This is a genomic window from Streptomyces nanshensis (genome assembly GCF_001751255.1).
Taxonomy (GTDB): domain Bacteria; phylum Actinomycetota; class Actinomycetes; order Streptomycetales; family Streptomycetaceae; genus Streptomyces; species Streptomyces nanshensis_A.
In genome coordinates, this window is sequence record NZ_LJGW01000161.1 from 2,235 (window position 1) to 43,244 (window position 41,010).

General features: G+C 70.4%; 29 protein-coding genes, 2 tRNA genes and 1 pseudogene. 24 read left to right on the forward strand and 8 right to left on the reverse strand.

Features of this window, described 5'->3' with window-relative positions; translation table 11 throughout:
• Positions 1-93 precede the first annotated feature (93 nt).
• Positions 94-2,760: an aminopeptidase N gene (gene pepN / locus AN218_RS09900; protein ID WP_070016402.1), complete on the reverse strand. Its 2,667-nt coding sequence runs from the start codon at positions 2,758-2,760 to the stop codon at positions 94-96.
• A 197-nt stretch (positions 2,761-2,957) separates the two neighbouring features.
• On the opposite strand from pepN, the gene AN218_RS09905 reads away from it, so the two are divergent.
• On the forward strand, positions 2,958-3,590 hold the full coding sequence (locus tag AN218_RS09905; RefSeq protein ID WP_070016403.1) for a mycothiol-dependent nitroreductase Rv2466c family protein: 633 nt from the start codon (positions 2,958-2,960) through the stop codon (positions 3,588-3,590).
• Between the two features lie 209 nt (positions 3,591-3,799).
• On the opposite strand, the gene AN218_RS09910 is transcribed toward AN218_RS09905, so the two are convergent.
• Positions 3,800-4,441 carry a superoxide dismutase gene (locus AN218_RS09910; protein WP_070016404.1) on the reverse strand — a complete coding sequence of 214 codons (642 nt, stop codon included), beginning with the start codon at positions 4,439-4,441 and terminating at the stop codon, positions 3,800-3,802.
• 174 nt (positions 4,442-4,615) lie between these two features.
• Positions 4,616-6,103: an amino acid permease gene (locus AN218_RS09915; RefSeq protein WP_070016405.1), complete on the reverse strand. Its 1,488-nt coding sequence runs from the start codon at positions 6,101-6,103 to the stop codon at positions 4,616-4,618.
• Between the two features lie 400 nt (positions 6,104-6,503).
• Between AN218_RS09915 and AN218_RS09920 the strand changes: the two genes are divergently transcribed.
• From AN218_RS09920 to AN218_RS09930, 3 genes are all read left to right on the forward strand, one after another.
• Entirely contained in the window at positions 6,504-7,121 is a 618-nt protein-coding gene (locus AN218_RS09920) for a biotin transporter BioY (RefSeq protein ID WP_070016406.1), read from the forward strand.
• Positions 7,122-7,228: 107 nt separating this feature from the next.
• Positions 7,229-7,714 carry a ribose-5-phosphate isomerase gene (locus AN218_RS09925; protein ID WP_070016408.1) on the forward strand — a complete coding sequence of 162 codons (486 nt, stop codon included), beginning with the start codon at positions 7,229-7,231 and terminating at the stop codon, positions 7,712-7,714.
• 4 nt (positions 7,715-7,718) lie between these two features.
• Positions 7,719-8,543: an Fpg/Nei family DNA glycosylase gene (locus AN218_RS09930; RefSeq protein WP_070016409.1), complete on the forward strand. Its 825-nt coding sequence runs from the start codon at positions 7,719-7,721 to the stop codon at positions 8,541-8,543.
• Positions 8,544-8,592: 49 nt separating this feature from the next.
• Here the strand turns inward: AN218_RS09930 and AN218_RS09935 are convergent, their stop codons facing one another.
• Positions 8,593-9,831 (reverse strand): GNAT family N-acetyltransferase, encoded by a 1,239-nt coding sequence (locus AN218_RS09935; protein ID WP_070016411.1) that lies wholly within the window; start codon positions 9,829-9,831, stop codon positions 8,593-8,595.
• A 148-nt stretch (positions 9,832-9,979) separates the two neighbouring features.
• Here AN218_RS09935 and AN218_RS09940 point away from each other — a divergent pair, with 148 nt between their 5' ends.
• Positions 9,980-11,137, forward strand: a complete 1,158-nt coding sequence (locus AN218_RS09940; protein ID WP_070016439.1) for a PP2C family protein-serine/threonine phosphatase — start codon at positions 9,980-9,982, stop codon at positions 11,135-11,137.
• A 219-nt stretch (positions 11,138-11,356) separates the two neighbouring features.
• On the opposite strand, the gene AN218_RS09945 is transcribed toward AN218_RS09940, so the two are convergent.
• Complete coding sequence (locus AN218_RS09945; RefSeq protein ID WP_079131996.1) at positions 11,357-12,700, reverse strand: acyltransferase family protein; 1,344 nt, start codon at positions 12,698-12,700, stop codon at positions 11,357-11,359.
• Positions 12,701-13,314: 614 nt separating this feature from the next.
• Here AN218_RS09945 and AN218_RS34310 point away from each other — a divergent pair.
• The gene (locus tag AN218_RS34310; RefSeq protein WP_079131997.1) at positions 13,315-13,509 is read left to right on the forward strand and encodes a hypothetical protein; all 195 of its coding nucleotides are present in this window, start codon (positions 13,315-13,317) and stop codon (positions 13,507-13,509) included.
• Between the two features lie 110 nt (positions 13,510-13,619).
• Here the strand turns inward: AN218_RS34310 and AN218_RS09950 are convergent.
• Positions 13,620-13,690, reverse strand: a tRNA-Gly gene (locus AN218_RS09950).
• Positions 13,691-13,823: 133 nt separating this feature from the next.
• Between AN218_RS09950 and AN218_RS09955 the strand changes: the two genes are divergently transcribed.
• The 5 genes from AN218_RS09955 to clpX all read left to right on the forward strand — a co-directional run bounded on the left by AN218_RS09955 (position 13,824) and on the right by clpX (position 18,520).
• Positions 13,824-13,900 (forward strand) — tRNA-Pro (locus AN218_RS09955).
• A 109-nt stretch (positions 13,901-14,009) separates the two neighbouring features.
• On the forward strand, positions 14,010-15,452 hold the full coding sequence (tig, locus tag AN218_RS09960) for a trigger factor (protein ID WP_070016412.1): 1,443 nt from the start codon (positions 14,010-14,012) through the stop codon (positions 15,450-15,452).
• 247 nt (positions 15,453-15,699) lie between these two features.
• Positions 15,700-16,302, forward strand: coding sequence for an ATP-dependent Clp protease proteolytic subunit (locus AN218_RS09965; RefSeq protein WP_079132000.1), 603 nt, complete (start codon positions 15,700-15,702; stop codon positions 16,300-16,302).
• A gap of 73 nt (positions 16,303-16,375) precedes the next feature.
• Positions 16,376-17,083: an ATP-dependent Clp protease proteolytic subunit gene (locus AN218_RS09970; RefSeq protein ID WP_070016416.1), complete on the forward strand. Its 708-nt coding sequence runs from the start codon at positions 16,376-16,378 to the stop codon at positions 17,081-17,083.
• A 150-nt stretch (positions 17,084-17,233) separates the two neighbouring features.
• A complete protein-coding gene (gene clpX / locus AN218_RS09975; RefSeq protein WP_070016440.1) occupies positions 17,234-18,520 on the forward strand; it encodes an ATP-dependent Clp protease ATP-binding subunit ClpX in 1,287 nt (428 codons plus the stop codon).
• A 109-nt stretch (positions 18,521-18,629) separates the two neighbouring features.
• Here clpX and AN218_RS09980 read toward each other — a convergent pair whose 3' ends face one another.
• Positions 18,630-19,202 (reverse strand): hypothetical protein, encoded by a 573-nt coding sequence (locus tag AN218_RS09980; protein ID WP_171908644.1) that lies wholly within the window; start codon positions 19,200-19,202, stop codon positions 18,630-18,632.
• 214 nt (positions 19,203-19,416) lie between these two features.
• Positions 19,417-20,397 carry a hypothetical protein gene (locus AN218_RS09985; RefSeq protein WP_070016422.1) on the reverse strand — a complete coding sequence of 327 codons (981 nt, stop codon included), beginning with the start codon at positions 20,395-20,397 and terminating at the stop codon, positions 19,417-19,419.
• A gap of 156 nt (positions 20,398-20,553) precedes the next feature.
• Between AN218_RS09985 and AN218_RS09990 the strand changes: the two genes are divergently transcribed.
• From AN218_RS09990 to AN218_RS10050, 13 genes and pseudogenes are all read left to right on the forward strand, one after another.
• The gene (locus tag AN218_RS09990; protein ID WP_070016424.1) at positions 20,554-23,190 is read left to right on the forward strand and encodes a valine--tRNA ligase; all 2,637 of its coding nucleotides are present in this window, start codon (positions 20,554-20,556) and stop codon (positions 23,188-23,190) included.
• Between the two features lie 233 nt (positions 23,191-23,423).
• Positions 23,424-24,929 carry a bifunctional tetrahydrofolate synthase/dihydrofolate synthase gene (gene folC / locus AN218_RS09995; RefSeq protein WP_420855957.1) on the forward strand — a complete coding sequence of 502 codons (1,506 nt, stop codon included), beginning with the start codon at positions 23,424-23,426 and terminating at the stop codon, positions 24,927-24,929.
• Positions 24,929-25,279 (forward strand): DUF4233 domain-containing protein, encoded by a 351-nt coding sequence (locus AN218_RS10000; RefSeq protein WP_070016426.1) that lies wholly within the window; start codon positions 24,929-24,931, stop codon positions 25,277-25,279. Before folC ends, AN218_RS10000 begins: the two co-directional genes overlap by 1 nt.
• 120 nt (positions 25,280-25,399) lie before the next feature.
• A complete protein-coding gene (gene ndk, locus AN218_RS10005; protein ID WP_070016427.1) occupies positions 25,400-25,813 on the forward strand; it encodes a nucleoside-diphosphate kinase in 414 nt (137 codons plus the stop codon).
• Between the two features lie 303 nt (positions 25,814-26,116).
• Positions 26,117-27,136, forward strand: a complete 1,020-nt coding sequence (locus AN218_RS10010; RefSeq protein WP_028431807.1) for a rod shape-determining protein — start codon at positions 26,117-26,119, stop codon at positions 27,134-27,136.
• Positions 27,137-27,278: 142 nt separating this feature from the next.
• A complete protein-coding gene (mreC, locus tag AN218_RS10015; RefSeq protein WP_070016428.1) occupies positions 27,279-28,205 on the forward strand; it encodes a rod shape-determining protein MreC in 927 nt (308 codons plus the stop codon).
• Positions 28,206-28,220: 15 nt separating this feature from the next.
• On the forward strand, positions 28,221-28,976 hold the full coding sequence (mreD, locus tag AN218_RS10020; protein WP_070016430.1) for a rod shape-determining protein MreD: 756 nt from the start codon (positions 28,221-28,223) through the stop codon (positions 28,974-28,976).
• A complete protein-coding gene (mrdA, locus tag AN218_RS10025) occupies positions 28,973-31,135 on the forward strand; it encodes a penicillin-binding protein 2 (RefSeq protein WP_070016432.1) in 2,163 nt (720 codons plus the stop codon). The genes mreD and mrdA overlap by 4 nt, the downstream gene beginning before the upstream one ends.
• A complete protein-coding gene (gene rodA, locus AN218_RS10030) occupies positions 31,132-32,331 on the forward strand; it encodes a rod shape-determining protein RodA (protein WP_070016434.1) in 1,200 nt (399 codons plus the stop codon). Before mrdA ends, rodA begins: the two co-directional genes overlap by 4 nt.
• A gap of 165 nt (positions 32,332-32,496) precedes the next feature.
• Complete coding sequence (locus AN218_RS10035; protein ID WP_070016435.1) at positions 32,497-34,425, forward strand: TIGR03960 family B12-binding radical SAM protein; 1,929 nt, start codon at positions 32,497-32,499, stop codon at positions 34,423-34,425.
• A 154-nt stretch (positions 34,426-34,579) separates the two neighbouring features.
• Positions 34,580-35,899 (forward strand): hypothetical protein, encoded by a 1,320-nt coding sequence (locus tag AN218_RS10040; protein WP_070016437.1) that lies wholly within the window; start codon positions 34,580-34,582, stop codon positions 35,897-35,899.
• 143 nt (positions 35,900-36,042) lie between these two features.
• Positions 36,043-36,843: a TIGR03936 family radical SAM-associated protein gene (locus tag AN218_RS10045; RefSeq protein ID WP_070016441.1), complete on the forward strand. Its 801-nt coding sequence runs from the start codon at positions 36,043-36,045 to the stop codon at positions 36,841-36,843.
• 789 nt (positions 36,844-37,632) lie between these two features.
• Positions 37,633-40,215: pseudogene (locus AN218_RS10050) on the forward strand (Rne/Rng family ribonuclease); the annotation flags it as partial.
• Positions 40,216-41,010: the final 795 nt, after the last annotated feature.

Genomic DNA, 41,010 nt, shown 5'->3' on the forward strand with positions numbered 1-41,010 from the left:
GCCGCGCCGGTCCCGCCCAACGGCCGTCCGCTTGCGGCCACTTCGCGGCCGGCAGGAGCACGCCGCCCCTGCCGGGCCCCTCCGTCCGGCTCCTTACGAGGCCGCGCCCGCCGCCGCGTCGCAGCGCTGCGCCCGCAGCGCCCGTGCCAGATCGTCACGCGCCTCCAGGACGAGCCTGCGCAGCGCGGGAGCCGCGTCCTCGTGCGCGGCCAGCCAGCCGTCCGTCGCGTCCAGCGTGGCCTGGTCGCCCTGGAGGTCCGGGTACAGACCCCGTACGACGGCCATCGCGATCTCGATCGAGCGCGTACGCCAGACCTCCTCCAGCATGGCGAAGTAGGGCTGTGCGTACGGTGCCGTCAGCTCCTGCTGGCCGGGCTGTGCGAAGCCCGCGATCGTGGCCTCCACCAGGGCGTTGGAGAGCCGGTCGGAGGCCATGACGGCCTCCCACGCCTGCGCCTTGACCTCCGCCGAGGGCCGCGCGGTGAGACAGCGCACATGGTGCCGCTTCCCGGACGCCGTGTCGTCGCGGGCCAGTTCGGCGTCGAGCAGCTCCGGGCCCGCCTCGCCGTGCGCGGCCAGCGTCTCCAGGAACGTCCAGCGCAGCTCCTGGTCGATCACCAGGCCGTCGATACGGGCGGTGCTCTCGCCCGGACCGGTCACCCCCAACAGGCCGCGCAGCAGCCGCAGATCCTTCTCGTCCGTGGCGACGGCCGCGAAGAAGCGCGCCCACGCGAGCTGGTGGCCGCTGCCGGGCTCCGCGAAGCGCAGCCCGCTCAACGCGCCCTCCGCCAGGGCCCGTCGGCCCTCCTCGCGCCACTCGGGTGCCGCGTAGTGCACGATCGCCGAACGGCTCCAGGCGTGCAGCATCTGGAGCACGCCGACGTCCGACTCGGTGCCCGCGAAGGAGAGCACGAGCGAGACGAAGTCCCGCGCGGGCATGAGCCCGTCCCGCGTGAGATTCCACAGCGCCGACCAGCAAAGGGCCCTGGACAGCGAGGGGTTGTGGCCGCCGTCCGCCGTGCCGGCGCCGGGCGCGGTCAGCTCCCCGAGGTACGCGCGCAGCGACGCCAGCGAGACCTCGTCGAGCCGGGTCTTGCAGTACGTGAGGTCGTCGTCGTTGACCAGCACCACGTCCGGCCGCTGTGCGCCCGCCAGTTCGGCGACGACCGTACGGGCGCCCGCGACGTCCGTCTCCGCCCGCGCGTAGCGCACCAGCCCGCCCGCGACGCCGTCGTGCCGGTAGAGCCCGACCGCGACGCGATGCGGCCGCAGCACCGGGTGCTCCTCCGGAGCCTCCTGCAACACGGCCAGCTCGGTGATCCGGCCCTCGGCGTCACAAGTGACCTGCGGCGTCAGGGAGTTGACGCCGGCGGTCTGTAGCCATGCGCGCGACCACTCGTCCATGTCGCGCCCCGAGGTCTCCTCCAGCACGGCCAGCAGGTCCGCGAGCGTCGTGTTGCCCCACGCGTGCCGCTGGAAGTAGCGCCGCGCGCCCTCCAGGAAGGTCTCCCGGCCCACGTACGCGACGAGTTGCTTGAGCACGGAGGCGCCCTTGGCGTAGGTGATCCCGTCGAAGTTGAGCTTGGCGTCCTCCAGATCGCCGATGTCCGCCGTGACGGGGTGCGTCGAAGGGAGCTGATCGGCCCGGTACGCCCAGGACTTGCGGCGGTTGGCGAAGGTGATCCAGCCGTCCTTGAAGCGCGTCGCCTCCACCAGCGCCAGCGCGCCCATGAAGTCCGCGAAGGACTCCTTCAGCCACAGGTCGTCCCACCAGCGCATGGTGACCAGGTCGCCGAACCACATGTGCGCCATCTCGTGCAGGATGACGTTCGCCCGGTGCTCGTACGACGCCTCCGTGACCTTGCCCCGGAAGACGAACTCCTCGCGGAAGGTGACCAGTCCGGGGTTCTCCATCGCGCCGATGTTGTACTCCGGCACGAAGGCCTGGTCGTACTTGCCGAACGGGTACGGGAAGCCGAAGTGGTCGTGGAAGAAGTCCAGGCCCTGCTTGGTGACGGTGAAGACGTCCTCGTGGTCGAAGTGCCGTGCCAGCCCCTTGCGGCACAGCGCGCCCAGCGGGATCTCCAGCTCCTCGCCGCCGGGCAGGGTGCGCCGGTAGACGTCGGTGACGTGGTGATAGGGCCCGGCCACCACGGCCGTGATGTACGTCGAGATGGGCTGCGTCGGCGCGAAGTGCCGTACGGCGGCGGCCCCTTCGTCGAGCGGTTCGGGCTCGCCGAGCTGCTCGCCGTTGCTCAGCACCGTCCAGCGGGCGGGCGCGGTGACGGTGAAGGTGAAGGGCGCCTTCAAATCGGGCTGCTCGAAGTTGGCGAACACCCGCCGGGCGTCGGCCGGTTCGTACTGCGTGTAGAGGTAGACCTCGCCGTCCTCGGGGTCGAGGAAGTGGTGCAGGCCCTCGCCCGTACGGCTGTAGGCGCAGGCCGCGTCCACGAGGAGTTCGTTCTCCGCCTCCAGGCCGTCCAGGGCGATACGGGCGCCGTCGAAGACCGTGTCGACGGGCAGGGAACGGCCGTTGAGCGTCACCGAGTGCACCCGGGGCGCGACGAGATCGGCGAACGTAGACGCGCCGGGCTCGGCGCAGCGGAAGCGGATCGTGGTCGTCGAGCGGAACGTGCGGGGACCCTTGGCGGGCGGGGGAGCGGTGGCCGAGCGCAGGTCCAGCGCCACGTCGTACCCGTCCACGCTCAGCAGCCCGGCCCGTCGCTGTGCCTCCAGGTGGGTCAGGTTCTCTCCGGGCACGGCGTGGCTCCTCTTCTTCTCTTCTCTCGGCTCGTCTCCGTCGTCCGTGACGTCCTCCCGCGGGCGACGCCGCTCAGCATGTCACGTGGCACATCCCCCGCTCACGCGGGAATTGCGGGGCCGGGGCGTACGTTGCCGCAAGAACCGGATCACCGTCACGCCGCGCAGCGGACCCAGGAGCCCGAGGAGTACCTGCCATGCCAGAGAAGACCGTCGCCGACTTCTGGTTCGACCCCAGGTGCCCGTGGGCCTGGCTGACCTCCCGCTGGATGCTGGAGGTGGAGAAGGTACGGCCGGTCGAGGTGCGCTGGCACGTGATGAGCCTGGCCGTCCTCAACGAAAGCAAGCTGGACGAGCTCCCGGAGGAGTACCGCGAGATGCTCGCCGCCGCCTGGGGCCCCGTACGGGTCTGCATCGCGGCGGAGCAGAAGCACGGCCCCGAGGCGCTCGGCCCGCTCTACACCGCGCTCGGCACCCGGCTGCACAACCGCGGTGAGGAGCTGTCGCGCGAACTGCTGTCGGCGGCCCTGGCGGACGCGGAGCTGCCGGCCGACCTGGTGGAGGCGGCGGAGTCCACCGAGTACGACGAGGCGGTGCGCGCGTCCCACAAGGAGGGCATCGACCTCGTCGGCCAGGAGGTGGGCACGCCGGTCATCTCGGTGCCGGGCGCGGACGGTTCGCGTACGGCGTTCTTCGGGCCCGTCGTCACGCCGGCCCCCAAGGGCGAGGCCGCGGCGAAGCTGTGGGACGGCACGCTGATGGTGGCCTCCACGCCCGGCTTCTACGAGATCAAGCGCACGCGGGACGTCGGCCCGGTCTTCGACGACTGACGCCGGACTCCCCGCGCGGCGGACGCGGCGCCTCCGCCGCGCACCGTCGCCCCTCGCGGCCCGTCACAGACAGGAGGGCCCCGTACGTCACGTCCGTACGGGGCCCTCCCTCTTTCTCCGCCTGCCCGGTGAAAGGTGAGAAGACGATCACGAGGGCAGGTGGCCCGGGTGCCGGAAGGCTCTCCGGCGGCTTCGGCTGCTTCGGCGGCTCACAGCGGAGTGAGCAGGGTGTTCCCCTTCTGCTTCGCCGCGGTGTAACGCCTGCTGACGTCCTGCCAGTTGACGACGCGCCACATCGCCTCGACGAAGTCGACCTTCTGGTTGCGGTACTGGAGATAGAAGGCGTGCTCCCAGGCGTCGAAGACCAGGATCGGCACGCTGCCCTGGCCCACGTTGCCCTGGTGGTCGTAGACCTGCTCGACGATCAGGCGCCCCGTCACCGGCTCGTACGCGAGCACGCCCCAGCCGGAGCCCTGTGTGGTGGCGGCGGCCTTGGACAGGTGGGCCTTGAACCTCGCGAACGAGCCGAACGACTCGGCGATGGCGTCCGCGAGTTCGCCGGTGCCGTCCTTCTCCAGGGGCTCGCCGCCGCCGTCGCCCGTCATGTTCTGCCAGTAGATGCTGTGCAGGATGTGCCCGGAGAGATGGAACGCCAGGTTCTTCTCCAGACCGTTGACCGCGCCCCACTGGTCCCGCTCGCGTGCCTCCGCGAGCTGCTCCAGGGTGTCGTTGGCGCCCTTGACGTACCCCGCGTGGTGCTTGTCGTGGTGCAGTTCGATGATCTCGCCGCTGATGACGGGCTCCAGCGAGGAGTAGTCGTACGGCAGCTCAGGGAGCGAATACAGAGCCATGGGCGTCGTTCCTCCTTGTTGCACATTACTTGCAAGAGGACGCTAGCAGCAACAGCGCCATGGAAAACGGAGCGGCCCCGCCGCTGCGGGACCGCTCCGTACCGGTGCGTGTGCCGTCGTGTCGGGGTCGTGTCCGTGCGTGCCGGCACCGGCCCGGCCGCGACCCCCGGTGTCTCAGACCGTGCCGTCGCCCTTCTCCGCCTCGGCTGACCCGGCGCCCGGCGCGGACGAGGAGGCGCCCCCGTCGCCGCCCCGCGGCAGCGCCTTCTGCCGGGCCAGCCCGACCGCGATCAGCACCACCGTCAGGCAGCCCGTGAACGCCAGTTGGGTACGGGTGTCGCCCTCGCGCAGCATCAGCAGCAGCACCGCGACGATGCCCAGCAGCGCCACCACCGTCAGCACGGGGAAGCCCCACATCCGTACGACGAGCTTCTCCGGCGCCTCACGCTCCAGCCGCCGCCTGCTGATGAGTTGGGAGAGCGCGATGAAGCCCCACACCACGAGCGTCGCGGCGCCGACGGTGTTCAGCAGCCACTGGAAGACGGTCTCCGGCCACCAGAAGTTCAGCAGCACCGCGACGAAGCCGAAGACCGACGAGGCGACCACCGCCGGACGCGGCACACCGCTCGCACTGACCTTGCCGAGGAAGCGCGGGCCCTGGCCGCGCGCGATGAGGGAGTAGGCCATGCGCGAGGCGCCGTAGATGTTGGCGTTCATCGCCGAGAGCAGCGCCACCAGGACCACGATGTTCATCACCTGCGCGGCGCCCGGGATGCCGATGTAGTCCAGCACGGCCGCGTACGGACCGGCGATCACCGACTTGTCGTTCCACGGGATCAGCGTGACGATCACCAGCATCGAGCCGACGTAGAAGACGGCGATGCGCCACATCGCGGTACGCACGGCCTTCGCGACGCCGCGGACCGGGTTCTCCGACTCGGCGGCCGCGATGGTCACCGTCTCCAGACCGCCGTAGGCGAAGACGGAGGCGAGCAGTCCGACGAGGAGGCCGTCCGTGCCCGTGGGCATGAACCCGCCCTCACCGGTGAGGTTGGCCGTGCCGGGGGCGTCGACGCCGGGCAGCACACCGACGACGGCGAACAGGCCCAGCAGCAGGAACGCCGTGATCGCGAAGATCTTCAGGGCCGCGAACCAGAACTCGGTCTCACCGAAGTTGCGTACGGCGACGAGGTTCGTCACGCAGAAGAGCGCCATGAAGACGGCGACCCACATCCACGGTTCGGTGCCCGGGAACCAGTGCGTGACGATGTCCGCCGCGGCGGTCGCCTCGGTCGCGATGGCCACGCACAGCAGCGTCCAGTAGATCCAGCCCGCGGTGAAGCCCGCCCACGGGCCGAGCGCCCGCTCCGCGTGCACGGAGAAGGAGCCGGACGCGGGGTTGGCCGCCGACATCTCGCCCAGCATGCGCATCACGAGCATGACGAGCAGCCCGGATCCGGCGTACGCGAGGACGATCGAGGGGCCCGCGGCGGCGATCCCGGCGCCGGAGCCCACGAAGAGCCCGGCTCCGATCACTCCGCCGAGGGCGATCATGGACAGGTGACGCTGTTTGAGCCCGTTGGACAGTGCGGACTGTTCCTTCTCGGTGCCGGGTCCTCCCGGGCTCGGTGACGGTGCGTCGGACAGTTCTGTGCGGGACATGTTCGCCGTTCCTGAAAAGACTTCGGGTGGTCGTTGTAACGGCGAACCAGTCTCGCAGTGGGGTCCGGCGGGGCGGCAAGGGGTCCGGGCGGCTTCCGGCCACCTGAACACCCCGAGCGCTTCGGGCAGTTGTGCGGTGGTGTGTCCCCGGACGTACGCCCTCCCCGCGCTCTTCCCGCGCCCGTACTGTCCCCTTTCGGGTCCCGCTCCGCGCCCGCTCCGCCCCTGCTCCGGCCCGGTCCGGCGCCTCGCGCGGCCCCGTGCGGACGAGCGTCGCGCACTGTCCGGTTGCTCACATCGCTCCGGCGAGGATTCGGCTAGCGTCGGACAGTTCGTCCACACACCGCACACGCACACCGCACGTGTGCGCGTCCGCCGATACAGGACCCGGAGCCGCCCGATGAGCGCCCTCACTCCCGCCGCCGACCCCCGCCCCGGCGCCGTACTCGCCGATGTGCTGACACCGGCCACGGCGTCCGCCACCGGGCCCCGCGCCCATGTGCGCGACGCGCTCCTCGTCGCCGGAGGCGCCGTGCTGACCGGCGTCGCCGCCCAACTCGCCGTCCCCGTACCGGGATCGCCCGTCCCCGTCACCGGGCAGACCTTCGCGGCGCTCCTCGTCGGCGCCGGGCTCGGCGCGTGGCGCGGCTTCCTCGCCATGGCGCTGTACACGCTGGCGGGCGCGGCCGGGCTGCCCTGGTTCGCCGAGGCGTCCTCGGGCGCGGCCATGCCGTCGTTCGGCTATGTGCTCGGGATGCTGCTCGCCGCCACGGCCGTCGGTGCCCTGGCCCGCCGCGGCGGCGACCGCGGACCGCTGCGTACGGCCGGGACGATGGCGCTCGGCATGGCCCTGACGTACGCCGTGGGCGTGCCCTATCTCGCGCTCGCGACCGGGATGTCCGCGTCCCAGGCGCTCGCGGCCGGTCTCGTGCCCTTCCTGGTCGGGGACGCGCTCAAGGCGGCGCTCGCGATGGTCGCGCTGCCGGGCGCCTGGAAGCTGGCGGGCCGCCGCAACTGACGTGCTCCGCCCGCGGGTTCGGGCGTGCGCTGCCGCGGATTCGCGCACGTACCGCCAGGTCACGCCCGGCGCCGGGACCCGCTGCGGCGCGGCATAGACTCGGCGCCATGCGCGTGTACCTCGGCTCCGATCATGCCGGCTACGAACTGAAGAACCGTCTCGTCGAGTGGCTGACGTCGGCGGGCCACGAGCCCGTCGACTGCGGCCCGCACATCTACGACGCCGACGACGACTACCCGCCCTTCTGCCTCCGCGCCGCCGAGCGCGCCGCCCAGGACAGCGAGGCCCTCGGCATCGTCGTCGGCGGCTCCGGCAACGGCGAGCAGATGGCCGCGAACAAGGTCAAGGGCGTGCGCTGCGCGCTCGCCTGGAGCAGGGAGACGGCGTCGCTGGCGCGCGAGCACAACAACGCCAACGTCGTCAGCCTCGGCGCGCGGATGCACACCGAGGACGAGGCGCTGGCGTTCGTGGAGACGTTCCTGAGCACGCCCTTCTCCCAGGGCGAGCGGCACGAGCGCCGCATCGACATGCTCTCCGCGTACGAGATCACGGGGAAGCTCCCGCCCGTGCCCGCACACCACCCGGAGACCTGAGCACATGCCCGAGGGGCACACGATCCACCGGCTCGCCCAGGACGTACGGGCGCGCTTCGGCGGCCGCAAGGTCCGTGCCGCCAGCCCGCAGGGCAAGTTCGCCGAGGGCGCGGCCCGCATCGACGGCGAGGTCCTCACGGACGCCGACGCCCACGGCAAGCACCTCTTCCTCGGCTTCGGCGGCGCGGGCTGGGTGCACGTACACCTCGGTCTGTACGGCAAGTTCACCTTCGGCACCGGCCCGGCGCCCGCCCCCGTCGGCCAGATCCGGCTGCGGCTGACGGGCGACGGCGAGGACGGCGCCGGCGTCTACGCGGACCTGCGTGGGCCGACCCGCTGCGAACTGATCACCGAGGACGAGAAGTTCGCCGTCGAGGAGCGGCTCGGGCCGGACCCGCTGCGCGAGGACGCCGATCCCGAACGCGCCTGGGCCCGGGTCTCCCGCAGCCGCACCACCGTCGCCGCGCTGCTGATGGACCAGAAGATCGTCGCGGGCGTCGGCAACGTCTACCGCGCGGAGGTGCTCTTCCGGCACGGCATCGATCCGTACCGCCCGGGGCGGGGCCTGAGCCGTACGGAATGGGACGCGATCTGGGCGGACCTCGTCGAGTTGATGCACGAGGGCGTGCGCAACAACCGCATCGACACCGTGCGCCCCCAGCACACACCGGAAGCCATGGGGCGCGCCCCGCGCGTCGACGACCACGGCGGCGAGGTGTACGTCTACCGGCGCGCGGGGCTGGCGTGCCATGTGTGCGGCGAACCGGTCCGCACGGCGGGCCTCGCGGCGCGCAACCTCTTCTGGTGCCCTGCCTGCCAGCCGAGTTGAGGCGCGGGCGGGAGCGGTTGACGCGCCGGTGTGCCGCCGCCCGCCGCCGTCAGAACCCGTGCGGAAGCCACGGCTCCTGTTCGCACGAGAAGGCCCGCGACGCCTCGTTCAGGGCGCCCTCGCGCAGCTCCCGCACCCGGCCCGCCGCCGCCAGCGTCCGCAGCGCCGTGCCGCCCAGATAGACGGCGCCCAACTCCCGTACGGACAGGGTGAGATCGGCCGCCTCGCGCGTACGCTCGCACGTCGCGCCCCCGCCGTCCCCGGACAGCCGCCACCGCCCCTCGTTCCACGGGCAGAAGGCGTCCTCGACGTCGAGGACCACATCGACCGGGCAGGAGTACGTACGCGCCGCCAGCGCCGCCCCCACCTCCACCGGCCGCGCGAACAGCGAGTCCCGCCACCTCGGCCGGCACAGCCGCACGCTGTCGCCGACCATGTGCAGCCACGGGTCGTCGACGGGCCGCATGCGCACCGCGACCACGGACATCAGATCCAGCCCGAAGAGGAAGCGCCACAGGGCCGCGTACGCGGGGGCGTCCAGCGCCTCCAGATCGCGCAGCCGCACCTCGCCGCGCGGGCTGCCGTAGCCGTCGTCACCGGGCTTGAGGGCGTAGCGGGCATAGCCGCGCACCGCGCCGTGCCCGTCCTCCGCCAGCACACAACTCAGCGGGGTGGCGCCGTCCCTGTGCGAGGGCGGGTCCATCAGGGGCCACCGCTCCCAGCCGGGGGCGCGTCGCAGCATCCCGGGGCGCTCCGGAACCTTGCGCGCGTACACGGCCTCGCACGCCTCCAGTACGGACGAGGGGTCGTCGGCGATCCGCAGCCGCAGCCGGTCGGTTCCCGGCGGCACGTCGAGGGCGACGCGTGAGGTGTCGATGTCGGCGTCCAGCCGGCGCGTGGCCATGCCGTATCCGAATCGTCCGTAGATGTGCGGTTCGGAGGCGGTGAGGACCGACAGCGGCTCCCGGCCGGCGTCCCGTATGGCGTCCAACTGCCGCCGCATCATGGAGCGGAGTATTCCGCGACGCCGGTGCGTCGCCGCCACATGCACCATCGACAGGCCCGCGGACGGGACGGCCGCACCGCCGGGCACCGTCATCCGGAACGAGACGAGGCTCGCGGAGCCCACGAGCGCACCGCCGTCCCACGCACCTACCGACCGGTCGATTTCGGTCAACTCCCGGTGCAGGTCCCTCTCGTCGACTCCGGAGGCCCCGAAAGCGCGAAGAATTCCGCCGTACCAGTCGTCCCATTCGGCGCGGGTGAGCGTACGCAACTCAGTGGTCATGCGCCTTCCCTAGCAGGGCTTTTGAGAACGGGCGAACGTATTTCCGTGCCCCCGGCCGCAAGTGCACGTGCAGACGCACGTTCCGTCGTTCGTGCACGTCGCGAACGGAATCGACGCACTGGTCAAAGGCTCGATAAGGTCCATCTGCATGGCGGTACGTCGTCCGAGTCTCGCCCCCCAGAAGGCCCGGTTGCACAGAGCGCGAAGAGCGTGGCACCGGGCCCGTACACGGCTGCGCCGTTCCGCCGTGGACTATTTCCGCGGCGGCGTCTCGGACTGGCTCGCCTTCAGCGCGCTGCTTCTCACGATTCCGGCGCTGACGGTCCTCACGGTCCTGATGCCGCTGTGGGTCGCCCCCGAGGCGCTCGTGCTGCCGCTCATCGCCGGCGGTCTGCTGCTGCGCCCCGCGAGCCTGCTGGCGCTGTACGCGTCGGCGGCCGTCGCCCTCATCGTCGAGTCCGCGCTGCTCGGCCCGTACCAGGACGGCGCGGGCCGGGTCACACCCGGCACCATCCTGGTCGTGGCGACGGCGGGGCTCTCGGGTCTGCTCGTCGCGCAGTTCCGCAGCAGGGTCGGCGTGCCCTGGCGGCGCGGCGGCACCATGCTCTTCGACCTCCGCGAACGCATCCGCGTACAGAGCAAGTTGCCCAGGCTGCCGCGCGGCTGGCACCGCGAGATGGCGCTCCGTCCCGCGGGCGGGCAGTCCTTCTCGGGCGACTTCGTGGTCGCCGCGCGCACGGGGCCGGGGGAGCGCACCCTCGAAGTCGTGCTGACGGACGTGTCCGGCAAGGGCATGGACGCGGGCTCGCGCGCGCTGCTGCTCTCCGGCGCCTTCGGCGGGCTGCTGGGCTCGCTGCCGCCGCACGCCTTCCTGCCCGCCGCGAACGGCTATCTGCTCCGGCAGGACTGGGACGAGGGCTTCGCCACGTCCGTCCATCTCGTCCTCGACCTCGACAGCGGGGACTACGAACTCTTCTCGGCGGGCCATGTCCCGGCCCTCCAGCGGGGCGCCGGCACCGGCAAGTGGGAGGAGAAGTCGGGCGACGGCCCGCTCCTCGGCGTCTACGAAGGCGCCCAATTCGACCCGGTCAAGGGGACGTTGCTCCCCGGCGACGTGCTGATGCTCTTCACGGACGGCCTCGTGGAGACCTCGGAGCGGGATCTCGCGGACGGCATCGACCGGCTCACCGGCGAGGCCGACCGCCATGTCGCCTCGGGCTTCCAGGGCGCCGCGTGGCACCTGATAGAGACGGTGGCGAGGGACGTCAACGACGACCGGGCGCTGCTGCTGCTCTGCCGGGGCTGAGGGCGCGGGCTCCGGCGCCGCTGTACGGAGCGCGAGCCGCGCGGTTCCGCAGACCGGGTTCGGCAGGCCGGTCCGGCAGTTGTACGTGCCGCCCGCTCGTCCTCCCGTACGCGTACGACCCGGTCCGCACACGAATGCGGGGGCGGCCCCGACCGGGCCGCCCCCACATTCGTCGTTCCGATCCGTCCCGCCGGGTGCGGAACCGCCGCTGTACGGCCGCTACTTGGCGTGCCTGCCGCCGCCGTTCCCGCCGCGCGCTCCCGTACCGCCGCCGTAGGACGACGACCCGTACGACGAGCCTCCGTGCGACGAGCCCGCGTACGAGGACGAGGACGCCTCGGCACGCTCCGCGCCCGGAGTCCCGGCCGGGGGTGTCGCCGGGGGCGTGGAGCCCGGCGGCACCGGCGTACGCGCCGGGGCCGAGCCCTTCTCGCGCGCCCGTGCCTGTTCGCCCGCGTCCCGCCGGAAGAACCACTCCATCTTCGGCTCCATCGCGAAGCGGAAGATGCGGCGCACGGGCGAGGTGCAGAGGATGGTCATCATCACCGCAGCGAGCAGCGTGATCGCGACCCGGCTGACGGGATGGTCGACCCAGTCCATGTCGTACCACTCGAACTCGCGCGAGATCTTGATCGGGTAGACGTGGATCAGATACGCGTACAGCGTCCCGGCGCCCAGGCTCGTGAACCACATGTGCCGGCGCGGCACCAGCGCGAGGAACGCGGCGGTCAGCACGAGCCCGCAGCCGAAGGTCGCGAGCGTCATCACACCGCCGACCCAGGCAGGCGCCCCGAGGTCCTGCGACGCCTTGTCGTGTAGGAACCAGCCCTTGGACATCCGCGGCACGGCCCAGTACGCGAAGAGCATCGCGGCAGCGAAGACCGGCAGCGCGATCAGCCGGAACTTGCGGCGCTTGACCATCTGGAAGTGCTCGGGCCGCAGTTGGAGGCCGAGCACGAAGTACGGCAGGAAGGCCGCGACCCGCATCAGATTGAGATCGCTGTTGATGCTGGGCGTGACCCCGGCGGCCACCGCGATCGCCAGGGCGACGGGCAGCGGCCACCGCATGCTCTTCCACACCGGCGTCGTCAGCCGCCACAGGAAGAGTGCGACCAGGAACCACAGCGCGAACCCGGGCTCCTGGTAGTGGAACTCGCGGTCGGGGTTGTCGCTGGCCCACCGCATGAAGAACGTGTAGACGGTCTGGAAGATCACGTACGGGACGAGTACGCCGGTGATCAGCCGCTTGATCTGCCGCGGCTTGCCTTCGAAGCTGCGCGAGAGGTAGCCGGAGATGACGATGAACGCCGGCATGTGGAAGGCGTAGAGCACGAAGTACAGCGCACTGGCCGCGCGGCTGTCGTCGCGCAGCGGATCCCACACGTGCCCGATCGCGACGAGCACGATCGTGAGGTACTTGGCGTTGTCGAGAAAGGGGTCCCGCTGGTCGGCAGGCTTTTTCTTGACCTTGGCCGGCGGCTCCGCGGACGCGTCAGGCGTCGCGGAGGGGGACTCCTGGCGGACCGGGGGGAGCGGTGCCCGCTCATAACCAGCGTGCAACATCTGCCGCACCTTAGCGGCCATACCTGGGGGGCGTAAATTCTTGGCGAGATTCCAACATGCCTACCCGGAACAGTTTTCGACACACGCCGCGCTGCCTGGATTTCCTGCGACGACGCTGTGCAGGCGCTGCGATCTGTACGTACATGTCCGGTATGCCCGGACATTGCGACGGGGTGCGAGTGGTCGAACCAGTGGTGCATCGGGGCTTGTTTGCTATCCGTGCGGGCCGAATCCGGAGCCTCCTGTGATCGACTCCACAACACCCGTACGTGCGCCCGCAATTCACGTCCCCGGGCGGCCCGCGGTGCCGCGCCGCCCGGCACATGGTGCATTATCGCTGCGCAGCGCATTGATCGGCGTACAGCGTCACGAATTTCCGTACGTATTGCACTCCGGCCCCCGCTGGGAGGTGCGTCACGGCTGTGCCCGGAGCGTGTAGAGGGTGTGCGTACGGGGGAGAACCGGTTCGACCGGAGCGGGGTCGGGAGGGCGACGAATCGTCACCCGGTCCCACGCGCACGCGACTTGGTGGCACGATGGTCCGCGGCGGGGGCGGCGGTGGTCGGGGGCCCCTCCGGCCGGTGAGGCGTTCCGACGCAAGGGTGTGATGAGTTGTGGCCATTTCACTGTCTGTGGTGCTGCTGCTGGCAGTCATCCTGGTGGTGATGATCAGGGGCGGATCGATAAAGGCCGGTCCCGCCATCGTGGCGGTGCTCTTCGGGTTCTTCCTGGCCTCGACCGACATCGCGCCGTCCGTCAACCGCTTCATGAACTCCCTTGCGGACATGGTGAATCAGATCAACTTCTAGCGTCCGGGCGTCGCTCGCGCCCGCGCACCCGTGAGTGCGCCGGGCCGCGTACGTCCACGCACGCCGAAGGGCCGGCTCCCACAGGGGAGCCGGCCCTTCGGCGTTCACGGAGCGGGCGACGGGAATCGAACCCGCGTAGCTGGTTTGGAAGACCAGGGCTCTACCATTGAGCTACGCCCGCAAGTGCCCCGCACGGTACGCCCGGTTGATCGTCTTCCGGTACGTGTTTCCGGCGTCACGACGGCCTCGGCCGGGACGTCGTCGGAGCGGCACGGCAGTCATCGTAGTGCATGTACTGTTACGTGTCGCACCGACGGGGTGTGGCGCAGCTTGGTAGCGCGTCCGCTTTGGGAGCGGAAGGTCGTCGGTTCGAATCCGGCCACCCCGACCACGTACTATGCAAGGCGCGCGTGCCTGTGTCGTGTCCGGATTCCGAGCCGTTTGCGGGGCGCCGGCAGAGCGTGAATTCCCCAAGCAGTCAGCCCCCAAGGAGACCGACCGTGAAGAGCGCCGTGGAGACCCTGAACCCCACCCGGGTTCGGCTCACAGTCGAGGTGCCCTTCGAGGAGCTCAAGGACAGCCTCGACGCGGCGTACAAGAAGATCAACCAGCAGGTAACCGTCCCTGGCTTCCGCAAGGGCAAGATCCCTGCCCGGGTGATCGACCAGCGGTTCGGCCGCGGTGCCGTGCTCGAAGAGGCCGTCAACGACGCGCTGCCGAAGCTCTACCAGTCGGCCGTCGAGGAGGGCGAGCTCAACCCGCTCGGCCAGCCCGAGGTCGACATCACCGACCTCAAGGACAACGAGCTGCTGTCCTTCACGGCCGAGGTCGACATCCGTCCCGAGATCACGATCCCCGACTTCTCGGGCATCGAGGTCGAGGTCGAGGCCGCCGAGGTCTCCGACGAGGACGTGGACAAGGCCGTCGAGCAGCTCCGTGAGCGCTTCGCCTCCACCACCGTCGTCGAGCGTGCCGCGGCCGAGGGCGACGTCGTCAAGGTCGACCTCGAGGCGAAGGTCGACGGCGAGGTCCTCGAGGACGGCGTCGCCGAGGGCGTCGACTACACCATCGGCTCCGGCGAGCTGCTGGACGGCATCGACGGCGCCGTCACCGGCCTGGAGGCCGGCGGCGAGGCCACCTTCACCTCCGAGCTCAAGGGCGGCTCCGCCGCCGGCAAGGAGGCGGAGGTCGCCGTCAAGGTCCAGACGGTCTCCGCCCGCGAACTGCCCGAGCTGGACGACGAGTTCGCGCAGCTCGCCAGCGAGTTCGACACCCTGGAGGAGCTGCGCGAGGACAGCCGCAAGCGCCTTGAGCAGCAGAAGAAGTACGAACAGGCCACCGAGGCACAGGAGAAGGTGCTCGACGCCCTGCTCGCCCTCGTCGAGGTCCCCGTCCCGGACAAGCTGCTCGCGGAAGAGGTCAGCACCCGCAAGGACAACCTCGTCAACAACCAGCTCGCGCAGATGGGCCTCGATCTCGCGACGTACCTGAGCATGCAGGAGAAGTCCGAGGAGGACTTCGACGCCGAGCTCAAGGAGCAGGCCGAGAAGGGCATCCGCACCCAGTTCGTCCTGGACGAGCTGGTCTCCACGGAGAAGCTCAACGTCAGCCAGGAAGAGCTGACCGAGCACCTGATGCGCCGTGCGCAGTCCTCCGGCATGAGCCCCGACCAGTTCGCCCAGGCCGTCGTCGAGGGCGGCCAGGTGCCGATGCTCGTCGGCGAGGTGGCGCGCGGCAAGGCGCTGGCCACCGTCGTCGAGAAGGCCACGGTCAAGGACACCAACGGTGAGGTCGTCGACCTCGACGACGAGGACGAGACCGCGGAGACGGTCGAGGCCGAGTCGGAGTCCGGCGAGGAGTCCGCGCAGCCCGCCGAGGCCGCCGCGGAGGACACCTCGGAGGCGGCCTCCGGCGAGGAGCAGGAGAAGAAGTCGGAGGGCTGACCTCCGCCCTCCGCGTCCTCGCACAGGACGCACCGAAGCAGTACGCAGCCGGGGCCCGCGCACCGTCGGGAGCGCGGGCCCCGGGCTGCCCGAAGGGCCCGTGGGACCTGCGCTGACAGCGAACAGCTCCCGATGCGGGATGGCGCCGACGGTGCCGCGCGTTAGGGTCCCAAGTGCATGAAGACCCCAGAGACGGCACGCCTTCGGCGACCGTCCGACACGAGCAGGTGGACACGTGACGCTTCCGATGCCTTCCGCCGCCGCTGAGCACCTTGGTGGTGGCCTCGGCGACCAGGTCTACAACCGGCTGCTCAACGAGCGGATCATCTTCCTCGGCCAGCCCGTCGACGACGAGATCGCCAACCAGATCACCGCTCAGTTGCTGCTCCTGGCGGCCGACCCGGACAAGGACATCTTCCTTTACATCAACAGCCCCGGTGGCTCGATCCAGGCCGGCATGGCGATCTACGACACCATGCAGTACATCAAGAACGACGTGGTCACCATCGCGATGGGTCTCGCCGCCTCGATGGGCCAGTTCCTGCTGAGCGCGGGCACCCCCGGGAAGCGGTTCGCGCTGCCGAACGCGGACATCCTGATCCACCAGCCGTCGGCCGGACTGGCGGGCTCCGCCTCCGACATCAAGATCCACGCCGAGCAGTTGCTCCGCACGAAGAAGAAGATGGCGGACCTCTCGGCGCAGCACACCGGCCAGAGCATCGAGCAGTGGACCCGGGACGCCGACCGCGACCGCTGGTTCACCGCCCAGGAGGCCAAGGACTACGGCCTGATCGACGAGGTGTACGGCCGGGCGGCGCAGCTTCCGGGAGGCGGCGGTACGGGCGCGTGAGCCGCGCCGCAGTACAGCAGGCTCAGCACCAGCGCAGCGACCGCACTCAGCCCACCACCAGGAGAAGGCTCCGATGACCAATCTTTCCGGACTCCCCGCCTCCGGCGGTCTTCCCGGCGCGGGAAGCACGCAGCCCTCCGAGGGCCGCTACACGGGTCCCAGCCCCGACTCCCGCTACATCGTTCCGCGCTTCGTTGAGCGCACCTCGCAGGGCGTGCGCGAGTACGACCCGTACGCGAAGCTCTTCGAGGAGCGCGTGATCTTCCTCGGCGTCCAGATCGACGACGCCTCGGCCAACGACATCATGGCGCAGCTCCTGTGCCTGGAGTCGATGGACCCGGACCGCGACATCTCGCTCTACATCAACAGCCCCGGCGGCTCGTTCACGGCGCTCACCGCGATCTACGACACGATGCAGTTCGTGAAGCCGGACATCCAGACGGTCTGCATGGGCCAGGCGGCCTCGGCCGCCGCCGTGCTGCTCGCGGCCGGCACCCCCGGCAAGCGGATGGCGCTTCCCAACGCGCGCATCCTGATCCACCAGCCGTACAGCGAGACGGGCCGCGGTCAGGTCTCCGACCTGGAGATCGCCGCGAACGAGATCCAGCGGATGCGTATCCAGTTGGAGGAGATGCTGGCCAAGCACTCCACCAAGGAGATCGAGCAGATCCGTGACGACATCGAGCGTGACAAGATCCTCACGGCGGAGGAGTCGCTCGAGTACGGGCTGATCGACCAGATCGTCTCGACCCGCAAGTCCTCGGTCGGCATGGGGGTCTGACCCCGCGCACGTCACGTCTCCCCTTGGGGCCGCCTCGGCCGAGTCGTCCCAAGGGGGGCCCAATTCGACGGCTCGGCAGGGTACCGTCGTCAGAGCACGTACCTCGGTCCGAGGCTGATGGACCGGTCCCAGGCGAAGGGGAAGCACCTCGTGGCACGCATCGGTGATGGCGGCGATCTGCTCAAGTGCTCGTTCTGCGGAAAGAGCCAGAAGCAGGTGAAGAAGCTGATCGCAGGGCCAGGGGTGTACATCTGCGACGAGTGCATCGACCTGTGCAACGAGATCATCGAGGAGGAGCTCGCCGAGTCCTCCGAGGTGCGCTGGGACGAACTTCCCAAGCCCCGCGAGATCTCGGAGTTCCTGGAGGGCTACGTCGTCGGCCAGGAGGCCGCGAAGAAGGCCCTCTCGGTGGCGGTCTACAACCACTACAAGCGGGTGCAGGCCGGGGAGAACGGCGGCCCCCAAGGCCGTGACGACGGCATCGAGTTGGCGAAGTCCAACATCCTGCTGCTCGGTCCCACCGGTTCCGGCAAGACGCTGCTGGCACAGACGCTCGCGCGGATGCTCAACGTCCCCTTCGCCATCGCCGACGCCACGGCGCTCACGGAGGCCGGTTACGTCGGCGAGGACGTCGAGAACATCCTGCTGAAGCTGATCCAGGCCGCGGACTACGACGTCAAGAAGGCCGAGACCGGGATCATCTACATCGACGAGATCGACAAGGTCGCCCGTAAGAGCGAGAACCCGTCGATCACGCGTGACGTCTCCGGTGAGGGCGTGCAGCAGGCGCTGCTGAAGATCCTGGAGGGCACGACGGCTTCCGTGCCGCCGCAGGGCGGACGCAAGCACCCGCACCAGGAGTTCATCCAGATCGACACCACGAACGTGCTGTTCATCGTGGGCGGCGCCTTCGCCGGGCTGGAGAAGATCATCGAGGCGCGGGCCGGCGCGAAGGGCATCGGCTTCGGCGCCACCATCCGCTCCAAGCGCGAGATCGAGGACCGCAACCAGTTCGAGGACGTCATGCCGGAGGACTTGGTGAAGTTCGGGATGATCCCGGAGTTCATCGGCCGCCTCCCCGTGATGACGAGCGTGCACAACCTCGACCGCGAGGCGCTGCTGCAGATCCTCATGGAGCCGCGCAACGCCCTCGTGAAGCAGTACCAGCGGCTGTTCGAACTCGACGGCGTGGAGCTGGACTTCGACCGTCCCGCGCTGGAGGCCATCGCCGACCAGGCGATCCTGCGGGGCACGGGCGCGCGGGGTCTGCGCGCCATCATGGAGGAAGTCCTGATGTCGGTGATGTACGAGGTTCCGTCCCGCAAGGACGTCGAGCGCGTCGTCATCACCGAAGAGGTCGTCCACTCGAATGTGAACCCGACGCTGGTGCCCCGTTCGCGCGGCGGCGAGCAGGAGCGGCACGACAAGAGCGCCTAAGTCGCCCTGCGGCAGCGTCAGTCGGACGCGGCGGCTGTCGGGGACGGCAGCGCACAGGCGACATGAGAAGGGCCCCGGCGGCGAGCCGGGGCNTCCGTGTGCTTCTCCGTCAACTCGCCTCGGTGAGCGCGTCCTTGCGGACCGTCGCGGTCAACTCCGCCGTCTTCCTGAGATCCACCGGCTCCGTGGACGTACCGTCGCTGGTGAGGATCATCGAGGTGACGGTGCCGACGGTGCCGGAGTCGGCCCAACTGCACATGGCCAGGCTCATGCTGGAGATCTTGTACTCCTGGCACTTGAGCACGTCGCCGTCGAAGCCGGACGGGGAGTACGTGCCGAGCCGTCCCTTCGGCTTGGCGCCCGTCTCGGTCTTCAGCGACTTGCCCGTCTGCTCGAAGACCCAGTCGACGGCCTTCGCCGGATTCTCCACCGAGCCGTAGGCGCCGCCGAGTTGGAGCTTCTTGGTGGCGCCCGCCTTGTACTCGGCGCTGACGTCGGCGTGGGTCGTCATCCCGGGGACCTTCTTGTCGCCGAACGCCTTGCCGTCGCCCTTCTCGCCCTTGCCGTCCCGCTTGTACTCGCCGGCCACCGTCGTCGGCGTCGTCAGCCTGTACTCCGCGTCGTCGGAGGGGCCGAAGAGCATATAGCCGCCGACGGCCGCGGCCGCCACGACGAGCACCACGCCGGCCACCACCGCGACGCGTCCGCGCCCGGCGCCCGTACCGCCGCCGCCGACACCGCCTCCGCTCGCGNGTGGCGAGCGGCGCCCCGGGCGCCTGCGGCTGCCCCGGACCGTGCGGTGCGGGCTGACTGTCACTCATCGCTTGCGTCTCCTCCGTCGGCGGAGGGCGCCCGGACCATCGGCCCGTGCGCCCCGAATCCGGCTTCCCCGCGCGCTACTTGATCTCCACCCGCACGTCGTCGCGCAGCTTCGTGGACAGGTTCGCGGTCTCGTCGATCGTCATGCTCCGGCCGGTCAGGACCGCGGCCGAGTCCTGCGCCGAGACCATCACGACCGTGCTGTGGTCGCCCCACATGCACAGCGGCGCCTTGATCTCCGACGTACCGCCGGTGCCGCCCGTCGTCGCCGACGCCCCCAGGCTGACCTTGATGATCTGGCACTTCATGACGGCGTCGTCCTCGAGGCCGGCGGGCTGCACCTTCTCGGGGCTGCCCTCGAGTTCGGCCGTACGGCCCGAACGCTCGGCGTTCTTCTCGCTGTCCTCGGCCATCTTCTCGAAGGCGGTGTCGACCGTCGCCTCCGGGTCCTCGACGTCGCCCCACACGCCCTGGAAGTTGAGCTGCTTGACGGCCGTGCCGCTGCCGGACTTGTACGAGCCGTGCTCGCTCTTGGGGTCGGAGATCCCCGCCTTCTCGAACTCGGCGAGCTCGGAGGGCGTCATCTCGTTCGTGGTGCCGTACCTGTCGTTCTTCTCGTACTCGTCGGCGACCGTCTGCGGCGACGTCAGCTTGTACTTCTTGCCGTCGTCGGCGACGGAGGAACCGCCGCCCACACCCCCGAAGAGGAAGATGCCGCCGATGACGAGGCCCACGATCACCAGCGAACCGACCACGATGGCCACGGTCTTGCCCGCCATGCCGCCGCCCTGCGGAGGCATCGGCGGCCCCGGCTGCCCGTACGGTCCGGGCTGTCCGTAGGGCCCCGGCTGGCCGGGCTGCTGCGGGTAGCCGTACCCGGGCTGACCGGGCGGCGGTCCGGGCGGCTGCTGCGGATATCCGTAACCGGGCTGTCCCGGCTGCCCCGGCTGGCCCGGCTGGCCCGGCTGCGCGTACGGATTCGGTCCCTGCGGCTGCTGTCCGTACGGTCCGGGCGGGGGCGGCTGCTGCCCGTACGGACCCGGCTGATTCTGACTCATGGCGGCGCTTCCCCTCCGTTGATGTGCGTCGCGTGCGACGCGGTCGCGCTCGCGCGCGTGCGCTGCCCGTACATCCTCGCGGACGCCACAGGGCCTTGCTGCACCGGTCCCCAAACCGATTCGAGACTGCGACATTGGCGCCCTTACACTGCCGTCGTGACCGAGAACTCATCGCAGCGCCCCGACTCCCGAGGGCCGAACGCCGCAGCCCCCGCAGACCTGCCGACGCAGTACACACCGGCCGAGGTGGAGGAGGAGCTGTACGAGCGCTGGGTAGCGAGCGGTCACTTCGAGGCGGACGCGAAGAGCGACAAGCAGCCGTACACCATCGTCATCCCGCCACCGAACGTCACGGGCTCGCTCCACCTGGGCCACGCCTTCCAGCACACGCTCATGGACGCCCTCACCCGCCGCAAGCGCATGCAGGGTTACGAGGCGCTGTGGCTGCCGGGCATGGACCACGCGGGCATCGCCACGCAGAACAAGGTCGAGCAGCAGCTCGCCGAAGAGGGCAAGTCCCGCCAGGACTTGGGGCGTGAGGCGTTCGTCGAGCGCGTCTGGCAGTGGAAGGAGGAGTACGGCGGCAAGATCCTCGGCCAGATGCGCCGCCTCGGCGACGGCGTCGACTGGACGCGCGAGCGCTTCACCATGGACGAGGGCCTCTCGCGCGCCGTCCAGACCGTCTTCAAGCAGATGTACGACGACGGTCTGATCTACCGCGCCGAGCGGATCATCAACTGGTGCCCGCGCTGTCTGACCGCCATCTCCGACATCGAGGTGGACTACCAGGAGGACGACGGCGAGTTGGTCTCCATCCGGTACGGCGAGGGCGAGGATTCCCTCGTCGTCGCCACCACCCGGGCCGAGACGATGCTCGGCGACACCGCCGTCGCCGTCCACCCCGACGACTCGCGCTACGCCCACCTGCTGGGCCGCGAGATCAAGTTGCCGCTCACCGACCGCACCATCCCCGTCGTCGCCGACGAGCACGTCGACCCGGAGTTCGGCTCCGGCGCGGTCAAGGTCACCCCCGCCCACGACCCGAACGACTTCGCGATCGGGCAGCGCCACGACCTGCCGTCGATGACGGTCATGGACGAGCGCGGAGTGATCACGGCACACGGCCCGTTCGAGGGCCTGGACCGCTTCGAGGCCCGCTCCTCGATCGTCGCCGCCCTGCGCGAACAGGGCCGCATCACCGCGGAGAAGCGCCCGTACACGCACAGCGTCGGCCACTGCTCACGCTGCAAGACGACGATCGAGCCGCGGCTGTCGATGCAGTGGTGGGTCGGCGTGGGACCGCTGGCGGAGGCTGCGGGCGACGCGGTGCGCGACGGCCGCGTGAAGATCCACCCGGCGGAGATGTCGGCGCGCTACTTCGACTGGGTCGACAACATGCTCGACTGGTGCATCTCGCGCCAGCTCTGGTGGGGCCACCGCATCCCGGTCTGGTACGGCCCGGACGGCGAGGTCCGCTGTGTCGGACCGGACGAGCAGCCGCCCTCCGGCGAGGGCTGGACGCAGGACCCGGACGTGCTGGACACCTGGTTCTCGTCCGGGCTGTGGCCCTTCTCCACGCTCGGCTGGCCCGACGAGACGCAGGACCTCGCGAAGTTTTATCCGACGGACGTGCTGCTGACGGGGCACGACATCATCTTCTTCTGGGTCGCCAGGATGATGATGTTCGGTCTCTACGCGATGGACGGCGTCGCGCCGTTCCACACCATCGCGCTGACCGGGCTCGTGCGCGACGACCACGGCAAGAAGATGTCCAAGTCCAACCCCAACTCGGTGGACCCGCTGGACTGGATGAACGCCTACGGCGCCGACGCCGTCCGCTTCACGCTCACCAGCGGCGCCAACCCGGGCGCGGACGTGCCGATCGGCGAGGACTGGGTCAAGGCGTCCCGCAACTTCGCCAACAAGATCTGGAACGCGACGCGTTTCGCCCTGATGAACGGCGCGACGGTCCAGGGCCCGCTGCCCGGGGCGTCCGAACTCGGCGCCACGGACCGGTGGATCCTCTCCCGTCTCAACTCCGTGGTCGCGGAGGTCGACGGGTACTACGACGACTACCAGTTCGCCCGGCTCTCCGACGCGCTCCGGCACTTCGCGTGGGACGAAGTCTTCGACTGGTACGTGGAGTTGTCGAAGACCACCTTCGCCGCCGGCGGACGTCCCGCCGAGGTCTCGCGCCGCGTCCTGGGCGAGGTGCTGGACGTCATGCTGCGGCTGCTGCACCCGGTGGTCCCGTTCGTCACCGAGGCGCTGTGGACGACCCTGACGGGCGGCGATTCCGTCGTCGTCGCCCCGTGGCCGTCCGACTCCGGCTTCCGGGACGCGGAGGCGGAGGCGGAGATCGCCACGCTGCAGAACGCCGTCACCGAGGTCCGCCGCTTCCGCGCCGACCAGGGCCTCCAGCCCGGCCAGCGGGTGCCGGCCCGGCTCACGCTCACGGGCTCGCCGCTGGCCGCCCACGAGGACGCGATCCGTCAACTCCTGCGTCTGCAGCCCGAGGGCGACGCCTTCCAGGCCACGGCGTCGCTGCCGGTCGCGGGCGGCACGGTGGAGCTGGACCTCTCCGGCGTCATCGACGTCGAGGCCGAGCGGAAGCGTCTGACGAAGGACCTCGGCGCCGCGGAGAAGGAGCTGCGCCAGACGACGGCGAAGCTGGAGAACGACGGCTTCCTCGCGAAGGCCCCGGACCACGTGGTCACCAAGATCCGCGAACGCCGCTCGGCGGCGGAGTCCGACATCGCCCGCCTCCAGCAGCAACTGGAACGCCTGCCGTGAGCGTGTGAGCGCGACGTACGGGACGCGACGTACGAGAGGGGCCGGGGCCGCAAGGCTCCGGCCCCTCCGCGCTGTTCGCCGTACGCGCCTCGCCCCGGCCCGGCTGGTCCCGTCCCGTACCGGCGCCTGAAGCCGGCCGCACCCCCCTACGTAGACTGGGCGCCGTGACTGACCAGCCCCAGCATCCCGACCACGACCCCGGCGAAGACCCGGACCAGGAGCCCGGAGACGAGATCCCGCGCCCCGGTTCCTCCGAGTTCGAGGAGATCATCGGCGCGGAGACCGGCCGCGACCCCGATCTCGCCGTCATCGAGGCGGGCAGCCGCACCCTCCGCGCCCAGGCCGGACCCCCGCAGGCCGACGTCGTACCGGCGCGCCCGGAGGACCCGGAGACGGACCGCGCGCTGCGGGCCGTCGAGGCCGAACTGATGGACCGCTGGCCCGAGACCAGGCTCGACCCGTCCCTGGAGCGCATCCGGGCGCTGATGGACGTGATGGGCGAGCCGCAGCGCGCGTACCCGTCCATCCACATCACCGGCACCAACGGCAAGACCAGCACCGCCCGCATGATCGAGGCCCTGCTGAGCGCCTTCGACCTGCGCACCGGCCGCTACACCTCGCCGCACGTGCAGTCGATCACCGAGCGGATCAGCGTGGACGGCGCCCCCGTCTCCGCCGAGCGGTTCATCGCCGCGTACGAGGACGTCAAGCCCTTCGCGGAGCTGGTCGACGCTCAACAGCCGCACCGGCTCTCGTTCTTCGAGATGCTGACGGGCATGGCGTACGCGGCCTTCGCCGACGCCCCCGTGGACGTCGCCGTCGTCGAGGTCGGCATGGGCGGAAGCTGGGACGCGACCAACGTCATCGACGCCGGCGTCTCCGTCGTCACCCCGATCTCCCTCGACCACGTCGAACGGCTCGGCGACACCCCGGAGAAGATCGCCGGCGAGAAGTCCGGAATCGTGAAGAAGGACGCCACGGTCGTCCTCGCCCAGCAGCCCGTTGAGGCGGCGTCCGTCGTGCTCAAGCAGGCCGCGGCGCTGGACGCCACGGTGGCGCGCGAGGGCCTGGAGTTCGGCGTCCTCTCCCGCGAGGTCGCCGTCGGCGGGCAGTTGCTCACCCTGCGCGGACTGGGCGGTGAGTATCCCGAGATCTTCCTGCCCATGCACGGCGCGCACATGGCGCACAACGCGGCCATCGCGCTCGCCGCCGTCGAGGCGTTCTTCGGCATCGGCGGCGTCGGTACGGACACGGGCCGCACCCTCGACGCCGACATCGTCCGGCAGGCCTTCGCGTCCGTCTCCTCGCCGGGACGACTGGAGCTGATGCGCACCAGCCCGACCGTCCTCCTCGACGCCGCGCACAACCCCGCGGGGGCCCGCGCCACCGCGGAGGCGGTCAGCGAGGCGTTCGGTTTCAGCCGTCTCGTGGGCGTCGTCGGTCCCAGCGCCGAGAAGGACGTACGGGGTCTGCTCGAAGCCTTCGAACCGGTCTTCGCGGAAGTGGTGCTCACCCGCAACTCCACCTCCCGCGCCATGGACGTCGACGAACTGGCCGCCCTGGCCGTCGAGATCTTCGGCGAGGACCGCATCCAGGTCGAGCCCCGGCTCGACAGCGCGCTGGAGGAGGCGATCACGCTCGCCGAGGAGGAGGGCGAGTACGCGGGCGCGGGCGTGCTGGTCACCGGTTCCGTCTTCACCGCGGGCGAGGCGCGGCTGCTGCTGGGAAGGGAGCGGTAGTGCGGACTCTCTGCGCGTCCACGCTGATCGGCGAGTTCTTCGTGATCGGCTTCGCGGGCCTCGTCGCGATGCAGACCAGCGATCTGTCCGCCGCCGCGGTCTGGTCGGTCTGCGGTGCGGCGATGGCGCTGTGCGTGCTGCTGTGCGGCGCCCTGTCCCGCAGGGGAGGCGTGCCGCTGGGCTGGGCCCTCCAACTCGGGCTGATCGCCTCGGGGTTGGTCGTCCCCGCCATGTACTTCCTGGGGGTCTGCTTCGCGGGACTGTGGTGGGCCTCCGTCCACTTCGGACGGAAGGTGGACGCGGCCAAGGCCGAGCGTGCCCGCCTGGAGACCGAGCCTGACACTGCGTGACGGACGCCACGGTCGCACGTGTAGCCTCTGGGCATTCGTCTTCGGCCATGTCCGGAACCGTTACGTCCAAGACGTCGCGGCCTCCCGGCAGTCCTTCGTATCCACCCCCGAGGAGCCACCATGAGCGAGCGCACCCTGGTCCTGCTCAAGCCCGACGCCGTACGCCGCGGACTGATCGGCGAGGTCGTCGGCCGCATCGAGAACAAGGCCGACTGGGCAGTCACAGCACTGGAGTTGCGCACGCTGGAGCGCTCCGCCCTGGAGCAGCACTACGCCGAGCACGTGGGCAAGCCGTTCTACGAGCCGCTGGTGGAGTTCATGGCCTCGGGCCCGTCCGTCGTGATGGTCGTCGAGGGCGAGCGCGTCATCGAGGGCGTACGGGCGCTGGCAGGCCCCACGGACCCGATTGCTGCGCCCCCGGGCTCCATTCGGGGGGACTTCGGCACGATTGTGCGGGAGAACCTGATTCACGCGTCGGACTCGGCGGAGTCCGCGGAGCGCGAGCTGAAGATTTTCTTTCCCGATTTCATCTGACGTCCCGCTGACGCGTCATCAGTCGTCAGGGCCCTGATGACCTGGGGCGACCGATGATTTTCGGTCGCTCTTCCGCATATGCGGCATGGTTCGGGGGAACGCATCACCCCGACACGACGTCACTGATTACAGGGACGACGGCTGTTGCGCCGACAATGGCGGGACACCCTCGCTACGTGTTCGAGTCCGCGTCTACGATGGAACCTCGCGTCTCCACAGTGTCAGCGCGGATCACCCTCTCCTGCCGTCCTCCCACACACATCGCTCCAGTTGGAAGGCCAGACGCATCCTATGGCGAACAACATGTCGTTCATCGGCCGTGATATGGCTGTCGACCTCGGGACCGCCAACACGCTGGTGTACGTCAGGGGTCGCGGGATCGTTCTCAACGAGCCGTCGGTCGTCGCCATCAACACCAACACCGGCGGCATTCTGGCGGTCGGCGCCGAGGCGAAGAAGATGATCGGCCGCACCCCGGGCAACATCGTGGCCGTCCGCCCGCTCAAGGACGGCGTCATCGCCGACTTCGAGATCACGGAGCGGATGCTCCGCTATTTCATCCTCAAGATCCACAAGCGGCGTTATCTCGCGCGTCCGCGCGTGGTCATCTGCGTTCCCTCCGGCATCACGGGCGTCGAGCGCCGCGCGGTCATCGAGGCCTCCACGCAGGCCGGCGCCCGGCAGGTGCACATCATCGAGGAGCCGATGGCCGCCGCGATCGGTTCCGGACTCCCGGTACACGAGGCGACCGGCAACATGGTCGTCGACATCGGCGGCGGCACCACCGAGGTCGCGGTGATCTCGCTCGGCGGGATCGTCACGGCGCAGTCGATCCGCGTCGCCGGCGACGAGTTGGACAACGCGATCATCCAGCACATCAAGAAGGAGTACAGCCTGCTCCTCGGCGAGCGCACCGCCGAGAGCATCAAGATCACGATCGGTTCCGCCCACTCCCTCGACAAGGACGAGCACACCGAGATCCGCGGCCGTGACCTGGTCAGCGGCCTCCCCAAGACGGTCGTCATCTCGGCCGCGGAGGTCCGCAGGGCCATGGAGGAGCCGGTCAACGCGATCGTCGACGCGGTGAAGACCACGCTCGACAAGTGCCCGCCCGAGCTGTCCGGCGACGTCATGGACCGGGGGATCGTCCTCACCGGCGGCGGCGCGCTGCTGCGCGGTCTGGACGAGCGGCTGCGCAGCGAGACGGGCATGCCGATCCACATCGCCGAGGACCCGCTGGATTCGGTTGCGCTCGGTTCCGGTAAGTGCGTGGAGGAGTTCGAGGCGCTTCAGCAGGTCCTCGACTCCCAGCCCAGGCGATGATCTGAACGCAGCGATCCGCCGTGCGGCCTGCCGCATGACCGACCACCAGTCCGCCGGGCGGATCGTTGACAGTCCCGGGGCGCCGCCCCGGAACGGACACCGGTCCGACCGACCCGACTGAGGAAAGGCACGGCCGCCGCACGTGAGGGACACCCGAGAGAGCCGGCTGCTGCTCGTCCTTCTGATCGCCATCGCGTTCGCTCTGATCACGGTGGACATCAGAAAGGGCGAGCAGTCCCCGATGGACAGCGCGCGGCACGTGGCCGCCTCCGCCTTCGGGCCTGTGGAGAACGGGGTGTCGGCGGCGGTCGACCCCGTGGGGAACTCCATCGCCGCCGTCCGCGACTCCGGTGTGCGGCACGACCGTATAAGCCGGCTCGAGGCCGAGAACGCCAAGCTCAAGCAGCGGCTCGGCTCGAACGACCGGCACCGCTCCCGCTCCCGCGAACTGGACAGGCTGCTGAAGACCGCCGGCGCCGGCGGCTACGGACTCAAGGGCGCCCAGGTCATCGGCATCGGCTCCGCACAGGGCTTCTCATGGACGGTGACGCTGGACGCCGGGAGCAGGGACGGCATCGCGCGCGACATGACGGTCATCAACGGCGACGGCCTCGTCGGCCGCGTCACCACCGTCAGCTCCTCGACCGCGACGGTGCTGCTCGCCAACGACCCCGACTTCTCCGTCGGTACCCGCATGGAGAAGAGCAGCGAACTCGGCTTCGCCACCGGCCGCGGCGGCGACGCCATGACCGTCCAGCTCCTCAACGGCAAGGCGGACGTGAAGAAGGGCGACCGGATAGTGACGTTCGGCTCCCGCGACAACAAGCCCTTCGTGCCCGGCGTTCCCGTCGGGACGGTCTCCAAGGTCGACAGGACGGCGGGCGACCTCACGCGCAGCGTCAACGTCCGCCCGTTCGTCAGCTTCAGCAAGCTCGACATCGTCGGCGTCGTCGTGCAGCCGCCCCGCAGCGATCCGCGGGACGAGGTGCTGCGCGCCAAGAAGCCGCCGAAGCCGAAGCCCGCGCCCACGGTGACCGTGACCAAGACGCCGAAGCCGGACGCTTCGTAACCCAGGAGCTGACCGATGCACCTCAACCGGATCCTGCTCTCGGCCGTCCTCGTGGTCGGCGCCCTCGTCGCGCAAGTCAGCGTGCTGGCACGGCTCCAGCTCCCCGGAGCCGTCCCCGATCTGATGCTGCTCGTCCTGCTCGGGATCGCGATGGTCTACGGACATGTCGCGGGCGCCCTCGTCGGCTTCTTCGGCGGACTCCTCGCCGACCTCGCGCCGCCCGCCGAGCACGCCGTCGGGCGGTACGCGCTCGTGCTGTGCGTCATCGGATACGTCGCGGGCCTGACCAAGCCGGAGGGTTCGCAGCACCGTTCGGCGTCCGTGCCGATGCTGGTCGTCGCGAGCGCCGCCGTCGGGTCGACGCTGCTGTACGCGGGGGTCGGCACCCTCGTCGGCGACACCGCCGCTGGCCATGTCGGGCTGCTGCCGCTGCTGTTGACCGCCACGCTGTACGACCTGCTGCTGGCGCCCTTCGTCGTACCGCTGGTCATGTGGGCCGCCCGCCGCACCGAGGGCGGCGTGATCACCTCGGACGCGTCCGGCGTCGGAAGTATGGGCCGGAGTGACAAAGGCGCCTACGGATGGCTCAGTTCGGGTACGGGACTTCACGTCGGCGGCCTCGGTCTCTTCGGCAAGGGCCGCGGCGGCGGCACGGTGCGCAACGCACGTAACGGCAAAGCCGTCCGGATGGGCATCCAGCGGGGCAGCCTGCTGGACCGGTCGTCCCGTAAGAGCAGGACCGGGAAGATCAAGGGGGTCAAGCGGCTGTGAGCAACATCCCTGAGACCGGACGCAACAACCGGGTCACCATCCGCCTCGTCGTCATCCAGATCCTGGTGATGTCGCTGCTGCTCACCCTCGGCGGTCGCCTGTGGTATCTCCAGGTCCGCAACGGCGACCAGTACCAGAAGGAGGCCGCGGGCAACCACGTACAGCAGGTCGTGCAGCCCGCGACCCGCGGCGCCATCCTGGACGCGCGCGGTGTGCCGATCGCCGACAACGAGACGCGGCTCGTCGTCTCCGCCTCCCGCACCGAGCTGATGAAGATGGACGACAGCGGCAAGGCCGTGCTCACGCGGCTCGCCGGGGTGCTCGACATGAGCCCGAAGACCGTCCAGGAGAAGGTGCGCCTCTGCGACGCGAAGACGCCGCAGCCCTGCTGGAACGGCTCTCCCTACCAGCCGATCCCGGTCACCGACGAGGCCACGACGCAGCAGGCGCTCCAGATCCGCGAACGTGCCGAGGACTTCCCCGGCATCACCGCCGAGCCCACCGCCGTACGCCGCTATCCCGCTCCGTACGGCTCCCACACCTCGCAGGTGCTCGGCTATCTCTCGCCCGTCACGGACGAGGAGATCAGGAAGACGAAGAACACGAACTCGCCCTTCCTCTCCTCCGACGAGATCGGGCGCTCCGGTCTGGAGCGCACGTACGACAGCATGCTGCGCGGCAGTTCGGGCGTGACGCGCTACGAGGTGGACAACCTCGGACGGGTCATGGGACGCGCCAAGAGCGACAAGGCCGAGCCCGGCTCCAGCCTCGTCACGAGCATCGACTCGCGCGTACAGGCCGTCACCGAGAACGAGTTGCTGACGGCGATGAAGAACGCCCGCAAGGAGCACGACAAGAACACGAACCGGAACTACAAGGCGGACGCGGGCGCCGCCGTCGTCATGGAGAACAAGACGGGCCGGGTCGTGGCGATGGCGTCCAACCCGGAGTACGACCCGAACGAGTGGGTCGGCGGCATCTCCGGCAAGAAGTACACGCAGCTCACCGGGAAGAAGTCCAACTACCCGCTGCTGAACCGCTCCATCCAGGGCCTCTCGGCGCCCGGTTCGGTCTTCAAGGTCATCTCGACGACCGCCGCGCTGAAGGCGGGCAACAAGTTCAACGGCAACTACAACTGCTCGTCCTCGTACAACGTCGGCGGCCAGACGTTCAAGAACTACGAGTCGAAGGGCTACGGCCCGATCAGCCTCGGCCGCGCGCTCGAGGTCTCCTGCGACACCGTCTTCTACGACCTGGCCTACAAGCAGTGGCTGAAGGACGGCGGCAACAAGCCGAAGAAGAAGCCCAAGGACCACTTCTACAAGACCGCCCACGAGTTCGGCCTCGGCGCGAAGACCCGCGTCGACCTGCCGAACGAGGTCGAGGGCCGCGTCCCGGACCGCCAGTGGAAGAAGGACTACTGGAAGGCCAACAAGGACGCGTGGTGCAAGCAGGCCAAGGACCCCAAGTCCTACGCCGACAAGATCGCCAAGGAGAACTGCGTCTCCGGCATGAAGATGCGCGCCGGTGACAGCGTCAACTACTCGATCGGACAGGGCGACACCCTCGTCACCCCGATACAGATGGCGACGATCTACTCGGCGGTCGCCAACGGCGGCACCCTGCACAACCCCACCCTGGGCAAGGCGACCATAGGGCCCAAGGGCAAGACGATAAAGGAGATCGAGCCGGAGTCGCACGGCAAGCTGCCCCTGGAGAAGGGCCAGTTGAAGAAGATCGACAGCGCGCTCGCCGGCGTGGCCGAACGCGGCACGGCGGCCTGGCGGTTCGGCGACGCGGGCTGGCCCCAGGACAAGATCAAGATGCACGCCAAGACCGGTACGGCCGAGGTGGCGGGCAAGCAGACCACGTCCTGGTTCACGACGTACACCAAGGACTACACGGTCGTCATGACGATCTCCCAGGGCGGCACCGGCTCCGGCGCCTCCGGCCCCGCGGTGCGCAACATCTACAACGCGCTGTACGGGGTCAACCAGGACGGCGACATCGACGAGAAGTCGGCGCTGCTGCCGCACCCCGACGAGGAGCTGCCGAAGGTCGACAGCCACGGCAACATCGAGTCGCGGGACGACAAGGACTTCGAGAAGCGAGCCGAACGGGCCGTCAAGGGCGCTCCCGTCGGCGGAGCGGGCGGATGAGCACGCACTCCTACACCCTGAGCGGCTACGGGCCGCAGCATAAGTCGGCGTGGGGGCGGCTCACGGCACGTGACTCGGCGGTCTGGCGGCTGGACTGGATCATGGTCGGTGCGGCCGTCGGTCTGTCGATCGTGGGCTCGCTGCTGGTCTGGTCGGCCACCCGCAACCGCACCGACCTCAACCAGGGCGATCCGTACTACTTCCTGACCCGCCATGTGCTCAGCCTCGTCGTGGGGTTGCTGCTGATGGCGGGGATGGTGTGGCTCGGGCACCGCAGGGTGCGCGGGGCGGTGCCGTTCCTGTACGGGGCGTCGGTGCTGCTCGCGCTGCTGGTCCTCACGCCGCTGGGCGCCACGATCAACGGACAGCGTGCGTGGCTGCACCTCGGGGGCGGTTTCTCGCTCCAGCCCGCGGAGTTCATCAAGATCACGGTGATCCTCGGCATGGCGATGCTGCTGGCCGCGCGCGTGGACGCGGGGGACCGGGAGTATCCCGACCACCGCACGGTGCTCCAGGCGCTGGCGCTGGCGGCGGCACCGATCGTGGTCATCATGCTGATGCCGGACCTCGGTTCGGTCATGGTGATGGTCATCATCGTCCTGGGGGCGCTGCTGGCCTCCGGGGCCTCGAACCGCTGGGTCATCGGACTGTGCGTCGCGGGCACCGTGGGCGCCGTATCGGTCTGGGCCCTGGGCCTGTTGGACGAGTACCAGATCGACCGCTTCGCCGCCTTCGCCAACCCCGCGCTCGACCCCTCCGGCGTCGGCTACAACACTAACCAGGCGCGGATCGCGATCGGTTCGGGCGGGCTGTCGGGCAAGGGGCTCTTCGAGGGGTCGCAGACCACCGGGCAGTTCGTGCCGGAGCAGCAGACGGACTTCGTCTTCACGGTGGCCGGCGAGGAACTCGGCTTCCTGGGCGGGGCGTTGATCATAGTGCTGCTGGGTGTGGTGATCTGGCGCGCGTGCCGCATCGCACGGGAGTCCTCCGAGCTGTACAGCACGGTCGTCGCCGCGGGCGTGATCGCCTGGTTCGCGTTCCAGTCGTTCGAGAACATCGGGATGACGCTGGGCATCATGCCCGTCGCGGGACTTCCGCTTCCGTTCGTCTCCTACGGCGGTACATCGATGTTCGCGGTGTGGATCGCGGTGGGACTGTTGCAGTCGATCCGGGTGCAGCGTCCGGTCTCCGCGTAACTCCGGCCACTTCGCGCACTTCGCGCACTTCGCGCAGGAAGCGGCCCCCGCCGGTACAGGTGGGGGCCGCTTCCGCTGTCCGCGGCTTACGGGGGCCTCGTACGTCCGCGTTACGCTGAAGGGTCACCTGCACCGCGAACGCGTCCCCGCCCCATGAGGAACCCCATGTCAGTCGAGTCGGTCTTCCCACGCCTGGAGGCCCTCCTTCCGCACGTCCAGAAGCCGATCCAGTACGTGGGCGGTGAGCTCAACTCCACCGTCAAGGACTGGGATTCCTGCGACGTCCGCTGGGCGCTGATGTATCCGGACGCCTACGAGGTCGGGCTCCCCAACCAGGGCGTGATGATCCTCTACGAGGTGCTCAACGAACGTGAGGGCGTGCTGGCCGAACGCACCTACAGCGTCTGGCCGGACCTGGAGGAGCTGATGCGGGAGCACGACGTCCCGCAGTTCACCGTCGACGCGCACCGTCCCGTCGGGGCGTTCGACGTGCTCGGCGTCTCCTTCGCGACCGAACTCGGCTACACCAACCTCCTCACCGCCCTCGACCTGTCGGGCATTCCGCTTCAGGCCGCGGACCGCGGCGAGGACCACCCCGTCGTGATGGCCGGCGGCCACGCGGCCTTCAACCCGGAGCCCGTCGCCGACTTCATCGACTGCGCCGTCGTCGGCGACGGCGAACAGGCCGTGCTGGAGGTCAGCGACATCATCCGCGGCTGGAAGGCGGAGGGACGCCCCGGCGGACGCGACGAGTTGCTGCTGCGGCTGGCGAAGACCGGCGAGGTGTACGTCCCGAAGTTCTACGACGTGGAGTATCTGGCGGACGGCCGCATCTCCCGCGTCGTACCGAACCGGGCGGGCGTCCCGTGGCGCGTGGCCAAGCGCACCGTGATGGATCTCGACGAGTGGCCCTACCCGAAGCAGCCGCTGGTGCCGCTCGCCGAGACCGTGCACGAGCGGATGTCCGTGGAGATCTTCCGCGGCTGCACGCGCGGCTGCCGCTTCTGCCAGGCGGGGATGATCACCAGGCCGGTGCGGGAGCGCTCCATCACCGGGATCGGCGACATGGTGGACAAGGGGCTCAAGAGCACCGGCTTCGAGGAGGTCGGGCTGCTGTCGCTCTCGTCCGCCGACCACAGCGAGATCGGCGACGTGGCCAAGGGCCTGGCCGACCGGTACGAGGACGACAAGATCGGTCTGTCGCTGCCCTCGACCCGCGTCGACGCCTTCAACATCGACCTCGCGAACGAACTGACACGCAACGGACGGCGCTCCGGACTGACGTTCGCGCCCGAGGGCGGCAGCGAACGCATCCGGAAGGTCATCAACAAGATGGTCTCCGAAGAGGACTTGATCCGTACGGTCGCGACCGCCTACGGCAACGGCTGGCGGCAGGTGAAGCTGTACTTCATGTGCGGGCTGCCCACGGAGACCGACGAGGACGTGCTGCAGATCGGCGACATGGCCGTCAACGTCATCGCGAAGGGCCGCGAGGTCGCCCGTTCCAACGACATCCGCTGCACGGTCTCCATCGGCGGCTTCGTACCCAAGCCGCACACCCCCTTCCAGTGGGCGCCGCAGCTCTCCGCGGAGGAGACGGACGAACGGCTCGGCAAGCTCCGGGACAAGATCCGCGGCGACAAGAAGTACGGACGCTCCATCGGCTTCCGCTACCACGACGGCAAGCCCGGCATCGTCGAGGGCCTGCTCTCACGCGGCGACCGCCGCGTCGGCGCCGTGATCCGCGAGGTCTACGACCGGGGTGGTCGCTTCGACGGCTGGCGCGAGTACTTCAGCTACCAGCTCTGGATGGAGTGCGCCGCGCACACGCTGCCGGCCTTCGGCGTGGACGTCGACTGGTATACGACGCGTGAGCGCACGTATGAAGAGGTCCTGCCCTGGGACCACTTGGACTCCGGCCTGGACAAGGACTGGCTGTGGGAGGACTGGCAGGACGCCCTCGACGAGACGGAGGTCGAGGACTGCCGCTGGACGCCGTGCTTCGACTGCGGGGTGTGCCCGCAGATGGACACGGAGATCCAGATCGGTCCCACGGGGAAGAAGCTGCTGCCGCTCACGGTCGTCAACAGCTAGGCAGACGGCCTCCGTTCGGCGCGCGGGACGTACGCGGGACGGGACATGGACACGGGGGATACGGGGGCGTCCGGTGCGGGGACGGGACGAGGCGAACCGGCGGGCACGTACGCGCGTCTCCGCCGGTGTGAGTGACCGTCAAGCCCCTGATGACATGCGCCGGCCTCCCGTCTCCCTGGCGAAGGACGGCCGGAGCGACGGGCCGGGCGCCGGTGCGGCGTCCCCGCCCGAGGCGCCCTTCGAGGGATGGCTCGTGCGGGCCGTCCGGATGCCCGTACGGATCGTGACGCTGGTGCTGATCGTGCCCGTACGGATGCTCTGGGACGCGCTCACGGTCTGCGGCCGTGCGCTCCGGCGGGCACTGTGGGTGCCCTTCGCGCGGGCGATGCGGTGGTCGTGGCGCAGTGTCCTCGCGCCCGTGCTCTTCGCGCTCTTCGTCTGGCCGTTCCGCGCGCTGTGGCGGTACGTCCTCGCACCGGTCGGGCGGGCCCTGCGGTGGCTCGCGGAGACGGCCGGGGCGGGGCTCGCCCTGGCGGGGCGCGGCGTCGGTGCCGCGCTGGTGTGGCTGGGGCGGACGCTGATCGCCGTGCCGTGTGCCTTCCTCTACCGCTGGGTGCTGACGCCGGCCGGGCACGGACTGGCGGCGCTGGGGCGGGCGTTCGGCGCCGGGCTCGCGTGGCTGTGGCGGTGGCTGGCGGTGGCGCCGTCCACGTTCCTCTACCGGTGGGTGCTCAGACCGCTGGGACTGGGCGTGGCTGCCGTGGCCGTGGGCATCGGTGCAGGGCTGGTGTGGCTGTGGCGGTGGGTGGTCGTGGCGCCGTGCGTCTTCGTCTACCGCTGGGTGCTGACCCCGGTGGGGCACGGTGTGGTCGCGCTGGTGCGGGGGATCGGTGCGGGGTTCGCGTGGCTGTGGCGGTGGGTGATCGTCGCGCCGTGCGTCCTCGTCTACCGGTGGGTGCTGCGGCCGGCCGGGCGCGGGATCGCCGTCGTGGTACGGGAGTTCGCCGACGCCCTCGGTCATGCGTGGCGGGTGGCCGGATATGTCTCGCGGGCGGTGTTCCGCTTCGTCGGGCGGGTGCTGCGTGCCCTCTTCGTGGATCCCGTGGTCTGGCTGTGGCGGCACGTCGTGCGTCCCGCAGGTCGTGCCGTACGGGACGGAGTGTGGCGCCCGGCCGCGCGGACGGTACGGGCCGTGGGCCGCAGCGCCCGCGCCGCGTTCGCCTCGGCCCGCGCCTCCGTACGGGAGACGCGGAGGGAGATCCGGCGGGCCCTGTTCGGCGGGCCGCCCGCGGGGGCGCCCCGGGCGGCGACCGTGCCGGAGGCCGTGGAGGCCGTACCGGAGCCGATCGCAGGAGGGCGGTTCCCGGTCGAGGGCGGACGCGTACCCTGGGGCGCAGGATCACCGCACGACAGCGCGACGACGCCGGGCACATTCGGCGCGAAGCACGAAGATGCGGACTTCCGCACCCTTTGAAGCACCCGGGGCGCCCGCGGACCCCGTCCGCGGCACCGCGAGAGCGCGACAAGAGCACAGCAGCACTTTCATCCGTACCTCTGCGGGAGGCGGCCGTCCCCGCGCACGGTGCCGCCCCGCACCCGCCACCGAGGAGAGAACCACTGGGCAAGCGACAGCCCGAAGGCCCGCCGCCCGCACCCGCCGTACAGCGCGTGCGACTGCGATACACCAAGCGCGGCCGCCTCCGGTTCACCAGCCACCGAGACTTCCAGCGCGCTTTCGAGAGGGCGCTGCGCAGAGCGGAGGTGCCGATGGCGTACTCCGCCGGCTTCACCCCGCACCCGAAGGTCTCCTACGCCAATGCCGCACCCACCGGCACCGGCAGCGAGGCCGAGTATCTGGAGATCGGCCTCGTCGAGCGACGTGACGTGCAGGAACTGCGGTCGCGGCTCGACGAGTCCATGCCGCCGGGCCTCGACATCGTCGAAGCCGTCGAGGCCAGTACGCCCGACTTCACCGACCGGCTCGAAGCGTCCGCGTGGGAGCTGCGGCTCGACGGGGTCGCGGAAGCGGAGGCGGAGCGGGCCGTGCGGGCGTTCCTCGCGGCCGAGAGCGTCGAGGTCGAACGCCGTACCAAGAAGGGGCTGCGGACCTTCGACGCCCGGTCCGCCGTCGCGTCGCTGACCTCGGCGGACCCGGCGTCCGCCACGGGGGGCGATGGTCGGGGGCAGGAACCCTGTGCGATACTGCGCCTGGTGGTACGGCACTTGACACCTGCTGTACGACCCGACGACGTCCTGTCCGGCCTCCGAGCTACGGCCGACCTGGCGCCGCCGGTCCCCGCAGCGGTGACCAGGCTGGCGCAGGGGCCGCTCGATGAGGAGACCGGCACGGTGACCGACCCGTTGGCGCCCGACCGCGACGCACCCCTCGTCGCGACGGCGCCGGGCGGCAGCGCGTAGGCCGAGGGCCTGGAGGATCAGCGTTGAAAGCGCCACCGCCGACGCAGGCACCAGGGAGCCACCCGGGTCCGTGTCGTGGCAGGCAGGCGCAGTGACCAGAAGACTTTCGCCGTAGCCGGGCCGTCTGTGGAGAGACAGACCGGAACCGGCGAGTGAGACAGAAGCTCCCGTGTGGCGCCCGCGCCCCTGGAGCACGGCCCGCCCCGAGCGTGGCCGTGGCCGAGGAGATGAGGCGCGGCGCCCGGGAGCGTGACGGGAGAAACGCCCGCATGCTCGAACCGAACAACGAGAATGAGAGCGCAGCCGCGGAGAGCGCCGAGAACGCGATCGACCGGGAGAACCCGGGAACGGATCCGCAGGTCGAAGCGCGGTCGTCCGGGATTCCGGAGACCGGCCCGGAAGGCTCCGGGACCGCGGCCGCGCCGGAGCGGATCCGCGACCAGGAGCCTCCCGGAGGTTCCGCCTCGCCCAGTGACACGCTTCCGCCGCGGCGTCGCCGTGCGGCGAGCCGGNGCCGGCCCGCGGGGCCGCCGTCCGGGGCGACGCAGGCACCCGAGGTGATCGCGGCAAGTGACGCGGCAGCGGCTTCCGTTGCCGGCGAGACCGCGACCGCGCAGCCGGAGACCGCCGCATCGGGAGAGACCGCAGGCGGCCGGTCCGCTGNGGTCCGGGTCCGGGACGAGCGACGCCGGCGAATCCGCCGGAACGTCCGCCGCCACCGGTGACGGAACCACCGGCGAGGAGTCCGCCGCGCCGACCCGTACCCGGCGCAGGACCACCCGTAAGACCGCGGCCACGGCCGCCGCCGCCGAGGAGCAGCAGAGCGGTCAGGGCGAGGACGCCGTCGGCGAGGCCGGCGGTGACCGCGCCGAAGCCGAGGCGTCCACGCGTACGACGCGTCGCTCCTCGGCCCGTAAGACGAGTACGTCGAGCAGGACCTCGGCCAAGTCCGCGGCGGAGACCGGGACCGCCGGCGAGGCGGGAGCCGGCACTGACACCGGCACCGGCGACGCCGAAGAGACCGGCGCCAAGGGGGCCAAGGCGTCGAAGAGCGCGAAGGCCGCCGAGGCCGAGACCACGGCCGGGTCCGGCGAAGCCGCCGACTCCGGCAGCCGTACGCGCCGCCGCGGCAGCACGCGGAAGACCGCCGCGTCCGACGCCCGCGAGACCGCACGGTCCGAGTCGGGTACCGCGGCCGGTTCCGAGCAGGAGGCCGCGTCCAGGACCCATCCGGAGGCGGAGCGCAGCGCGTCCGGGCGCAAGTCGGCCCAGCCGCCGATGGCGCTCTTCCAGGCTCCGGTCTTCACGGAGCCCGCGTTCCAGACTCCGGAGAGCGCCGCCGCTGCCGCCGCCGACGCCGCGGCCGAAGAGGCGGAGGACACGGACGACGTGGACGAGGAGGACGAGGAGACGCAGGCCGCCGCCGAGCGTCCGCGCCGTCGCCGCCGCCGTGCCGACTCCTCCGGGGAGGGCCGCCAGGGTGCGGGCTCCGGGAGCGAGGCGGACGCCGAGGCCGAGAGCGACGAGGAGACGAAGGAGTCCGGCGGGGACGCCGAGGGCGAGGACGGCCAGGAGGACCGTCCGGCCCGCCGCCGTCGCCGCGGTGGCCGTCGCCGTCGCAGGGGCGACAGCTCCGACGCGTCGGACGAGTCCACGGACGGATCGGCCTCCGGGTCCTCCGACTCCGGCTCCGGCGAGGGCCGGGGCGGAAGCGACGCCGACGACTCCGCCGACGCCGAGGCAGCCGGTGACGAGGACGAGGAGTCCCGTGGCTCCGGCAGCGGCTCCTCCAGCAGCTCGCGCCGTCGCCGGCGCCGCCGCCGTCGCGGCGGCGACTCCTCGGACGGCTCCGGTTCGGGCGGGGACAGCGAGGGCGACGACCCGGAACGTACGGTCGTCAAGATCCGCGAGCCGCGCAAGCGGAAGGAAGAGCCCGTCGACGAGGTGCAGGCGATCAAGGGATCGACCCGCCTCGAAGCGAAGAAGCAGCGCCGCCGCGAGGGCCGCGAACAGGGCCGCCGCCGGGTGCCGATCATCACCGAGGCCGAGTTCCTGGCCCGTCGCGAGGCCGTCAAGCGGGAGATGATCGTCCGGCAGAGCGGCGAGCGTACGCAGATCGGCGTGCTCGAGGACGACGTGCTCGTGGAGCACTTCGTCAACAAGGAGCAGTCGACCTCGTACGTCGGCAACGTCTACCTCGGCAAGGTGCAGAACGTCCTGCCGTCGATGGAGGCCGCCTTCGTCGACATCGGCAAGGGCCGCAACGCCGTTCTCTACGCGGGCGAGGTCAACTTCGAGGCGCTGGGCATGGCCAACGGCCCCCGCCGCATCGAGACCGCGCTCAAGTCCGGCCAGTCGGTGCTGGTGCAGGTCACCAAGGACCCGATGGGACACAAGGGCGCCCGGCTCACCAGCCAGGTCTCGCTGCCCGGCCGCTACCTGGTCTACGTCCCCGAGGGGTCGATGACCGGCATCAGCCGCAAGCTGCCCGACACCGAGCGTTCGCGTCTGAAGCAGATCCTGAAGAAGGTCGTCCCGGAGGACGCGGGCGTCATCGTCCGTACGGCGGCCGAGGGCGCCAGCGAGGACGAACTGCGGCGCGACGTCGAGCGGTTGCAGGCGCAGTGGGAGGACATCCAGCGCAAGGCGCAGAAGGGCAACGCCCCGACGCTGCTGTACGGCGAGCCCGACATGACGGTGCGCGTCGTGCGCGACATCTTCAACGAGGACTTCTCCAAGGTCATCGTCAGCGGCGACGAGGCGTGGGAGACGATCCACGGCTATGTCTCGCACGTGGCGCCGGACCTGGCCGAGCGGCTGCAGAAGTGGACGTCGGACGTGGACGTCTTCGCCACGTACCGCATCGACGAGCAGCTCCTGAAGGCGCTGGACCGCAAGGTGTGGCTGCCGAGCGGCGGTTCGCTGGTCATCGACCGGACCGAGGCGATGGTCGTCGTCGACGTCAACACCGGGAAGTTCACCGGCCAGGGCGGCAACCTGGAGGAGACGGTCACCAGGAACAACCTGGAGGCCGCCGAGGAGATCGTGCGCCAGCTCCGGCTGCGCGACCTCGGCGGGATCATCGTCATCGACTTCATCGACATGGTGCTGGAGTCCAACCGGGACCTGGTGCTGCGGCGCCTGCTGGAGTGCCTGGGCCGGGACCGTACGAAGCACCAGGTCGCCGAGGTGACGTCGCTGGGGCTTGTGCAGATGACGCGGAAGCGGGTCGGGCAGGGGCTGCTGGAGTCCTTCTCCGAGCCGTGTGTGCACTGCAACGGGCGCGGCGTGCTCGTCCACATGGAACAGCCGTCGTCGGGCGGCGGCAAGAAGAGCAAGAAGCGCGGCGGCAAGGGCGGCGGTGCCGCACAGCAGGGCCAGTCCGGGCAGGCGCAGGGCGGACAGGACAAGGCGTCCGTCGAGCCGGGTGCCGGGGACGAGGCCGAGCCGTCGTCCGTGCCGGAGACCGAGGCGGTCGCCGAGGCCGGGTCGGGTTCCGGGTCCGGGAAGGGCGGCAGGTCCGGCCGGTCCGGCAGGGGTTCGAGGTCGGGCAAGGGCGCCGAGGACGGCGCGAAGGCGGCGCGGGGCGAGGAGTTCGCGCCGGACGACGAACTGTACGGCTCGGTCGCGGAGGCGGAGGCCGCCGCGACGTCCGGACGCTCAGGACGGACCCGGCGCCGTGGCAGCCGTAAGGCGACGGCTCCGCAGGGCGCGCCCCAGTCGGCGCCGGAGACGGCACAGCAGGAGACGGCACAGCAGTCCGCGCCGGAGCCGGCCGCCGCGGCGGTGGGAGCCGAGCGCTCCGCCGGCGCCGAGCCGGAATCTTCGGCACCGGACACCTCGGCTCCGCCGAGAACGGGACCGGCCGGTACCGACGAGGGTTCCGCGAAGGGGGCCACCGATCCGGGAAACGGCCGCAGCCGCTCGCGGGAAGGCTCCGAAGCTGGTGGCGAGGCCGTCGCCGGTGACGTGAGCGACGCGGGCGGCGTACAGCAGGACGCCGGTCACGCAGGTACGCGTACGCGCCGCCGGGCCGCGCGCAAGGTGTCGTCCCCCGCCGGGTCGCCGCCCGCCGCCTCCGAGGAGCCGGCGGTCACCGTGGTGACGCCGTCGGCGTCGGAGGGGAACGGGCAGGCCGCGCAGGACGCTCCGCAGGAGCAGGCGCAG

Coding starts and splice junctions, on each gene's coding strand:
- AN218_RS09935 (WP_070016411.1), bottom strand. CDS start 9,831: ATGACCACTGAGTTGCGTACGCTCACCCGCGCCGAATGGGACGACTGG.
- AN218_RS09920 (WP_070016406.1), top strand. CDS start 6,504: ATGAGCGCCCTCACTCCCGCCGCCGACCCCCGCCCCGGCGCCGTACTC.
- AN218_RS09985 (WP_070016422.1), bottom strand. CDS start 20,397: ATGAGTCAGAATCAGCCGGGTCCGTACGGGCAGCAGCCGCCCCCGCCC.
- AN218_RS09930 (WP_070016409.1), top strand. CDS start 7,719: ATGCCCGAGGGGCACACGATCCACCGGCTCGCCCAGGACGTACGGGCG.
- AN218_RS09915 (WP_070016405.1), bottom strand. CDS start 6,103: ATGTCCCGCACAGAACTGTCCGACGCACCGTCACCGAGCCCGGGAGGA.
- ndk (WP_070016427.1), top strand. CDS start 25,400: ATGAGCGAGCGCACCCTGGTCCTGCTCAAGCCCGACGCCGTACGCCGC.
- AN218_RS09910 (WP_070016404.1), bottom strand. CDS start 4,441: ATGGCTCTGTATTCGCTCCCTGAGCTGCCGTACGACTACTCCTCGCTG.
- AN218_RS09905 (WP_070016403.1), top strand. CDS start 2,958: ATGCCAGAGAAGACCGTCGCCGACTTCTGGTTCGACCCCAGGTGCCCG.
- AN218_RS09925 (WP_070016408.1), top strand. CDS start 7,229: ATGCGCGTGTACCTCGGCTCCGATCATGCCGGCTACGAACTGAAGAAC.
- AN218_RS09965 (WP_079132000.1), top strand. CDS start 15,700: ATGCCTTCCGCCGCCGCTGAGCACCTTGGTGGTGGCCTCGGCGACCAG.
- rodA (WP_070016434.1), top strand. CDS start 31,132: ATGAGCACGCACTCCTACACCCTGAGCGGCTACGGGCCGCAGCATAAG.
- AN218_RS09945 (WP_079131996.1), bottom strand. CDS start 12,700: ATGTTGCACGCTGGTTATGAGCGGGCACCGCTCCCCCCGGTCCGCCAG.
- AN218_RS10035 (WP_070016435.1), top strand. CDS start 32,497: ATGTCAGTCGAGTCGGTCTTCCCACGCCTGGAGGCCCTCCTTCCGCAC.
- AN218_RS09970 (WP_070016416.1), top strand. CDS start 16,376: ATGACCAATCTTTCCGGACTCCCCGCCTCCGGCGGTCTTCCCGGCGCG.
- AN218_RS10010 (WP_028431807.1), top strand. CDS start 26,117: ATGTCGTTCATCGGCCGTGATATGGCTGTCGACCTCGGGACCGCCAAC.
- AN218_RS09940 (WP_070016439.1), top strand. CDS start 9,980: ATGGCGGTACGTCGTCCGAGTCTCGCCCCCCAGAAGGCCCGGTTGCAC.
- mreD (WP_070016430.1), top strand. CDS start 28,221: ATGCACCTCAACCGGATCCTGCTCTCGGCCGTCCTCGTGGTCGGCGCC.
- AN218_RS10040 (WP_070016437.1), top strand. CDS start 34,580: ATGCGCCGGCCTCCCGTCTCCCTGGCGAAGGACGGCCGGAGCGACGGG.